At 75.1% G+C, this 57,133-nt stretch carries 50 protein-coding genes (1 of these 50 cut by a window edge); 26 read left to right on the plus strand and 24 right to left on the minus strand.

Translation table 11 applies throughout. The annotated features are described in order from the left end of the window. Positions 1-491 (plus strand): CAP domain-containing protein (locus CCE02nite_RS17330; RefSeq protein ID WP_141390859.1); only part of this gene is annotated, 491 nt, incomplete at its 5' end. A 25-nt stretch (positions 492-516) separates the two neighbouring features. Here CCE02nite_RS17330 and CCE02nite_RS17335 read toward each other — a convergent pair. The 3 genes from CCE02nite_RS17335 to CCE02nite_RS17345 form a co-directional block, all read right to left on the minus strand. Next, the gene (locus tag CCE02nite_RS17335; protein ID WP_141390860.1) at positions 517-1,089 is read right to left on the minus strand and encodes a methylated-DNA--[protein]-cysteine S-methyltransferase; all 573 of its coding nucleotides are present in this window, start codon (positions 1,087-1,089) and stop codon (positions 517-519) included. Next, positions 1,086-2,708: an AlkA N-terminal domain-containing protein gene (locus tag CCE02nite_RS17340; protein ID WP_141390861.1), complete on the minus strand. Its 1,623-nt coding sequence runs from the start codon at positions 2,706-2,708 to the stop codon at positions 1,086-1,088. Before CCE02nite_RS17340 ends, CCE02nite_RS17335 begins: the two co-directional genes overlap by 4 nt. Before the next feature lie 65 nt (positions 2,709-2,773). After that, the gene (locus tag CCE02nite_RS17345; protein ID WP_141390862.1) at positions 2,774-3,745 is read right to left on the minus strand and encodes an alpha/beta hydrolase; all 972 of its coding nucleotides are present in this window, start codon (positions 3,743-3,745) and stop codon (positions 2,774-2,776) included. A 99-nt stretch (positions 3,746-3,844) separates the two neighbouring features. Here CCE02nite_RS17345 and CCE02nite_RS17350 point away from each other — a divergent pair, with 99 nt between their 5' ends. Next, complete coding sequence (locus CCE02nite_RS17350; protein ID WP_308463701.1) at positions 3,845-5,176, plus strand: enoyl-CoA hydratase/isomerase family protein; 1,332 nt, start codon at positions 3,845-3,847, stop codon at positions 5,174-5,176. Between the two features lie 84 nt (positions 5,177-5,260). Here the strand turns inward: CCE02nite_RS17350 and CCE02nite_RS17355 are convergent, their stop codons facing one another. Then, positions 5,261-6,655, minus strand: a complete 1,395-nt coding sequence (locus tag CCE02nite_RS17355; protein ID WP_170227367.1) for an LppM family (lipo)protein — start codon at positions 6,653-6,655, stop codon at positions 5,261-5,263. A gap of 204 nt (positions 6,656-6,859) precedes the next feature. Between CCE02nite_RS17355 and clpB the strand changes: the two genes are divergently transcribed. From clpB to CCE02nite_RS17375, 4 genes are all read left to right on the plus strand, one after another. Further along, positions 6,860-9,481 (plus strand): ATP-dependent chaperone ClpB, encoded by a 2,622-nt coding sequence (gene clpB, locus CCE02nite_RS17360; RefSeq protein ID WP_141390864.1) that lies wholly within the window; start codon positions 6,860-6,862, stop codon positions 9,479-9,481. Positions 9,482-9,619: 138 nt separating this feature from the next. After that, positions 9,620-10,591 carry a diacylglycerol/lipid kinase family protein gene (locus CCE02nite_RS17365; protein ID WP_141390865.1) on the plus strand — a complete coding sequence of 324 codons (972 nt, stop codon included), beginning with the start codon at positions 9,620-9,622 and terminating at the stop codon, positions 10,589-10,591. 69 nt (positions 10,592-10,660) lie between these two features. Continuing rightward, the gene (locus CCE02nite_RS17370; RefSeq protein ID WP_141390866.1) at positions 10,661-11,059 is read left to right on the plus strand and encodes a hypothetical protein; all 399 of its coding nucleotides are present in this window, start codon (positions 10,661-10,663) and stop codon (positions 11,057-11,059) included. Between the two features lie 61 nt (positions 11,060-11,120). Next, positions 11,121-11,861 carry a YqjF family protein gene (locus CCE02nite_RS17375; RefSeq protein ID WP_170227368.1) on the plus strand — a complete coding sequence of 247 codons (741 nt, stop codon included), beginning with the start codon at positions 11,121-11,123 and terminating at the stop codon, positions 11,859-11,861. Positions 11,862-11,863: 2 nt separating this feature from the next. Here the strand turns inward: CCE02nite_RS17375 and CCE02nite_RS17380 are convergent, their stop codons facing one another. From CCE02nite_RS17380 to CCE02nite_RS17395, 4 genes are all read right to left on the minus strand, one after another. Further along, entirely contained in the window at positions 11,864-12,523 is a 660-nt protein-coding gene (locus CCE02nite_RS17380) for a response regulator (protein WP_141390868.1), read from the minus strand. After that, positions 12,520-13,830, minus strand: a complete 1,311-nt coding sequence (locus CCE02nite_RS17385) for a sensor histidine kinase (protein WP_141390869.1) — start codon at positions 13,828-13,830, stop codon at positions 12,520-12,522. Before CCE02nite_RS17385 ends, CCE02nite_RS17380 begins: the two co-directional genes overlap by 4 nt. A 197-nt stretch (positions 13,831-14,027) precedes the next feature. Further along, complete coding sequence (locus CCE02nite_RS17390) at positions 14,028-14,921, minus strand: hypothetical protein (RefSeq protein WP_141390870.1); 894 nt, start codon at positions 14,919-14,921, stop codon at positions 14,028-14,030. Continuing rightward, complete coding sequence (locus CCE02nite_RS17395; protein WP_141390871.1) at positions 14,921-15,634, minus strand: ABC transporter ATP-binding protein; 714 nt, start codon at positions 15,632-15,634, stop codon at positions 14,921-14,923. The genes CCE02nite_RS17390 and CCE02nite_RS17395 overlap by 1 nt, the downstream gene beginning before the upstream one ends. A 296-nt stretch (positions 15,635-15,930) precedes the next feature. Here CCE02nite_RS17395 and CCE02nite_RS17400 point away from each other — a divergent pair, with 296 nt between their 5' ends. Continuing rightward, a complete protein-coding gene (locus CCE02nite_RS17400) occupies positions 15,931-16,737 on the plus strand; it encodes a peptidoglycan-binding domain-containing protein (protein WP_141390872.1) in 807 nt (268 codons plus the stop codon). A 104-nt stretch (positions 16,738-16,841) separates the two neighbouring features. Beyond that, entirely contained in the window at positions 16,842-17,519 is a 678-nt protein-coding gene (locus CCE02nite_RS17405) for a TetR/AcrR family transcriptional regulator (RefSeq protein ID WP_141390873.1), read from the plus strand. A 22-nt stretch (positions 17,520-17,541) separates the two neighbouring features. Here CCE02nite_RS17405 and CCE02nite_RS17410 read toward each other — a convergent pair whose 3' ends face one another. Both CCE02nite_RS17410 and CCE02nite_RS17415 read right to left on the minus strand, forming a co-directional pair. Continuing rightward, positions 17,542-18,333 (minus strand): septum formation family protein, encoded by a 792-nt coding sequence (locus CCE02nite_RS17410; protein ID WP_255318938.1) that lies wholly within the window; start codon positions 18,331-18,333, stop codon positions 17,542-17,544. A gap of 2 nt (positions 18,334-18,335) precedes the next feature. Continuing rightward, the gene (locus tag CCE02nite_RS17415) at positions 18,336-18,956 is read right to left on the minus strand and encodes a DUF4190 domain-containing protein (RefSeq protein WP_141390874.1); all 621 of its coding nucleotides are present in this window, start codon (positions 18,954-18,956) and stop codon (positions 18,336-18,338) included. A gap of 184 nt (positions 18,957-19,140) precedes the next feature. Here CCE02nite_RS17415 and CCE02nite_RS17420 point away from each other — a divergent pair, with 184 nt between their 5' ends. After that, positions 19,141-22,200, plus strand: coding sequence for a carbohydrate binding domain-containing protein (locus CCE02nite_RS17420; protein ID WP_141390875.1), 3,060 nt, complete (start codon positions 19,141-19,143; stop codon positions 22,198-22,200). Between the two features lie 49 nt (positions 22,201-22,249). On the opposite strand, the gene CCE02nite_RS17425 is transcribed toward CCE02nite_RS17420, so the two are convergent. Further along, the gene (locus tag CCE02nite_RS17425) at positions 22,250-23,035 is read right to left on the minus strand and encodes an exodeoxyribonuclease III (protein WP_141390876.1); all 786 of its coding nucleotides are present in this window, start codon (positions 23,033-23,035) and stop codon (positions 22,250-22,252) included. Positions 23,036-23,107: 72 nt separating this feature from the next. Here CCE02nite_RS17425 and CCE02nite_RS17430 point away from each other — a divergent pair, with 72 nt between their 5' ends. From CCE02nite_RS17430 to CCE02nite_RS17440, 3 genes are all read left to right on the plus strand, one after another. Beyond that, complete coding sequence (locus CCE02nite_RS17430) at positions 23,108-23,872, plus strand: SDR family NAD(P)-dependent oxidoreductase (protein WP_141390877.1); 765 nt, start codon at positions 23,108-23,110, stop codon at positions 23,870-23,872. Between the two features lie 37 nt (positions 23,873-23,909). Next, a complete protein-coding gene (pyrE, locus tag CCE02nite_RS17435; RefSeq protein WP_369799781.1) occupies positions 23,910-24,497 on the plus strand; it encodes an orotate phosphoribosyltransferase in 588 nt (195 codons plus the stop codon). 220 nt (positions 24,498-24,717) lie between these two features. Beyond that, entirely contained in the window at positions 24,718-29,460 is a 4,743-nt protein-coding gene (locus tag CCE02nite_RS17440) for an HtaA domain-containing protein (RefSeq protein WP_170227369.1), read from the plus strand. A gap of 170 nt (positions 29,461-29,630) precedes the next feature. Here CCE02nite_RS17440 and CCE02nite_RS17445 read toward each other — a convergent pair whose 3' ends face one another. Continuing rightward, the gene (locus CCE02nite_RS17445; RefSeq protein ID WP_141390879.1) at positions 29,631-30,404 is read right to left on the minus strand and encodes an HAD-IIA family hydrolase; all 774 of its coding nucleotides are present in this window, start codon (positions 30,402-30,404) and stop codon (positions 29,631-29,633) included. Between the two features lies 1 nt (position 30,405). Continuing rightward, positions 30,406-31,218, minus strand: a complete 813-nt coding sequence (locus CCE02nite_RS17450) for a VTT domain-containing protein (RefSeq protein ID WP_371861935.1) — start codon at positions 31,216-31,218, stop codon at positions 30,406-30,408. Between the two features lie 73 nt (positions 31,219-31,291). Here CCE02nite_RS17450 and CCE02nite_RS17455 point away from each other — a divergent pair, with 73 nt between their 5' ends. The 3 genes from CCE02nite_RS17455 (at position 31,292) to fbaA (ending at position 34,031) form a co-directional block, all read left to right on the plus strand. Beyond that, positions 31,292-32,134: an SDR family oxidoreductase gene (locus CCE02nite_RS17455; RefSeq protein WP_141390880.1), complete on the plus strand. Its 843-nt coding sequence runs from the start codon at positions 31,292-31,294 to the stop codon at positions 32,132-32,134. Then, entirely contained in the window at positions 32,131-32,898 is a 768-nt protein-coding gene (locus tag CCE02nite_RS17460) for a TrmH family RNA methyltransferase (protein ID WP_174774931.1), read from the plus strand. Before CCE02nite_RS17455 ends, CCE02nite_RS17460 begins: the two co-directional genes overlap by 4 nt. A 110-nt stretch (positions 32,899-33,008) precedes the next feature. After that, the gene (gene fbaA / locus CCE02nite_RS17465; RefSeq protein ID WP_141390881.1) at positions 33,009-34,031 is read left to right on the plus strand and encodes a class II fructose-bisphosphate aldolase; all 1,023 of its coding nucleotides are present in this window, start codon (positions 33,009-33,011) and stop codon (positions 34,029-34,031) included. A gap of 160 nt (positions 34,032-34,191) precedes the next feature. Here the strand turns inward: fbaA and CCE02nite_RS17470 are convergent, their stop codons facing one another. Beyond that, positions 34,192-34,623 (minus strand): STAS domain-containing protein, encoded by a 432-nt coding sequence (locus CCE02nite_RS17470; RefSeq protein WP_371861936.1) that lies wholly within the window; start codon positions 34,621-34,623, stop codon positions 34,192-34,194. Positions 34,624-34,761: 138 nt separating this feature from the next. Between CCE02nite_RS17470 and CCE02nite_RS17475 the strand changes: the two genes are divergently transcribed. After that, on the plus strand, positions 34,762-36,984 hold the full coding sequence (locus tag CCE02nite_RS17475; protein ID WP_141390882.1) for a SpoIIE family protein phosphatase: 2,223 nt from the start codon (positions 34,762-34,764) through the stop codon (positions 36,982-36,984). A gap of 14 nt (positions 36,985-36,998) precedes the next feature. On the opposite strand, the gene CCE02nite_RS17480 is transcribed toward CCE02nite_RS17475, so the two are convergent. After that, positions 36,999-37,361 carry an STAS domain-containing protein gene (locus CCE02nite_RS17480; RefSeq protein ID WP_047233594.1) on the minus strand — a complete coding sequence of 121 codons (363 nt, stop codon included), beginning with the start codon at positions 37,359-37,361 and terminating at the stop codon, positions 36,999-37,001. Between the two features lie 76 nt (positions 37,362-37,437). Then, positions 37,438-37,872: a DUF3151 domain-containing protein gene (locus CCE02nite_RS17485; RefSeq protein WP_141390883.1), complete on the minus strand. Its 435-nt coding sequence runs from the start codon at positions 37,870-37,872 to the stop codon at positions 37,438-37,440. Between the two features lie 258 nt (positions 37,873-38,130). Here CCE02nite_RS17485 and CCE02nite_RS17490 point away from each other — a divergent pair, with 258 nt between their 5' ends. After that, positions 38,131-39,417, plus strand: coding sequence for an adenylosuccinate synthase (locus CCE02nite_RS17490; RefSeq protein ID WP_047233596.1), 1,287 nt, complete (start codon positions 38,131-38,133; stop codon positions 39,415-39,417). A gap of 74 nt (positions 39,418-39,491) precedes the next feature. Continuing rightward, positions 39,492-40,814: a phosphoribosylamine--glycine ligase gene (gene purD / locus CCE02nite_RS17495; RefSeq protein WP_141390884.1), complete on the plus strand. Its 1,323-nt coding sequence runs from the start codon at positions 39,492-39,494 to the stop codon at positions 40,812-40,814. Positions 40,815-40,923: 109 nt separating this feature from the next. Here purD and CCE02nite_RS17500 read toward each other — a convergent pair whose 3' ends face one another. After that, the gene (locus CCE02nite_RS17500; protein ID WP_255318939.1) at positions 40,924-42,465 is read right to left on the minus strand and encodes a ricin-type beta-trefoil lectin domain protein; all 1,542 of its coding nucleotides are present in this window, start codon (positions 42,463-42,465) and stop codon (positions 40,924-40,926) included. Between the two features lie 339 nt (positions 42,466-42,804). Here CCE02nite_RS17500 and CCE02nite_RS17505 point away from each other — a divergent pair, with 339 nt between their 5' ends. Continuing rightward, on the plus strand, positions 42,805-43,749 hold the full coding sequence (locus tag CCE02nite_RS17505; RefSeq protein ID WP_141390901.1) for a phosphoribosylaminoimidazolesuccinocarboxamide synthase: 945 nt from the start codon (positions 42,805-42,807) through the stop codon (positions 43,747-43,749). Between the two features lie 4 nt (positions 43,750-43,753). Here the strand turns inward: CCE02nite_RS17505 and CCE02nite_RS17510 are convergent, their stop codons facing one another. Next, positions 43,754-44,098: an HNH endonuclease signature motif containing protein gene (locus CCE02nite_RS17510; RefSeq protein ID WP_141390885.1), complete on the minus strand. Its 345-nt coding sequence runs from the start codon at positions 44,096-44,098 to the stop codon at positions 43,754-43,756. A 173-nt stretch (positions 44,099-44,271) separates the two neighbouring features. Between CCE02nite_RS17510 and CCE02nite_RS17515 the strand changes: the two genes are divergently transcribed. The 6 genes from CCE02nite_RS17515 (at position 44,272) to CCE02nite_RS17540 (ending at position 47,969) form a co-directional block, all read left to right on the plus strand. Next, complete coding sequence (locus CCE02nite_RS17515) at positions 44,272-44,646, plus strand: PadR family transcriptional regulator (RefSeq protein WP_255318940.1); 375 nt, start codon at positions 44,272-44,274, stop codon at positions 44,644-44,646. Beyond that, positions 44,643-45,233 (plus strand): hypothetical protein, encoded by a 591-nt coding sequence (locus CCE02nite_RS17520; RefSeq protein ID WP_141390886.1) that lies wholly within the window; start codon positions 44,643-44,645, stop codon positions 45,231-45,233. The genes CCE02nite_RS17515 and CCE02nite_RS17520 overlap by 4 nt, the downstream gene beginning before the upstream one ends. Before the next feature lie 188 nt (positions 45,234-45,421). Further along, on the plus strand, positions 45,422-45,709 hold the full coding sequence (gene purS / locus CCE02nite_RS17525; RefSeq protein WP_087470936.1) for a phosphoribosylformylglycinamidine synthase subunit PurS: 288 nt from the start codon (positions 45,422-45,424) through the stop codon (positions 45,707-45,709). After that, the gene (gene purQ / locus CCE02nite_RS17530; protein WP_141390887.1) at positions 45,709-46,428 is read left to right on the plus strand and encodes a phosphoribosylformylglycinamidine synthase subunit PurQ; all 720 of its coding nucleotides are present in this window, start codon (positions 45,709-45,711) and stop codon (positions 46,426-46,428) included. Before purS ends, purQ begins: the two co-directional genes overlap by 1 nt. Before the next feature lie 10 nt (positions 46,429-46,438). After that, positions 46,439-47,587, plus strand: coding sequence for a GNAT family N-acetyltransferase (locus CCE02nite_RS17535; RefSeq protein ID WP_255318941.1), 1,149 nt, complete (start codon positions 46,439-46,441; stop codon positions 47,585-47,587). A 70-nt stretch (positions 47,588-47,657) separates the two neighbouring features. Beyond that, positions 47,658-47,969 (plus strand): hypothetical protein, encoded by a 312-nt coding sequence (locus tag CCE02nite_RS17540; RefSeq protein WP_141390888.1) that lies wholly within the window; start codon positions 47,658-47,660, stop codon positions 47,967-47,969. Here the strand turns inward: CCE02nite_RS17540 and CCE02nite_RS17545 are convergent. The 4 genes from CCE02nite_RS17545 to CCE02nite_RS17560 all read right to left on the minus strand — a co-directional run bounded on the left by CCE02nite_RS17545 (position 47,956) and on the right by CCE02nite_RS17560 (position 51,536). Beyond that, complete coding sequence (locus CCE02nite_RS17545; RefSeq protein WP_141390889.1) at positions 47,956-48,846, minus strand: LLM class flavin-dependent oxidoreductase; 891 nt, start codon at positions 48,844-48,846, stop codon at positions 47,956-47,958. The genes CCE02nite_RS17540 and CCE02nite_RS17545 overlap by 14 nt on opposite strands. Before the next feature lie 29 nt (positions 48,847-48,875). After that, positions 48,876-49,838: an MBL fold metallo-hydrolase gene (locus tag CCE02nite_RS17550; protein ID WP_141390890.1), complete on the minus strand. Its 963-nt coding sequence runs from the start codon at positions 49,836-49,838 to the stop codon at positions 48,876-48,878. 12 nt (positions 49,839-49,850) lie between these two features. Further along, complete coding sequence (locus CCE02nite_RS17555; RefSeq protein ID WP_141390891.1) at positions 49,851-50,339, minus strand: DUF7832 domain-containing protein; 489 nt, start codon at positions 50,337-50,339, stop codon at positions 49,851-49,853. 144 nt (positions 50,340-50,483) lie between these two features. Further along, positions 50,484-51,536, minus strand: coding sequence for an LLM class flavin-dependent oxidoreductase (locus tag CCE02nite_RS17560; protein WP_141390892.1), 1,053 nt, complete (start codon positions 51,534-51,536; stop codon positions 50,484-50,486). A gap of 72 nt (positions 51,537-51,608) precedes the next feature. On the opposite strand from CCE02nite_RS17560, the gene CCE02nite_RS21095 reads away from it, so the two are divergent. Next, positions 51,609-51,731, plus strand: coding sequence for a hypothetical protein (locus tag CCE02nite_RS21095; RefSeq protein WP_255318942.1), 123 nt, complete (start codon positions 51,609-51,611; stop codon positions 51,729-51,731). Here the strand turns inward: CCE02nite_RS21095 and recD are convergent. Together recD and CCE02nite_RS17570 are read right to left on the minus strand one after the other, a co-directional pair. Next, entirely contained in the window at positions 51,707-53,803 is a 2,097-nt protein-coding gene (recD, locus tag CCE02nite_RS17565; RefSeq protein ID WP_141390893.1) for an exodeoxyribonuclease V subunit alpha, read from the minus strand. The genes CCE02nite_RS21095 and recD overlap by 25 nt on opposite strands. Then, a protein-coding gene (locus tag CCE02nite_RS17570; RefSeq protein WP_255318944.1) for a UvrD-helicase domain-containing protein crosses the window boundary here: on the minus strand, positions 53,800-57,133 show its 3' portion. It continues 230 nt past the right edge of the window; only the last 3,334 of its 3,564 coding nucleotides appear in the window; the start codon falls outside the window, past its right edge; its stop codon occupies positions 53,800-53,802. Before CCE02nite_RS17570 ends, recD begins: the two co-directional genes overlap by 4 nt.

The following is a 57,133-nucleotide window of genomic DNA, read 5'->3' on the forward strand; positions in this document are numbered from 1 at the left end:
CGGGTCCGGGCGACGCGCACGTCGACCCGGCGCCGTCGGGCGAGGCCGCCGACCCGGCGCCGAACGTGACGCCCGCCCCCGCCCCGGCGTCCGCCGCTGCGGTCCCGCCCGGGCCGGGCGCGATCTCCGCGGAGGGCGCCGCCGTCGTCGAGCGGACCAACGCGGAGCGTGCCGCGGCGGGCTGCGGCCCGCTCGTCGTCGACGAGCGCCTCACGGCCGCGGCGCAGCTCCACAGCGAGGACATGCTCGCGCAGGGCTACTTCGACCACACGAGCCTCGACGGCCGCTCGCCGTGGGACCGAGCGAAGGCCCAGGGCTACGCGAACCCGGGCGCGGAGAACATCGCGAAGGGTCAGGCGACGGCCGAGGACGTGGTGCGCGCGTGGATGGACTCGCCCGGGCACCGGGCGAACATCCTCGACTGCGACCTGCGCGAGATCGGCGTCGGGCACGCGGACCGGGTGTGGACCCAGCTCTTCGGCTGGGGCTGAGCGTGCACCGCGGCCGCTACCCGGTTCAGAGGAGGGACGACTCCCCGGCCGCGCGAGCCTCGCGGTCGAGCAGGCTGCGCTTGACCTCCAGGCCGTAGCGGAACCCGCCGAGGCTGCCGTCCGTGCGGAGCACGCGGTGGCACGGCACGAACAGTGCGGCCGCGTTCATTGCGCACGCGCCCGCGGCGGCGCGCACGGCGGCGGGCCGTCCCGACAGCTCGGCGTAGCGCGTGTAGGTGACGGGGTCGCCCGGCTCGACCGTGCGCAGCACGTCCCACGCGTGCGCGCGGTAGGGCCCGGAGACCTGGCGCACGGGCACGGCGTCGATCGCGTGCACGTCGCCCGCGTAGTACGCCCGGACCGCGGCGACGGCCGGGACGACGGCGGGTGCGTCGTCGGGCACCTGCGAGACGTCCGTGGGGCGCAGGTCGGGGTGGACGAGCGCGACGAGCGCCGCGGGCTCGGCCGTCCAGCCGGAGGCGAGGACGGTTCCGTCGGGGTCGACGACGACCGTGAACGGGCCGTCGGGCGTGGCGACCGTCGTGGTGACGGCCGTTCCGGTGGTGGTCGTCGCGGGGGCGGTGGCTGTGGTGGTCACGAGGTCTCCTTCGTGGGGGCGGACGAGGGTCGGGGGGTCGCGGCGCGCCAGAGGTGCATCGCGGCGTACGAGCGCCACGGCGCCCAGCGCTCCGCGTGCGCGACGAGCACGCGCCGGTCGTCGGGCAGGCCGAGCGCCGCGGCACCCGCGCGCAGGGCGAGGTCGCCGTCGAGCAGGACGTCCGGGTCGTGCAGGACGCGCATCGCGACGTACCCGGACGTCCAGGGGCCGACGCCGGGCATCGCCTCGAGCGCCGCGCGCTGGGCGACGGGGTCGTCGGCGGGGGAGAGCGCGAGCGACCCGTCGGCGAGCGCGCGCGCGACCCCGAGGATCGCGGCCGTGCGGCGCGCGGGCCCGCGCACGTGGTCGGCCCCGCCCTCGGCGAGCTGCGTCGGCGTCGGGAAGAGGCGGGCCGGCCCGAACCGCGACGCGAACGGCGTGCCGAGCGCGACCGCGAGCCGCGACAGGTGCGTGCGCGCGGCGGCGACGGAGATCTGCTGCCCCACGAGCGCGCGGACGAGGATCTCCGTCGCGTCCACCGCGCCCGGGACGCGGACACCGGGCACGGCGCGCACCGACGCGGCGAGCGCCGGGTCGGTGGCGAGGGCCGCGTCCACGGCCGCGGGGTCGGCGTCGAGGTCGAACAGGCGGCGGACCCGGGCGATCGCCGCGGGCAGGTCGGCCACGGACGTGAGCTCGAGCTCGACGTGGAACCGCGCCGCGCCGCGGGTGCTCCCCGGCGGGGGTCCGTACGTCGCACGGAACGCGCCCGGGCCGTGCGGCAGCGCGAGCGTGCGCGCGTACGAGAGGACGGGTCCGGCGAGGTCCGCCACCTCGACGCCGTCGACGGCGCGCGCGGCGAGGAACGCGAACACGCCGCGCGCGTCGAAGGGCTCGCGCAGGGGAAGCGTGAGGTCGAGCACCGCGGTGGTGCCGGCGTCGTCCCCGACGGCGCCCGCGTCGTCGGGGCTGAGGACGGCACCACCCGACCCGGCGCCGCCGCGGGGAGGGGCTGAGCGGTCGGGCCGCGCACGACGGCGCAGCTCGCTCGGCGTCGTGTCGAAGACCTCGATGATCGTGTCGTTGAACTGCCGGACGCTGCCGAACCCCGCGGCGAACGCGACGTCGGCGAGGCGGAGGTCGGTGCCCGTGAGCAGGGCGCGCGCGGTCTGGGCGCGCAGCGCGCGGGCGAGAGCGACCGGGCCGGCGCCCAGCTCCGCGACGAGCACGCGGTGCACGTGCCGGGCCGAGTACCCGAGGTGGGCGGCGAGGCCGTCGACGCCCTCGCGGTCCACGACACCGTCGGCGACGAGGCGCATCGCGCGGGCGGAGAGGTCGTGCCCGAGGTCCCAGCTCGGCGTGCCGGGCACCGCCTCGGGGAGGCAGCGCTTGCACGCGCGGTAGCCGGCCTCGTGCGCGGCCGCGGACGTGAGGTAGAACGTGACGTTCTCCGGCTTGGGCGTGCGCGCGGGGCACGACGGGCGGCAGTAGATGCCCGTGCTGCTCACGGCGGTGATGAACTGGCCGTCGAACCGTCGGTCACGCGACGCGATGGCACGGTAGCGCTCCGCGAACACGGGGTCCGCAACCGCGCGGGGAGTCGCGAGGGTCGTCGTCATGACTCGATCCTCACCCCGCGGACCCTCCCGTGGCTAGCGGGATTCGGACACGACGGTGGGGGCCGTCAGACGCGGGCGTCGAGCCAGTCGAGGACCTCCCGCAGGTAGGTCGACCGCGCGGGCTCGGGGGAGAGGGCGAGGTCGTGCGCGCCGCCCTCGACCCTGACGACCGTGACGTCGTCGCCGAGCCGCTCGGCACGCGAGGTGATGTGGCCGACGTCGAGCACGCTGTCGGTCGTGAGCAGCGCGTCGTGCCAGCCGGACGCCGGGCCGCTGCGCGCGGACGCCAGCACCAGGACCGGGCAGTCGACGTGCAGCCCGCGCCCGACGCGCGCGTGCGCGCGCCGCACGGCCCGGACGAACCCCGCCCGCGCGGGGAAGCCCTCGATCGGCTTCCAGGCGAGGTCGAAGTCCCACTCGCCGCCCGTGCTCGAGTGCAGCGCCTCCACCCAGTGCGGGTCCAGCGCGCCCACGACGAGCCGCGGCGCGAACCGACCGACGACGTCGATCACCCACGTCACCGGCCCGCGGAACACCCACGGCTTGTTGAGCTCGAACCACGGGCTGTTGAGCACGAGCGCCGCGAGCCGGCCAGGCCGCGCGTCCGCCCACAGGCTGGCGACGAGGCCGCCCGTCGAGTGCCCGAGCACGACGAGCCGCTCGTGCCCCTCGGCCCGGATCGCCCGCGCGGCCGCGTCGAGGTCGCGGGCGTAGACGGCGAGGTCGGTGACGAAGTTGGGGTCGTCGTCGGGCCGCGACGGCGCGCCCGAGCCGCGGCCGATCGAGCGCCCGTAGCCCCGCAGGTCGAGCGCGTAGAACCGGTAGCCCCGCGCCTCGACCGCCTCGGCGACATGGGTCTGGAAGAAGTAGTCGATGAACCCGTGCACGTACAGCACCGCGGGCCGGTCGCCCGAGGGCGCCGGGGCGTCGCGCCGCACCAGGGTCGCGACCGCGCCGTCCGGCAGGTCGAGGTCGCGGGCCACCCAGTCCTCGCCCAGCACGTCCGTGCGCCACACCGGCGTCTGCGTCTCGGCCATCCGCGTCTCCTGTCCTCGCCCCACCACGTGTCAGCAGATTCTCGCGCCTCGGCGCGATCGCTCGGCGACAACGCGCGGGTGCGGGGTAGCGTGGCGCGCGTGACGAGCGAGATCATCGCCCGCGTCGACGACGGCGTCGGGCACCTCACCCTGGACCGTCCCCGCGCGCTCAACGCCCTCGGCTACGCCATGCTCGGCGAGATCGCCGACGTGCTGGAGGAGTGGCGCGTCGACCCGACCGTGCGCCTCGTGCTGCTCGACGGCGCGGGCGACCGCGGCCTGTGCGCGGGCGGCGACGTCCGGGAGCTCCACGCGTCGATCGTGGCCGGCCGTCAGGCCGACGCGCGCCGGTACTTCCGGCGCGAGTACGCCGTCGACGCGGCGCTCGCGGAGCTGCCCGTGCCCGTCGTGACGATCATGGACGGCATCACCATGGGCGGCGGCGTCGGTCTCGCCGCGCACGCGCCGGTCCGCGTCGTCACCGAGCGGTCGCGCGTCGCCATGCCGGAGACGCGGATCGGCTTCACGCCCGACGTCGGCGGCTCCTGGCTCCTGGCCCGCGCACCCGGGCGACTCGGGGAGCTGCTCGCGCTCGGCGCCGTGACGATGGACGCCGCCGACGCGATCTTCGCCGGGCTCGCCGACCACTACGTGCCGAGCGAGCGCCTGCCCGTGCTCGTGGCCGACCTCGCGGCGCTCGCGACCGCCGGCGTCGACCCGCTCGACGTCGAGGACGTGCGAGAGGTCGTGCGCCGCCACGCCCTGCCCGCACCCGTCTCGCGCCTCGTCGCCCGGCGGGCGGCGGCCGACGCCGCGTACGCGGCGGACGACGTGCCCGAGATCGTGGCGCGGCTGCGCGCAGCCGCCCGCGACGGGGACGAGCAGTCGGGCGCCGAGGCCGACGAGCTCGAGCGGCTCTCGCCCACCGCGGTCACCGTCGCGCTCGCTGCCGTGCGTAGCGCGCGCCACCTCCCAGACCTGCGCGCCGCGCTGGAGCAGGAGTACGGGCTCGTCTCGTGGTTCGTCGACACGCAGCCGGACCTCGTCGAGGGCGTCCGCGCGCAGGTGGTCGACAAGGACCGGGACCCGTCGTGGCGACCGGCCACGCTCGCCGAGGTCGACCCGGGCCTCGGCGCGGAGGCGCTCGCGTACGTGCCGGCGGAGGCGCTGTGGGACGACGCCCTGAGCCCGCGACTGGCGCGCCGCGCGGTCGAGGCCGTGGTCCGCCGGTTCAGCGAGGAGGAGCCGACGCCGGACGAGCTGGCGGAGGCGAGCGACGACCTCGTGGTGGAGCTCGTCCAGCGGCACGACGGCGGCGGCACGGTCGTGCACCTCGCGGACTCGTGCGGCGAGCACTTCCTCGACGGGTACTGGCCCGCGGTGCGGTTCGACGCCGTGGGCGACGTCGTCGAGGTCACCGTCGAGTCCTGAGACGACCGCGCCGTTCGACGGGCCCGCGACGCACGACGGCCCGCCCCGGACTCCGGGGCGGGCCGTCGACGGGTGGTGCTGGGGTCACTCGGGCGGGGGGCGCAGCCGCGTCGCGTCGTCGATCTCGTCGTCGGGTCCGCCCGGTGCCGGGGGCCCGTCCGGGCCGGGGCCGGGCTGCGGCGGGAGCGGCTGGGTCGGTGCCGGCTGCTGGTGCGGCGGCAGCGGCTGGGTCGCGCCCGGCGGGACGGGCGGCTGCGCGGGGAGCGGCGTCGTCGGCGACGACTGCGGGTGCGGCGCGCCGGGAGGGGCGTACGGGGCCGCGCCGGGGTAGCCGCCCTGCGGCTGCGGCGGTGCCGGCGGCTGCGCGCCGTACTGGCCCGGCGCCGGAGGCTGTGCCCCGTAGCCCTGCGGCGCACCCGGCTGCCCGGGGTAGGCGCCCGGCTGCTGACCCGGGTACGCGCCCGGCTGCTGGCCCGGGTAGCCGCCCTGCTGGCCCTGCTGGCCCGGGTAGGCGCCGGGCTGGCCCTGCTGGCCGGGGTAGGCACCGGGCTGGCCCGGCTGCTGTCCGGGGTAACCACCCTGCTGGCCCGGGTACTGGCCCTGGGGCTGACCGGGGTACTGGCCGGGCTGACCCGGGTAGCCGCCCTGCTGGAAGCCGGCGGCCTGGCCGTCCTGCGTGCCCGGCTTGGAGCGGAGCACGAGCCAGAGCACGAGGCCGATGATGCCGAGCAGCACGACGCCGCCGATCACGAACCAGAGCCAGGCCAGGGAGCCGGAGTCCGAGGCGTCGCCCGCGCTGTCGCCGCCGTCCGGAGCGGTGGCGCCGTCCGAGTCGCCGGTGGCCTCGTCCGAGCCCTCGTCGCCCGACCCTGCAGCGCCGCCCGCGACGGCCGAGCCGCGCGCCGTCATCTCGTTGACCTCGCCGACGACCGGCGTCCAGGTCACCGTGTTGCCGTCGACCTCGCCGTTGGACTCGGCGACCTCACCGGGGAAGGTGATGGAGATCTTGATGTCGAGGCTGTCCATCATCTGCTGCGTGAGCTCGTCGCTCGTCGCGTCACCCGTGTCGGGGTTGAACTCCTCGCCGGTCATGTCCATCGACCCGCTCACCACGTACTCGTCACCCTCGCGCGCGACCGAGATCGAGTCGGCCCCGGCGGACGAGAGCTGCGAGATGGGCTGGTCCGCGTACGTGATCTTGGTGCCCGTGTACCCGTCCTGGGCGTACGGCTCCTGGGTCGCGCCCTCGGGGAGCTCGGACTCCATCTCGGAGCCCATCTGGTCCCACAGCTCCTGCGGGTCCGACCCCATCGACGTGGCGAGCTCGTCGCTGAACGCCATGACGACGCTGCCGTCGAACGTGTCGTCCTCGTTGAGGGTGAGGGCCATGTCCATCCTCATGCACCCCGCGAGGAAGAGTGCGAGGGTGGCGAAGAGGGCAGCGAGGCCGAGTCGTCTGCGCAAGGGTGAGGAGTTCACTGACCCAGCATGTCGCGGATCGTCGCCCGAGGCGAGGGTCGATGCCGATTTGAGACGGAATGCGGCCGGGAGTTCATCCGCTCCGGACGACGGACCACGGGGAGGTCGGGCGCGAGGCTGACGAAGGAAGTTGAGCGGAATACACTCAACTTCGGAGTCGTTCCACTGGTCAGACCATCTTTCGAGCACCCCACCGGAGCACCTATGGAAACGAAGTTCACCACGATGTCGCAGCAGGCGATCGGCGAGGCGATCCAGACCGCGTCGGCCGCCGGCAACCCCCAGCTCGAGCCCACCCACCTCCTCGCGGCGCTGCTCACGCAGGAGGGCGGGGTCGCCGTCGGGCTGCTCGACGCCGTCGGCGCGGACAAGCAGGCCGTCGGTCAGAAGGTCCGCGCCGCGCTCGTCGCACTGCCCACCGCGAGCGGCTCCGCCGTCGCGCAGCCGACGCCGTCGCGCGCCACGTCCACGGCGCTCGACAACGCCGCGAAGGAGGCGCAGGCCCTCGGTGACGAGTACGTCTCCACCGAGCACCTGCTGCTCGGCATCGCCGCGGGATCGTCGCAGGCCGCGACGATCCTCCAGCAGGCCGGCGCGACCGCCGACGCGCTGCGCTCGGCGCTGCCCGCCGTGCGCGGGAGCGCCCGCGTCACGAGCCCCAACCCCGAGGGCACGTACAAGGCGCTCGAGCAGTACGGCACCGATCTCACGGCCGCGGCCGCCGAGGGCAAGCTCGACCCCGTGATCGGTCGCGACTCCGAGATCCGGCGCGTCGTGCAGGTGCTGAGCCGCCGTACCAAGAACAACCCCGTCCTCATCGGCGAGCCCGGCGTCGGCAAGACGGCCGTCGTCGAGGGCCTCGCCCAGCGCATCGTCGCGGGCGACGTCCCGACGTCGCTCCAGGGCAAGCGCCTCGTGTCTCTCGACCTCGCGAGCATGGTCGCGGGCGCGAAGTACCGCGGCGAGTTCGAGGAGCGCCTCAAGGCCGTCCTGGAGGAGATCCGGTCCTCCGACGGCGAGGTCGTCACGTTCATCGACGAGCTGCACACCGTCGTCGGGGCGGGCGCGGGCGGCGAGGGCGCCATGGACGCCGGGAACATGCTCAAGCCCATGCTCGCGCGCGGCGAGCTGCGCCTCGTCGGGGCGACCACGCTCGACGAGTACCGCGAGTACATCGAGAAGGACCCGGCCCTGGAGCGCCGCTTCCAGCAGGTCTTCGTCGGCGAGCCCTCCGTCGAGGACACGGTCGCGATCCTGCGCGGGCTCAAGGAGCGGTACGAGGCGCACCACAAGGTGACGATCGCCGACTCGGCCCTCGTCGCCGCGGCGTCGCTCTCCGACCGGTACATCACCGGTCGCCAGCTCCCGGACAAGGCGATCGACCTCGTCGACGAGGCGGCGTCGCGCCTGCGCATGGAGCTCGACTCGTCGCCGATCGAGATCGACGAGCTCCAGCGCGCGGTCACGCGCCTCGAGATGGAGGAGGTCGTGCTGTCCGAGTCGACCGACCCCGCGTCGCTCGAGCGGCTCGAGAAGCTGCGCGCCGACCTCGCGGACCGTCGTGAGGAGCTCGCCGCGCTCACCGCGCGCTGGGAGGCCGAGAAGGCGGGCCACAACCGCGTCGGGGACCTGCGCGCGAAGCTCGACGAGCTCCGCGTCCAGGTCGAGCGCGCGATCCGCGAGGGCGACCTCGAGACCGCGGGCCGCCTCCAGTACGGCGAGATCCCGCAGCTCCAGCGTGAGCTCGACGCGGCCGAGGCCGAGGAGCAGGCCGACGACGCGTTCGCCGCGTCCGGTCCCGAGGCCGCGCCGATGATCGCCGACAAGGTCGGTGCGGACGAGATCGCGGAGGTCGTGTCCGCGTGGACGGGCATCCCCGCGGGCCGCATGCTCCAGGGCGAGAGCGAGAAGCTCCTGCACATGGAGGACGTCATCGGGGAGCGCCTCATCGGCCAGCAGGCGGCCGTCCGCTCGGTCTCCGACGCCGTCCGTCGCTCGCGCGCGGGCGTCGCCGACCCGGACCGTCCCACGGGCTCGTTCCTGTTCCTCGGCCCCACGGGGGTCGGCAAGACGGAGCTCGCGAAGTCGCTCGCGGACTTCCTCTTCGACGACGAGCGCGCCATGGTGCGCATCGACATGTCGGAGTACTCCGAGAAGCACTCGGTGGCCCGCCTCGTCGGCGCGCCCCCGGGGTACGTCGGCTACGAGGAGGGCGGTCAGCTCACCGAGGCGGTGCGGCGCCGTCCGTACTCGGTCGTGCTGCTCGACGAGGTCGAGAAGGCGCACCCGGAGGTCTTCGACATCCTCCTGCAGGTGCTCGACGACGGCCGCCTCACCGACGGCCAGGGCCGCACGGTCGACTTCCGCAACGTCATCCTCGTGCTCACGTCGAACCTCGGGTCGCAGTTCCTCGTCGACCCGATGCTCGACGACGCGGCGAAGCGCGAGGCCGTGATGAGCACGGTGCGGTCGAGCTTCAAGCCGGAGTTCCTCAACCGCCTCGACGACGTCATCGTGTTCGAGCCGCTGACGATCGAGGAGCTGGGCCGGATCGTCGACATCCAGGTCGCCGCGCTCGGTCGGCGCCTCGCGGACCGGCGGATCACGCTCGACGTCACGACGGCCGCTCGCGAGTGGCTCGCGCTCGAGGGCTTCGACCCCGCGTACGGGGCGCGTCCGCTGCGCCGCCTCGTGCAGCGCGAGATCGGCGACCGCCTCGCGCGGATGCTGCTCTCGGGCGACGTCGCCGACGGCGACGTGGTGCGCGTCGACCGCGACCCCGAGGCCGAGGGGCTGACCCTCGGGACCGAGATCCTCACGGCCTGACGCGCAGCCCTGCCGACCCCGGGTCGTGCCGTCGTCGGTGGTCCCGACGACGGCACGACCCGGGGTCCTGCCGTCCGGCCGGGCTGCGGCACCACCGCGTACCGCGCGTCCTCACGACCTCCGGGACATACTCGGTCCGTGCCGACCGACGAGACGACCAGCCCTGCACCCACCGCCCCGCAGCGGCCCGACGACGCCCCTCGCCGTTCGGCCGTGATCGTCAACCCGAACCGGGTGGAGGGCCTGGACGCGTTGCGCGACCTCATCGTCGCGCGGCTCACCGAGGCGGGGTGGCCGGAGCCCGCATGGCTCGAGACGACCGCCGAGGACCCGGGCACGGGCCAGGCGCGGCAGGCCGTCGAGGACGGGGCCGAGGTGGTGTTCGTCAGCGGCGGCGACGGCACGGTGCGGGCCGTCGTCGAGGGGCTGGCAGGGACCGACGCCGCGCTCGCGATCCTCCCGGGCGGCACCGGGAACCTCCTCGCGGTGAACCTCGGCGTCCCGACCGACGCGGAGGAGGGCCTCCGGCTGGTCCTCGAGGGCGGTCGACGCACGATCGACGTCGGCCTCGCCGACGGGCAGACGTTCGCGATCATGGCGGGGATGGGGCTCGACGCCGCGATGATGCGCGACGCGCCGACGGCACTCAAGGCGAAGGCCGGGTCCGTCGCGTACGTCTTCTCCGCGCTCAAGCACCTCGCCGACGACGAGATGCACGTCGAGGTGACCGTCGACGGGCAGACACGGCGGCGGCGTGCGCGCACGGTCGTGATCGGCAACGTGGGGCGCCTCCAGGCCGGGACGAACCTCCTGCCGGACGCCGAGCCGGACAACGGGCAGCTCGAGGTCGCGATCATCGCGCCCCGCAACCTCCAGCACTGGGTCCAGCTCCTGTGGGGAGTCGTGCGAGGCAAGAGCCGCGTGCCGAGCCGCGAGGTCGTGCGCGGCCGCGAGGTCTCCGTGGTCTCCGACCGGACGCAGCCCCGCCAGCTCGACGGCGACGTGATCGAGCCGGCCGAGAGGCTCGACGTCAGCGTGCGGCCGCAGGCGCTGCGCGTGTGCGTGTACCAGCCGGACGAGTCGGAGGACCTCACGCGGGGCGCGCTCTGAGCCCGGCGCCGACCGTCGCAGCCGCGGACGTCCCTGTCGCCGGACCCCGCGCTTCGACAGGATGGGCGCATGACCGCTCCCCAGCCTGGCCCCGAGACCTGGTCCGCACCCGCCCCCTACGGCTCGAGCTCGCCGGCCTCGGCCCCTGGTGCGCGCCGCTCGCCGCTCGCCGTCGTGGCCTTCGTCGCCGGGACCGCGACCGTCCTCGTCGGTGCGGTGTTCACGCTGGCCTTTCCGTTCGTGCTCTCGTCGTCGGGCTACTCGCCGTCGTCGGCCGGCGTGCTCCAGCTCGTCAACGGCATCCTCACGGGCCTCCTCGCGCTGGTCGCGACGGTCGCCGGCGCCGTCGCGCTCGGACGACGGCTGCCGGGCACGGCGCTCGCGGCGGCCGGCACGGCCCTCGGCGCGGCGGCGCTCCTGGGGGTCGTCCTCGGACTCGTGCAGGGTGCGCTCTACCAGGTCCTGTGACCTCTCCGACCGACCCGCGGCCCGGACCGGGCTCGTGCGTCGCCGGGAGCGGTGCCGCATCGTGCGCCGCGCGTCCGTCGTGAACGTGCAGCGCTGGGAGGCGCTGACGTTCCTCCACTGGCGCGCCGACCCTGGCGTCGTGCAGGGCTGGCTCCCGCCCGGCCTCAGCGTGCAGGAGGTCGGCGGGACGACGTGGCTCGGCGTGGTCCCGTTCGTCATGGCGGACGTCCGGGTCCCGCCCCTGCCCGCGCTCGGCGCGTGGTCGACGTTCCCCGAGCTCAACGTCCGCGTGTACGTGCGTGACCGCACGGGCACCGAGGGTGTGTGGTTCCTCGGCCTGTGGGCCACGTCGCGCGCGTTCGTCGCCGCGACGCGCGCGGCGGGCGTCCCGTACCACCCGGCCGGCGCGGTGGTGCAGGCGGGCGGCGACCGCTCCGGCCCGCCCTCTGCGGTGCGCTACCGGTTCCGCTCGGCGGGTCGAGGACCCCTGCGCGTCCCGCACGAGCACCCGGGGCTGCGCGACCTCACCTTCCGCGCCGAGGTGCGCGCGCACGAGGAGGTCGACGCGTCGTCGGGCCTCGTGCGGTGGCTCACCGCGCGCTGGAACGCGTACGGCGTGCGGGCCGGGCGGCTGTGGCGGTTCCCGGTCGTGCACGAGCCGTGGACGGTGCGGCGCGGCACGCTCGCCGCGCTCGACACTGACCTGCTCGACCGACTCGGGCTGGGGCACGCCGACCCGGAGCTCGTGCACGTGGCCGCGCCGGTGCACGCACGGTTCGCGGTGCCGCGGCCCGTCCGCTGACGTCAGCCGGCCGGGTCGACGACCCCGTGCCGGAACGCCCAGACGACGAGCTGCACGCGGTCGCGCGCCCCGGTCTTGGTCATGGCCCGGCTCAGGTGCGACTTCACGGTGCTGGGCTCGAGGAACAGGGCCGTCGCGATCTCCGCGTTGGACGACCCTCGGCACAGCAGGTCGACGATGTCGAGCTCGCGCGGGGTGAGGAGCGCGGCCGCGTCGTCGTCCCGGGAGACGGGCGCGCGGCGGCGCGCGAGCTCGCCGATGACCCGCCGCGTGAGGGACTGGTCGACCAGGCCGTCGCCCGCCGCCACGCGGCGCACGGCGTCGACGAGCACGTCGGGCTCGGCGTCCTTGAGCAGGAACCCGCTCGCCCCGGCCTCCAGGGCGCCGAACACGTAGTCGTCGAGGTCGAACGTGCTCACCACGAGCACGGGCACCGGGTCGACGACGTCCGGCCCGGCGAGCGCGCGCGTGGCCGTGATCCCGTCGCCGCCGGGCATGCGCACGTCCATGCACACGACGTCGGGCTGCTCGCGCCGCGCGACGCGGACGGCGTCGGCGCCGTTCGAGGCCTCGCCGACGACCTCGATCCCCTCGCTCTCGAGGATGACGGTGAACCCGGCGCGGACGACGGCCTGGTCGTCCACGAGCACGACGCGCGTCACGAGACCTCCTGGTCGACGGTGCGGGAGTCGCGTGCGGGTGCGCGCGGCACGGTGAGGCGCACGAGCCACGCCCCGTCCGGGGCGCGCCGCGCGTCGAGCGAGCCGCCGAGCACGGCCGCCCGCTCGCGCATGCCCACGAGCCCGTGGCCGGTCTGCGGGTCGGCGGCCGGCACCGTGCCCGCCGCCGGGTTGCGCACGGTGAGGACGAGGTCCGCGGCCGACCACGCGAACCGCACGGCCACGGGCCGGCCCGGCGCGTGCCGGCGGGCGTTGGCGAGCGCCTCCTGGAGCACGCGGTAGACGGCGATCTGGGTGCTCGGCGTCGGTTCCCACGGGCTGCCGTCGGTCGCGACCGTGACGACGGTGCCCGCGGAGCGCGCCGTGTCGAGGAGGGCCGGGACCTCCGCGAGCGTCGGCTGCGGCGCCTCGCGCTCCGCGCCGTCCTCGTCGTCGGGGCCTCGCAGGATGCCGACCACGAGGCGCAGGTCGTCGAGCGTCTCGCGCCCCTGCGCGCGGATCCAGCGCACCGACTCCTTGGCGCGCTCGGGATCGGCGTCGACGAGCCGCTCCGCGGCCGACGCCTGGACCACGATGCCCGAGAGGTGGTGGGCCGCGACGTCGTGCAGCTCGCGCGCCATGCGCGCCCGCTCCTCGAGGACCGCCTGGGCGGCGAGCGCCTCGCGCTCGCGCTCGGCACGGAGCACCCGGTCGCGCAGCTCGGTCACGAGCTCGCGGCGCGTCGCGACGTACGAGCCGACGAGCGCCGCGCCGACGAACGTGAGCAGCGCGGAGAGCAGCGCGCCGCCCACCTGGAGCGCGTGCTGCGCGGGCCCCGCCGCGGCGGGGACGGCGAACCCTCCGAGCGCGAAGACGAGCACGACCTGCGCGGCCGCCGCGGCCGCGGGCGCGGCCAGCCGCGCGCGACGTGGTGCGTACGCCCCGGCGGAGTAGGCGGCGACGAGGGTCGCCGGGGCCTGGAAGCCGACGTACGGGGGCAGGAGCACCGTGATGGCGACCTGGGCCGCCACGGCGAGCGCGAGGCACGCCAGCGGTGCCCGACGGCGGAACGTCAGGGTCGCCGCCTGGAGCACGACGAGCGCGAGCACGGTCGCGCGCGCGCCCGGGGTGACGATCGCGGCCCCCTGCCCGGCACCGAACGTGGCGCCGACCTCCGACGCGAGCACGCGCTCGATGCCGAGGAACAGCACGACGGTCGCGACGGCGACGACCCCGGCGAGCACGGCGTCGCGACCGGTGTCGGTGCGCACGCCGACCCGGTCGAGCGCGCGGCGCAGGGCCTCGGTCACGATCTCCTCCAGGGGACGACGGGTACAGGACGACGGGTACAGGACGACGGGCACGGACGGTCGGGGCAGCAGGCCTGCCCACCCTACGGGGGCGGACCGCGAGGTGGAGCCGTGGTACCGCGAGGTAGAGCCGTGGTCTCCGGGAGGGGGTGACCACGCCTCTACCTCGCGGTACCAGGCCTCTACCTCGGCGGTCGTCAGACCAGGTCGCGTCGCTGGAGCGTGAGGGCGCCGCCCCCGAGGAGCACCGCGACCCAGGCGACCAGTCCCGCGAGCGCGGCGAGCGTCCCCAGCGGTGCGGCACCACCCAGGAGCGCCGCGCCGGACTGCCCTGTCGAGGCGAGGGCGCCGAGGCCCAGGGGCAGCCACTCCGCCGCGGCGGACTCGCCGCCCGACAGCAGGGTGACGGCGCCCCGGACGACGGGCTCGGCGAGCGCGAGCGCCGCGACGGTCACGACGGCGGCCACCTGGCCGCGCACGAGCGTCCCGATCCCCAGCCCGAACCAGGTGAGGAGGACGAGGACCGCGAGGCCGCGCGCCCACACGCCGAGGACCTCGCCCGGACCGAGCGCGAGCGTCGCACCCGGGGTCGCGACGATCGCGACGGTGAGGCCCAGTGCGCCGACCACGGCGAGCACCACGCCCACCCCGAGGGCGACGGTCGCGGTCGCACCGGCCTTGGCCGCGAGGATGCGCAGCCGCGACGGCTGGACGAGCGCCGTCGGCACGATGCCGCCCGTGCGGAAGTCCGTCGTCACGGCGAGCACGCCGAGCAGGAGCATGCACAGGGTCGCGACGCCGACCGACCCCGAGCCGTTGAGCCCGTTGCCGAGCAGGTCGAGCATGCCGCGCTGGAACGCCGGCTGGGCGGCGTCGGTGAGCGCGCCGAGGTCGGGGGCCAGGTCCTCGAACATCTCGGGCGACGCCTGGAACCCGACGGTCGAGCCGCCGCCGAGCGCCTCGGTGCCCCGCAGGATCGTGGGCAGCAGGAGGGTGAAGGCCTGGACGACGAGCATCCCGGCGACGGCGACGGCCGCGACGACCCACGTCGCGCGGGTCGTGCGGAGCTTGAGCATCTCGGCGCGGTACATCAGCGCACCCCTTCGGTCGTGGCGGTCAGGTCGAGGTAGAAGTCCTCCAAGGACTCCCCACGGAGCAGGTCGTCCAGCGGCCCGTCGGCGACCACACGGCCCTGCCCGACGACGACCAGGTCGTCCGCGACCTGCCGCACCTCGGACAGCACGTGGCTCGCGAGGAGCACGGTGCCTCCGTCGTCGGCGAACGCGCGCACCAGGTCGCGCAGCCAGCGCATGCCCGCCGGGTCGAGGCCGTTGGCGGGCTCGTCGAGCACGAGCACCTCCGGGTCGCCGAGCAGCGCGGCGGCGATGCCGATGCGCTGCCGCATCCCGAGCGAGTAGGTGCGCACGCGCCGGTCGGCGGCGGGCGTCATGCCGACCAGCGCGAGCACGTCGTCGACGCGCCCCGGCGGGATCCGGCCCGCGGCGGCGAGCACGCGCAGGTGGTCGCGGCCCGTGCGCCCGGGGTGGAGGCCGCCGGCGTCGAGCAGGGCGCCGACGGTGCGGGCGGGGTGCGTCAGGTCCGCGAACGCGCGCCCGTCGAACGTCGCGCTCCCCGCGGTCGCCGCGGCCAGCCCCAGCAGGACGTGCAGCGTCGTCGACTTCCCCGCGCCGTTCGGCCCGAGCAGGCCGACGACGCGGCCCGGCGCCGCCGTGAACGTCACGTCGTGCACGGCGTCGAACGCCCCGTAGGTCTTGCGCAGCCCGGAGACGTGGATGGTGGTCATGCCGGTCCCTTCCTCGATGCGTCCCGCACGGGCCTCCCGTGCGGTGCCCCACCAGGCTGTCGCGCGGGCGGTCCCCGGGTCTTGCGGCGCAGGGGGGAACCTGCGTTGCGACCTTCGTCGCAACCGGGTCGGCCCGGACGTGGACCCGAGCCGTCCGGCGCGGCGTCGTCGCAGGTGAGGGCGCCGGGCGTGACATCGGGCCGGGCGATGGGGCAGGGTGGACGTCCACCCGACCGTCCTGGCGGGCAGCGCCACGCGTCGTCCGCCCGTCCTCGACCGCACTGGAAGGAGGCGACGTGCGCCGACGTCATGGCCCGACCGGTTCCCCGGAGGACGCCCGCGTCGCCCCGACGACGCCCGTGGAGCGCCGCGCCGCCACGCCGTGGGTCACGGTCGCCGCGGGTGCGGGCGCGGTCACCCTCGTCGTGGCGGTGGCCGGGATGGTGGGCGCCGCGACCGGAGGTGGCGAGGCCGTCGTCGTCGGTGCCTCGGCCGACGGCGGGACCGCCGTCGAGGACGGCGTCCCGGCCGTCACGCCCCGCCCCGACGCGCCCCGCCCCGAGGTGACGCGCATCCCGCCGCCGGACCACACGCACGACCCGGCGGACGGCGCCGACCCCGTGACGACGCCGGCACCCCGACCGTCGGCGGGCGGGACGGACGCGCCGCCCCCGTCGGCCGGACCCGCGCCGACCACCGAGCCCTCCGCCGCGCCGAGCGGCACCGCGCCGGAGCCCGCGCCGACGACCCCGGCACCCACGACGCAGCCCGACGAGGCGTCCGTCTCCTGGGTCCAGGAACGCCTCCGCGTGCACGGCGCGGACGTGGCGGTCACCGGCACGCTGGACGAGGCGACCCGGGCAGCGCTGCGCGCCTTCCAGGAGGCGAACGGCCTTCCCGGCGACGGCGCCGTGACCGCCGCGACGGCCGAGGCGCTCGCGGCCGCACCGGAGGGCGGCGACGAGGAGTCCACGGACCCGGGCGGGACCGCTCCGACCGAGCCCGCACCGCCGTCGTCCACGGACCGGCCGTCGGGCACCGTGCCGGGGCCGACCCCGAGCACCGGGGACCAGGCCGAGGCCACGCTCGCGCCGGCGTCCTGAGCGCCGCGGACCGGGCCGGGCGGGTGAAAGCCGGCGGGCGGGCACCGGGGACCTGTCGCGGTCGGTAGGGTTTTCCCTCTCGGACGACGGACGGAGCAGGACCCATGACGAGCGCGGCCCTCGGCGCCGGCCACGACCGTGGCGCTCCCCGTCGCACCACGAGCCCTGACCCCGGGCGCGGGTACGCGAAGGGTCGCGCCAAGCGCGAGGAGATCCTCCAGGCCGCGATCGTGCTCTTCGGTGAGGTCGGTTTCCACGCCGCCTCGCTGCGCGAGCTGGCGTCGCGCGTGGGCATGTCGCACCCCGGACTGCTCCACCACTTCCCGACCAAGGTCGCGCTCCTCGAGGCGGTGCTCGACCACCGCGACGCCGTCGACCACGCGGACCTCGAGGACGACCTCGCGCGCGGCACGGACTACGTCGACGCCCTCGTGCGCCTGGTCGAGCGCAACGCCCTCCGACGGCACATCGTCGAGCTGTTCACGGCGCTGGCGGCCGAGGCGACGTCCCCGGACCACCCGGCGCACGAGTTCTTCGTCCGCAGGTACGAGTGGGCGGTCGCGCGGACGGGCGAGCACCTCGCCCGCCGGGCGCGCGCGGGTGCCCTGCGGGACGGGGTCGACCCGTCCGTCGCCGCGCGGCAGATCGTCGCGCTCATGGACGGGCTCCAGGTCCAGTGGCTCCTGTCGCTCGACCGCCCCCGGTCCGAGCGCGTCGACATGGCCGCCGACCTGCGCGCCTACCTCCGGCTCGTCCTCGCCGAGGAGGCCCCCGCGCGCTGAGCGCGAGGACCTCCGGCCGGGCTCAGCCGAGCAGGTCGGCAGGGAGCGGGTCGGCCCCGGCGGCCAGGCACAGCCCCGTGCGGTCGCCGGCGCGCCAGGACGCCTCGGTCGGCGACCACACGACGAGCTCGACGCCCTCGGGCGCGTCGGCGCCCAGCACGTCGGGCGTGCACACGCGCGCGACGCGGCGGTCCACGGCCTGCTGACCGGGCCACACCTCGTCCGCGCCCAGGTCGGTCCGGGCGACGACCTGCGCCCGGTGCTCGTCCGCGCACGGCACGGCCCGCACCTGCGACACCTCGCCGTCGGGCGGCAGCTCGTCGAGGCAGGTGCCCAGCACGAGCTGGACCGCGTTGACCGTCTGCGGGGCGTCGACGTCGCCCGCGAGCGGCGTGCGCGCCTGCTCGCCCTGCCACCAGACGAGCGCGCCCGCGGTCCACGCGACCGTGACGACGGCGCCCACCACCATGCCGGCGACGGCGAGCCCACGACCGCGCGTGCCCCGAGACCGCACGCGGGAGAGCCCCGCGGCACCCAGCCCGATCCCCACGGGGCCGAGCACGACGCCCGCGGGCACGCTCGCCACGGCGAGCGGCTCGACGCGCGGCGGCGCGGGCTGCCACCCGGGCGCGTAGTACGTCTCCGGCGCGAAGCCCGGTTCGAGCGTGGCGGCCGGGGGCGGCACCGCGGTGCCCGACGGCACGGGGGCGTCCGGCGGGGCCGGGGTCGCCGCCGGCGGGGGCGGGACCGGGGCCGGCGGCCGGGGCGGGCCGGCCGGGCCGCCGGGCGGGGCGAAGAGGTCGTCGTCGGCCACGGCTACGAGTCGCTCAGGGTCGCGGCGAGCACGATGAGCATCGCGAACGCCGTGGCGACAGCCCCCACGACGATGCCGGTGACGGCGAAACCGCGCCCGCGGGTCCCGTCGCGCATCACCTGGTTGAGCGCGACGATCCCGAGGACGAGGCCGACGATCCCGGGGAAGCCCGCGCAGACCACGAGGCTCGCGATCGAGACGATCATCGACGCGAGCGCCAGCCCGTTCGTCCGCGGCGGCGCCGTGTACACGGACCCGTACGGGGGCGGGTAGGCGCCGTAGCCGGGAGACCCGGGGTAGGCGGACGGGTCGGGCGGCGGGTACCCGCCGCCGGGTGCGGAGCCGAAGGCCGGAGCGGAGCCCGGGCCGTAGGGCGACCCCTGCCCGACCGGAGCGGCGGGCGCGCCGTAGGGGGCTCCCGTCCCGGGCGCCGGCGTGCCCCGGTACCCGCCGCCGGCCCCGGACGGTGCGACGAAGCCGCCCTGCTCCGGCGCCGGGGCGTCGGCGGTGGCGTCGGTCGGCGGGTTGTACGGGGTGAGCGGCGGCTGGTGCGGGCGCGGGGCGGCGTACGGGTCGACGGGTTCGTCGGGCGACCCGTACGGCGGGACGGGGGGCGTGGTCATGGACACACCGTAGCGACGGGGCGGCGCGCCGTCCGCCGTATGAACAGGCTCTTGTAAGCGATCGCAAAAGTTGCTACATCTTGCAGCAACGGTACAGCCAGGGTGCGTCCTCCACGACGGCGGCACGCGGACCGGCGGCCGACGTCCCGGCACCGACGCCGGGACACGACACGGAGGATCACCGATGCGAACAACGAGGCTCGCAAGGTCGCGAGCACGCCTGGCGGGGGCCCTGGTCCTCGCCGTCGCACTGCCGGGGGCGGCCGGCCTGAGCGCCGTCGCGGCGCCGAGCGCGACGACCACGACGACGACCGCGACGGCCATGACGACCGTCTACTACCCCGAGCGCCCGGGCTGGACGGTGACCAACGTCCACTACGGCGTCGACGGCGCCGCCTGGACGGCGGTCCCGGGCGTCCCGATGGCGGACGCGTGCCCGGGCTGGCTGACGGCCGAGATCGACCTCGGCGCGGCGTCGGGGGTGCAGCTCACCTTCAACGACGGTGCCGGGACCTGGGACAACAACCGCGGCGCCAACTACCGGGCGGGCGCGGGGACCGTCGTCGTGCAGGACAGCGTGCTCACCGCGGGGGCGTCGCCGTGCGGCACCGACCCCACCGACCCGACAGACCCGACGGACCCTGCGGACACGACCGCGACGATCTACTACGCGACGTCGTGGGCCGCGCCGAAGATCCACTACCAGGTGGGCTCGGGCGCGTGGACCAGCGTCCCGGGCACGGCGATGACCGCGGCGTGCCCGGGCTGGTTCACGTACACCATCGACCTGGGCACCGCGAGCGGCGGCCAGGTCGTCTTCAACGACGGCGCCGGGCGGTGGGACAACAACGGCGGAGGCAACTACCGCTACACCGCGGGAGCGCAGACCGCCTCGGGCGGCGTCGTCGCGCCCGTCGCGCAGAGCCCGTGCGGCCCCGACGTCCCCGAGGAGCCGGACACGCAGGCGCCCAGCGTCCCGTCCGGGCTCGTCGCGACGGCCGACGGCGTGCGCGTGACGGTCACGTGGGACGCCGCGACGGACGACACGGCCGTCACCGGCTACACCCTCACCCGCACCGGAGGAGCGGGCCCGGTGACGCGGGACGTCACGACCCCGTCTGCGACGGACGTGGGACTGCTCGAGCGGACCGCGTACACGTACTCCGTGACGGCCATCGACGCCGCGGGGAACCGCTCGGCGGCGAGCGCGCCCGTCACCGTCACGACGGGGACGAAGCCCGTCGTCGACCCGGGCACGACGGGCGAGCCGCTCGGCGGGGACCCGCGCGAGGACTCGATCTACTTCGTCATGACCGCGCGCTTCAACGACGGCGTGAGCGAGAACAACCGTGGCGGGTCCCAGCACGTGAAGTCGGGCAACGCGGCGAACGACGACCCCATGTTCCGCGGCGACTTCCAGGGGCTGATCGACAAGCTGGACTACGTCAAGGGCCTCGGCTTCTCGGCGATCTGGATCACGCCCGTCGTGCTCAACCGGTCCGACTACGACTTCCACGGCTACCACGGCTGGGACTTCTTCCGCGTGGACCCGCGCCTCGAGACGTCGGGCGCCTCCTACCAGGACCTCATCGACGCCGCGCACGCGAAGGGCATCAAGATCTACCAGGACGTCGTGTACAACCACTCGTCGCGCTGGGGCGCCAAGGGCCTGTTCGTGCCGACCGTGTGGGGCGCGCGCGACGGCCAGTGGGACTGGATGTACTCGGCCAAGGAGGAGGGCCGCGAGTACGACCCGATGGAGGAGAACGACGGGAACGACCCCACCCTCACCGCCGCGCAGAACGCGCTCGCGAAGGGCCGCACGTACAACGGCGACCTGTGGTCGACGACGGCCCCGGCGGGGAGCACGTGCTCCGGGTTCGGCACGCCCACGCAGTACCAGAGCCCGGAGGGGTTTCAGATCTACAGCTGCCAGTGGCCCTCGCCCACGTCGGGCATGTTCCCGAAGAGCACGTACCACCAGTGCTGGATCGGCAACTGGGAGGGCAAGGACGCGCAGGACTGCTGGCTGCACGACGACCTGGCCGACTTCAACACCGAGAACGCCGAGGTGCAGCAGTACCTGATCGACGCCTACAACCGGTACATCGACATGGGCGTCGACGGCTTCCGCGTCGACACCGCCGTGCACGTCCCGCGCGTCATGTGGAACAGGCACTTCCTGCCCGCGATCCAGGAGCACGCCGTGGCGACGCACGGCGAGAAGGGCAAGGACTTCTACGTCTTCGGCGAGGTCGCGGCGTTCGTCAACGACAAGTGGAACCGTGGCTCCGTGAACCACTCCGCGCAGTTCTACACGTGGAAGGAGCGCAAGGAGTACTCGCTGGACGACGTCGTGGCGGCCGCCGAGCAGTTCCAGTACGAGAACCTCCTGGGCACGGGCGACCAGCCGACGTCGGCCAACGCGTTCCTCGGCGGCGCCGACGGGAACACGTACCACGCGCCCGACCACTCGAGGTTCTCGGGCATGAACGTCATCGACATGCGCATGCACATGAACTTCGGGGACGCGGGCAACGCGTACCACAACGGCAAGGACTCGGACGACTCGTACAACGACGCGACGTACAACGTCGTGTACGTCGACTCGCACGACTACGGGCCCAACAAGTCGACCGTGCGCTACACCGGCGGCACCGACGCGTGGGCGGAGAACATGAGCCTCATGTGGACCTTCCGGGGCATCCCGACGCTCTACTACGGCTCGGAGATCGAGTTCCAGGCGGGCAAGCCGATCGACTGCGGTCCGACGTGCCCGCTCGCGACCACCGGGCGCGCGTACTACGGCGACCACCTCGCAGGCGACGTCGTCGCGAGCGACTTCGGCGTCGTGGAGTCCGCGTCGGGCGCGGTCGCGCAGACGCTCCGGAAGCCGCTCGTCCAGCACGTGCAGCGGCTCAACCAGATCCGTCGCGCCGTGCCGGCGCTGCAGAAGGGGCAGTACTCGACGGTCGGCGTGCAGGGGAACATGGCCTACAAGCGCCGGTTCACCGAGGGCGCCGTGGACAGCTTCGTGCTCGTCACGGTGACCGACGCCGCGACCTTCTCCCGCGTCCCGAACGGCACCTACGTGGACGCCGTGACGGGTGACCGGAAGGTCGTGACGACCGGGACCCTGACGGTCCCGGCTCCGGGCAAGGGCAACCTGCGCGCGTACGTCCTCGACCTCCCGGGCAACCCTGCGCCGGGCACGGTCGGGCAGGCGGGGCCCTACCTCAAGTAGGCCCTCGACCCTCCCGCCCGCGGCCGTGCGCCGCGGGCGGGACGGTCGCTCAGTCCTCGAGGTCGACGACGACCGGCACGTGGTCCGACGCGCCCTTGCCCTTGCGCTCCTCGCGGTCGATCGACACGCCCGTCACGCGGGCACGGGCGGCGGGGGAGAGGTAGGCGAAGTCGATCCGCATGCCCTCGTTCCGCGGGAAGCGCAGCCGCTGGTAGTCCCAGTACGTGTACGTGTGCTCGGCGGGGATCGCCTCGCGCGTGACCTCGGTGTACCCGGCGCCGCCGAACGCGGCGAACGCGTCGCGCTCCGCGGGCGTCACGTGCGTCTTGCCCGCGAAGTACGCGACGTCCCACACGTCGGTGTCCAGCGGGGCCACGTTCCAGTCCCCGACCAGGGCGACCTGCGCAGCCGGGTCGTCCGCGAGCCAGCCCTCGGCGCGGCCACGCAGCTCGTCGAGCCAGCGCAGCTTGTACGTGTAGTGCGGGTCGCCGACCTCGCGGCCGTGCGGGACGTACAGGCTCCACACGCGCACGCCGCCGCACGTCGCGCCCAGGGCGCGGGCCTCGACCTTCTCGCCGAAGGCGGGCTGGCCCGGGAAGGAGGTCTCGACGTCGGCCAGGCCGACCCGCGAGACGACCGCGACGCCGTTCCACTGGTTCACGCCCGCGTGCGCGACCTCGTACCCCGCCGCCTCGAACGGCGCGACGGGGAACTGCGCGTCGGCGCACTTGGTCTCCTGGAGCGCGAGGACGTCGGTCCCCGTCCGCTCGAGGAAGGCGATCGCCCGGTCGACCCGGGCACGGACGGAGTTGATGTTCCAGGTCGCGAGGCGCACGGGCTCCACCGTACCGACGCCGGCGGCCGTGTGGCGGGCGGTATCCCGCTCCGCCGCCCGTAGGCTGTGGCCATGGCGACAGCACTCATCACCGGCGCGAGCGCCGGCCTGGGCCTGGAGTTCGCGTGGCAGCTCGCCACGGCGCGGCACGACCTCGTGCTCGTCGCGCGCGACGAGGCGCGCCTCGAGGCGGTCGCGGGCCAGATCCGGGCCGCCGCGGGCGTGCGGGTCCAGGTCCTGCCGGCGGACCTCTCGGTGCCCGACGACGTCGAGCGCGTGGCTGCGCGCCTCGCCTCGACCGGCGGCCCGGACGAGCGCCCGGTCGGGCTGCTCGTCAACAACGCCGGGTTCGCGACCCAGCAGCACTTCGTGGACGGCGACCTCGACGTCGAGCTCCGGGCCCTCGACGTCATGGTGCGGGCCGTCCTGGTCCTGTCCCACGCCGCCGCCGGGCAGATGACGGAGCGGGGCCGCGGCGCGATCCTCAACGTCGCGTCGGTCGCGGCGCTCACCGCGGGCGGAACGTACGCGGCCGCGAAGGCCTGGGTGCGCTCGTTCACGGAGGGGCTCGCCGTCGAGCTCCACGGGACCGGGGTCACCGCGACCGTCCTGTGCCCGGGCTTCACGCACACCGAGTTCCACGACCGCGCCGGCATCGACAAGTCCGTCCTGCCGGACCTCGCGTGGCTCGACGCCGACCGCGTGGTCGCCGCGGCGCTCGCGGACGTCCGGCGCGGCGTCGTCATCTCGACCCCGTCGGTGCGCTATCGCGTCGCGTCGGCCGCCCTGCGGGCGATGCCGCGCTCGGCCGTCCGGGCGATCGGCAAGTACCGCTGAGCACGGCACCACGGTCGGGCCGACTACCCTGGCCGTCGTGACTAGTGATCTGGGCTCGACGCTCGCCGACACGCCCCGCGAGCAGCTGCTCGCCCTCATCCGTGAGCTCGCCGTCGTGCACGGCCGGGTGACGCTCTCCTCCGGCAAAGAGGCGGACTACTACGTCGACCTGCGGCGCGTGACGCTGCACCACCGCGCGGCGCCGCTCATCGGGCACCAGCTCCTCGACCTCCTCGAGGAGCGCGGGCTCGGGACGGCGGAGGTCGACGCCGTCGGCGGGCTGACCCTGGGGGCGGACCCCATCGCGACCGCGCTCCTGCACGCCGCGGCCTCGCGCGGGCAGGACCTCGACGCGTTCGTCGTGCGCAAGGCGGCCAAGGCGCACGGCATGCAGCGGCAGATCGAGGGTCCGGACGTCGCCGGCCGCAAGGTCGTCGTCGTCGAGGACACCACCACGACGGGCGGGTCGCCGATCACGGCGATCGAGGCCGTGCGCGCGGCCGGTGGCGAGGTCGTCGGGGTGGCGACCATCGTCGACCGCGCGACGGGCGCGGGCGAGAAGATCGAGGCGCTCGGCGTGCCGTACCACTTCCTCTTCAGCCTGGAGGACCTCGGCCTCGCCTGAACCGACGTCCCGTCGCTGCCTTCCCGACGACGCCCCGTGGCCCCGTGCCGCGGGGCGTCGTCGTGCTGACGAGGCGCGCGTCACACCAGGATAGGTCAGGCTTACCTTGCTTTGGTGAGGCGTGCCTTATATGGTCCACCACGACGGAGCGTCTGAGCGTCCGTCCGACCCCCGCCGTCCCGCCTCACCGGGACACGCCCGGACCAGCACGGGAGACCTTGTGCGCACTTCACCGTCGAGACGCGTCCGCCGCGGCCTCGCCTCCTTCCTCGCCGCGGCCCTCGCCGCCGGCCTGACCGTCGCGGGCGCCGGCGCTCCCGCGCAGGCGGCCCCGACCGAGGTGACGGGCGGCTCGGCCACCTGGAACTTCGTCGACTCCTGGACGTCGTACGTCACCGGCCCGATCGCGCAGGGCACGGTCACGCCGGCCCTCCAGGGCGGGCAGTCCTCCTACGGTCCCGCGTCGGGCACGTACGACGACGCGTCCGGCGCCGGCTCGGTGCGGTTCGGCGGCTCGACCCGCTACCAGGGGCACCACGGCGCGCTCGACGTGACGCTCTCCGACCTGCGCCTCGACCTCACCGGCCCCACGACCGGCGTCCTCCACGCCGACTTCGCGGGCACGGTGAACGCCGGGGCGGGCGACGACGCCAAGGTCGCGGACGTCGCCGTGTCGGCGACGCGCGACGGCGACCAGGTGACGTTCGTGGTGGACGGGACCGTCGCGGCGTCGCTCGGCGACGTCTCCTCCTACTTCTCGTCGTACGCGGGCAAGCCGATCGCGACGCTGACCGCGCGCGTCGTGTCCCCGGAGCCGGCCGCGCCGGCCGAGGCGACCACGACGACGCTCGCCGTGACGCCCGCGACCACGTCGGTCGCGGGCACGACCGTGACGCTCGCCGCGACCGTCGCGCCCGCCGCAGCGGGCACGGTCGCGTTCCGTGACGGCAGCGCCGTGCTGGGCACCGCGCCGGTGGCCGACGGCGTCGCGCGCCTGGAGACGGCGAGCCTCGCCGCCGGTGCGCACGAGCTGAGCGCGACCTTCGACCCGGCCGACCCGGCGGCCTTCGTCGCCTCGACGTCGGCCGGTGTCGTGCACTCCGTGACCGCCGCCGAGCCCGAGCCCGAGCCGGAGCCCGAGCCCGCGGTGGAGCCGAAGGTCACCGTCTCGCCGTCCGCCCCGGTGGACCCGGCGGTGGAGAACACGTTCACGATCTCCGGCACCGGCTTCGTCGGCGCGGGCGCGGCGAACGGTGCGTACGTGCTCCTCGGAGGCGCCTCGATCTGGGACGGCAGCGGCCCGCTCGTCGCGAGCGGCTGGCTCGCCCAGGGCTGGGTGATGCCGCAGCAGGTGCGCTCCGGTGCATTCACCACGACCCTCACCGTCCCGGCGGGGAAGCTCGACCCGGCCAAGGAGTACGTCGTCGCGACATCGGCGGCGCACGGCCTCTCGGCGACCGACCGCAGCCTCGACACGTTCACGCCCGTCGCGGTGCAGGGCGCCACGACCCCGGAGCCCGGCTGGGAGCCGTCGATCGAGCTGTTCGCCGCCGACGGCACCACCCCGCTCGGCGACGCCCCGGTGCGCCCGGACGACACGGTCGTCGTCAAGGGCTCGGGCTTCGACCCGGAGGGGAACGTCGCGCCTGCCGGGAACCGTCCGCCGATCTCCGAGGGCGTCCCCGCCGGTACCTACGTGGTGTTCGGCAAGTTCGCGCCGGAGTGGCGGCCGTCGCAGGGCGTCGCGTCGTCGGCGCGCAAGGCAGGGTCGCAGCAGTGGGCGCTCGCGTCCGCGGCGCTCGACCAGGTCGACCCGCGCTACCAGAGCGCGATCCGCGGCCAGTGGGCCGAGCTGTCCGAGGACGGCACGTTCACGGCCGAGCTCGTCGCGACCGAGCTCGAGCTCGAGGGCGGCCGCTACGGCGTGTACACCTACGCCGCGGGGGGGACGGTCAACGCAGCACAGGAGCTCTACGCGCCCGTCGCGTTCACGACCGAGCCCGCCGCCCCCGTCTGGGAGCCGGAGATCATGGTCTTCGCCGAGGACGGCGTGACGCCGCTCGGCGACGCCGAGGTCTCGGTGGGCGACACGATCGTCGTGAAGGGATCCGGCTTCGACCCCACGGCGAACGTCGGTGGCCGCGGCGTCCCGATCCCGGCGACGCTGCCGCAGGGCACGTACGTCGTGTTCGGGAGCTTCGCCGAGCAGTGGCGCCCGTCCGAGGGCGCCGCGTCGTCGACGCGCAAGGTCGGGTCCCAGGCGTGGGCCCTCGCCGAGCCGGTGCTCGACCAGGTCCCCGCCCAGTATCAGTCCGTGATCCGTGCGCAGTGGACGGACATCGCCGAGGACGGCACGTTCGAGGCACGGCTCGTGGTGAAGAGCCCGGGCCTTCTCGACGGCGGACGGTACGGCGTCTACACGTACGGCGCCGGCGGCGTGACCAACGCGGACCAGGAGCTCTTCGCTCCCGTCACGTTCGACGCCCCCGTGTCGCTCACGGTGACGCCCGCCGCCACGACGGTCGAGGCCGGGAGCACCGTGCGGTTCACCGTGGACGGCCTCGTCGAGGGCGACGCCGTCAAGGGCGTGACGTTCGGCGGAAAGGCTGCGACCTACTCGCGTGACGGTGCCACGATCCTGCTCACGGTCCCGGCCGACGCCGCCGTGGGTCCCGTCCCCGTCGTCGTGACGTCCGAGCTCGGCGTGACCGGCAGCACGACGCTCACCGTCTCGGCTCCGGCTCCGGAGCCCACGCCGACGGTGACGGTGTCGCCGTCCGCTCCCGTGGACCCGGCGGTGGAGAACACGTTCACGGTCTCGGGTACCGGGTTCGTCGGCGACGGCGCGCGGTTCGGCGCGTACGTGGTGGTCGGCGAGAAGTCGATCTGGGACGGCTCGGGCCCGCTCGTCGCGACGGGGTGGCTCCAGCTCGGCTGGGTCATGCCGCAGCAGGTGGTCGACGGCGCGTTCACGACGACGCTGACCGTCCCCGCGGGCTCGTTCGACCCGTCGAAGGAGTACGTGGTCGCGACGTCGGCGGCGCACGGCCTCTCGGCGACCGACCGCAGCCTCGACACGTTCACCCCGGTCGCGGTGCGCCAGCCCGCGCCGGAGGCCCGGCCGACCACGACGGCCCTCGCCTCGTCGGCGGCCTCGGTCGTCGAGGGGACGGCCGTGACGTTCACGGCGACGGTCACCCCGAAGGCGGCCGGCACGGTCCGCCTCACCGCCGGGGACACGACGCTCGGCACGGCGACGGTCGTGGACGGCGTCGCGTCGTACCGGGCGACCGGTCTCGCGGCCGGGTCGCACGCCGTGTCGGCGACGTTCGTGCCGGCGGACAGCACCGCGTTCGTCGGTTCGACCTCGTCGCCGGTCACGGTCACGGTGACGGCGAAGCCTTCGGTCCCGACGACGGCAGGCTCCCTGACGTGGGGCGTCAAGGAGTCGTTCCGCAGCTACATCGTCGGCCCGGTCGCGGCCGGCGGGGCGTCGGCGTCGTCCGGCGCGGCCGTGGTCGACGGCCTCTTCCGGTTCGGCCAGGCCGACGGTGGCACGTGGACCGCGGCGAGCGGGCGGGGCAGCGTGAAGTACTCCGGCACGGTCCGCTTCACGGGCCACTCGGGCGCGCTGGACCTCGCGCTGACCAACCCGGTCGTCGACGTCACCGGGCCCGGTGCGGGGCGCCTGCTCGTGGACGCACGCTCGACGGGGCTCGACGGCTCGACGTTCGACCGCCAGGGCGTCGTCTTCGCGACGCTCGCGCTCGGAGCGCCGACGACGGGTGCGGACGGGGCCGTGACCTACCCGAAGGCCGCGGCGACGCTCACGGCCGACGGCTCGCTCGCGTTCTCCGGCTTCTACCCGGCCGGCACCGCGCTCGACCCGGTGACCTTCACCGTCGGCGCGACGTCGACGGTCCCCGGTGACGGTGGCACCATCGGCACCCCGGGCACCGGGACGCCGGGGACGCCGACGGACCCGGCGAAGGCGACGCTCTCGGTGTCGCAGGCCCGTCCGGGTGACGAGGTCACGATCAGCGGCGTCGGGTTCGGCGCCCACGAGTCGGGCCTCCGCACCGAGATCCGCTCGACGCCGCGCACGCTCGCGACGGGTGTCACCGCGAACGCCGGCGGCGCCGCGAGCTCGACGGTGACGATCCCGAAGGACGTCACCCCGGGTGAGCACACGCTGCTGCTGATCGGTGCGGACCACACGGCGTCCGCGCCCCTCACGATCGTCGGCGCCGGCACGACCGGCACGGGCACGGGGTCGGGCAGCGGGGCGGAGCAGTGCTTCGCCCAGGGCGTCCACGGCGCGACCCTCTCGTGGGGCGTGAGCGACCGGTTCCGCGCGTACGTCACCGGCCCGATCGCGAAGGGCTCGGTCTCGACGAGCGGCGTGCAGGACTCCGGTTCGGCGTTCGCGTGGAGCGGCGGCAAGGGCTCGTTCAACACGGACCTCGGCAAGGGCCGCGCCAGCCTCGGCGGCTCGGTGTCGTTCTCCGGCCACGAGGGCATCCTCGACCTGCGGATCAGCAACCCTCGCGTCGTCGTGGACGGGTCGTCGGGCACGCTCGTGGTCGACGTCCAGAGCAGCGACATGGAGGGCAACAAGTCCTCGTCGAGCGGCGTCGCGTTCGCGAGCCTGGACCTGTCGGGCAAGAAGTCGACGTCGGGTTCCACGATCACGTGGAACGGCGCTCCCGCGACCCTCACGGCCGCCGGGGCGAAGGCGTTCGCCGGGTTCTACGAGGCCGGCACCGCGCTCGCGCCGGTGACGTTCGCCTTCCCGGTCGGCGGCGACGTCGAGTGCGACGCGTACTCGGGCGCCCTCGCGTCCACGGGGTCCGACAGCGGGAACCTCGCGCTCCTCGCGGGCGTCCTGCTCGCCACCGGTGCGGCCCTCCTGGGCGTGCAGCGGCGTCGGGCCCGGACGGTCGGGGCGGTCGGGACCGCCTGAGCCACCGGCACCACGCACGACGGCGCCCGGTCACCTCGCGAGGTGACCGGGCGCCGTCGTCGGTGCGCCGAGTGTGCCCACCCCGGGCTTGCGAGTCACCGTGGGCTCCCGATGACCTCGAACCCCGGGGCGGCTGGTCGGGTAGCCCGCAACCCCGGGTTCGGCCGGGCTCAGACGAGGTCGACCAGGTCCGCGACGGAGTCGACGACCTTGCTCGGCCGGAACGGGAACCGGTCGACGTCGGACATCTTCGTCGACCCCGTCATGACGAGGTACGTGTACAGCCCGGCCTCGATCCCCGCGACGACGTCGGTGTCCATGCGGTCGCCGATCATCGCCGTCTTCTCCGAGTGCGCGTCGATCCGGTTGAGCGCCGAGCGGAACATCATCGGGTTGGGCTTGCCGACGAAGTACGGCTTGCGCCCCGTCGCGGCCGTGATCATGGCGGCGACGGCGCCCGTGGCGGGCAGCGGGCCTTCCTGGGACGGGCCGGTCGTGTCCGGGTTGGTGCAGATGAACCGCGAGCCGCCGAGGATGAGGCGGATCGCCTTGGTGATCGCCTCGAACGAGTACGTGCGCGTCTCGCCCAGCACCACGTAGTCCGGGTCGGACTCGGTGAGCGTGTAGCCGGCCTCGTAGAGCGCCGTCGTCAGCCCCGCCTCGCCGACCGCGTACGCGCTGCCGCCCGGCACCTGGTCGTGCAGGAACTGCGCGGTCGCGAGCGCGGACGTCCAGATCGACTCCTCGGGGACGTCGATGCCCGACGTCGCGAGCCGCGCGCGCAGGTCGCGGGCCGTGAAGATCGAATTGTTCGTGAGGATGAGGAACGGGCGGCCCTTGTCGCGCAGCGCCCGCACGAACTCCGGGGCGCCGGGGATCGCGTGCCCCTCGTGGACGAGCACGCCGTCCATGTCCGTCAGCCAGCTCGTGATCTCTCGCGTCATCTCAGGCGTCCTTCCCGTCCTTCTCGTGCCCGACGGCGGTCGTGCCCTCGGTGACGGCGTGCTCGCCGCCGGTCCCAGCCGCGTCGGCAGCGATCTGCGCCTCGAGCGCCGCCGCCCGCTTCTCGGCACGGCGCCCGCGCCAGACCTCCACGATCATCGGGATCACGGAGAGGAACACGATGAGCAGGACGAGCGCCTCGATGTTGTCCTTGACGAACGTGATGTTCCCCAGCAGGTAGCCGAGCCACGTGAGGCCCACGGCCCACAGCAGCGCGCCGAGCGCGTTGAACCCGACGAAGTGCCGGTAGTGCATCTTGCCGACGCCCGCGGCGACCGGCGCATACGTGCGCACGATGGGGACGAAGCGCGCGATGACGATCGTCCGGCCGCCGTACTTCTCGAAGTAGGCGTTGGTCTGGTCGATGTACTTGCGCTTGAAGAACCGCGAGTCCGGCCGGTCGAACACCTTGGGCCCGACGGTGCGCCCGATGAGGTACGCCGTCTGGTCCCCGAGGAACGCCGCCGCGAAGAGCAGGACGAGCAGCACGGGCAGGCTGATCTGGAGCGAGTCCTGCGCGACCAGCGCGCCCGCGGTGAACAGCAGCGAGTCGCCCGGCAGGATCGGGAAGAGCAGACCCGTCTCGATGAAGATGACGACCACGATGCCCACGAGCGCGGCGTCGCCGAAGCGCTCGATGAGCGACATCGGGTCCATCCAGTCGGGGCCCAGTGCGGCGACCGGCCCCGCGGCGCCGAGGCCCGCGGCGTGCGCGGCCCCGGGCAGGGCGGAGGCGAGCTCGGCGAGGGTGTTCACAGGTCACCAGCGTAGTGGGGCCCGCCTGCCCGTCCGGGACACCGCGTGCGCGGTGCCGGGCAGAATGTCCGGCATGGCGAGCATCGCGGTGGTGGGCGGGACCGGTGCGGCGGGTCGCGCCGTCGTGCGGGAGGCCGCCGCGCGCGGCCACGACGTGCGCGTGCTCTCGCGGCACGCACCCGACGACGGCACGCGGGTCCCCGGCACGGTGCACCATCGCGTCGACCTCCTGACGCCCGACGACGGCGCGGTCGCCGGCGCGCTCGACGCGGCTCTCGCCGGCGCTGACGCCGTGGTCGACGCGAGCAACGGGACGTCGCCGGGGGCGATGAAGGTCTTCACGGTCGGCGCGCGCCGCCTCGCCGGGGCCGCGCACCGCGCGGGGGCCGGCCGCGTGGTGGTGCTCTCCATCGTGAACGTCGACCAGGGCGACTACGGGTACTACCGCGCGAAGGCGGAGCAGGAGCGCGTCCTCGCCGCGGGGGGAGTCCCGACGACGGTCGTGCGCGCGACGCAGTTCCACGAGTTCCTCGAGCTGTTCCTCGGGCGCGACGGGCGGCTCGGCCGGTGGGCACGCCTCGGCCTGCTGCCCGTGCCCCGCGGGGTGCGGTTCCAGCCGATCGCGCTCGCCGACGTCGCGCGGGCGCTCGTCGATGCCGTCGAGGGGACGCCGCCCGGGGGCGGGCTGCCAGGACCCGGCCCCGACGCGACGACCGTGACGATCGGTGGCCCGGAGGTCCTCGACGCGCGCGACATGGCGCGCGCGTGGCGCACCGCGCACGGCTCGCGCCGCCCCGTCGTGGGGGTGCCGCTGCCCGGCTCGCTGGGCGACTTCTTCCGCGCGGGTCGCAACCTCGTGCCCGACCACCGCTACGGGACGCTCACCTACCGCGAGTGGCTCGGGGAGCGGGCGTGACGCCGTCCGACGCCGGCGCCCCGTGCGAGGAACGTCCCGGGGCGCGACCCGCCGTCGGGGACGACGAGCGCACCGACGAGCGCGCCGAGGAGCGCGAGGTCGGGGTCGGGCCGTGGCCCGGGGGGCCGGACGCGTGGCCGCGCGTCCCGGAACCCGAAGGCCCACCCGGGGCGACCCGCCTCGACCCCCGCTACGACCCGGAGCTGCTCGCGCACGGCGACCGGCGCAACGTCGTCGACGCCTACCGCTACTGGACCGTCGAGGCGGTCGTCGCCGACCTCGACGCGCGCCGCGACCCGGGGCGGTCGCTCCACGTCGCGATCGAGAACTGGGCGCACGACCTCAACATCGGGTCCGTGGTGCGCACGGCGAACGCGTTCAACGCGGCGGGCGTGCACGTCGTCGGGCGGCGCCGGTGGAACCGCCGCGGCGCGATGGTCACCGACCGCTACCTGCACGTGCACCACCACGCGTCCGTCGACGACCTCGCCGCATGGGCCGCGGGGGAGGGGCTGCCCCTCCTGGGCGTCGACAACCTCCCGGGCTCCGTCCCGATCGAGGGGTACGCGCTGCCCGCGTCGTGCGTGCTGCTGCTCGGCCAGGAGTCGACCGGGCTGACGCCCGAGGCGGTCGCCGCGTGCCGCGACGTCCTGCACATCACCCAGCACGGCTCGACCCGCTCGATCAACGCCGGCGCGGCGGGCGCGATCGCCCTGCACGCGTGGGCGGCCCAGCACCTGCGGCCGGACGGCGCGGCCACGTAGAACCGTGGTCACCGGGCGACCACAGGTCGAACGGCCCTGACGCCCGCGCTCTCATCCATGCCAGACTTTGACCCGACAGTCCACCCCGCACGACTCCACAGGAGCTTCGCATGCCCATCGCTACCCCCGAGGTCTACGCCGAGATGATCGACCGGGCGAAGGCAGGCTCGTTCGCCTACCCGGCCGTCAACATCACCTCGTCGCAGACCATCACCGCCGCGCTCCAGGGCTTTGCCGAGGCCGAGTCCGACGGCATCATCCAGGTCTCCGTGGGCGGCGCCGAGTACGGCTCGGGTTCGACGGTCAAGGACCGCATCGCCGGTTCGCTCGCGCTCGCGGCGTACGCGCGCGAGGTCGCGAAGAACTACCCGGTGCAGATCGCGATCCACACCGACCACTGCGTCAAGAAGAACCTCGACTCCTGGGTCCGCCCGCTCCTGGCCATCGAGGCCGAGCAGGTGAAGAACGGCGGCCTGCCGACGTTCCAGTCGCACATGTACGACGGCTCGGACGTCCCGCTGGACGAGAACCTCACCATCGCGGCGGAGCTCCTCGAGCTCTCGCAGGCGGCGCGCACGATCCTCGAGATCGAGGTCGGCGTCGTCGGCGGCGAGGAGGACGGCCACGAGGCCGAGATCAACGAGAAGCTCTACACCACGGTCGAGGACGGCCTCGCGACGATCGAGGCGCTCGGCACGGGCGAGAAGGGCCGCTACCTGACGGCCCTCACGTTCGGCAACGTGCACGGCGTCTACAAGCCGGGCGCGGTCAAGCTCCGCCCGGAGATCCTCAAGGAGATCCAGGAGGCCGTCGGCGCGAAGGTCGGCAAGGCGAACCCGTTCGACCTCGTCTTCCACGGCGGCTCCGGCTCCACGGCCGAGGAGATCTCGGCCGCGGTCGACTTCGGCGTCATCAAGATGAACATCGACACCGACACGCAGTACGCGTTCACGCGTCCGGTCGTCGGCCACATGTTCTCGAACTACGACGGCGTCCTGAAGATCGACGGCGAGGTCGGCAACAAGAAGGCCTACGACCCGCGCGCCTGGGGCAAGCTGGCCGAGGCCGGCATGGCCGCCCGCATCATCGAGGCGTCGCAGCAGCTGCGCTCGGCGGGCAACAAGATCCGCTGACGCCCGCAGGAGCCGGCGGCGAGCCGGCTCCGGGTGCACCGAAGGCCCCCGGTCCGTACGGACCGGGGGCCTTCGTCGTCGTCCGTGACGCCGGGCCGTGGCGTGTGGTCGTGACGGTAGGTCGTGACCGGTCCCGGCGGGTCGTGACCGTGCGGCGACCTCAGCTCGTGGCGTCGGAGCCGTCGCCCTTGCCCGGCGGCTCGTCGAGGTCGAAGCCGGGGTCCACGTCGACGATGTCGAGCAGCTCGCCGATGCGGGTCACCTCGAGGAGCAACCGGACCGTCGGCGGGGCGCGCAGGACGCGGACCCGGTGCGGGCCGCGCGAGGCGAGACGTGCGAGGAACGCCACACCGGACGAGTCCATGAAGGTCACGTGGTGCGCGTCGATCTCGACCGGGAGCCCGGAGTCCTCCGCCGCGGCGGTCGCCTCCTGGAGGTCGGCACCGAGATCGGCGTCGATCTCTCCCGACAGCACGATGCGGGCGCGTGTCGTCCCCACGATGACGTGCACGCTCGCGGGGTCGCCCGCCCCTGCGGGGTCGCCGGCGACGCCGACCGGACGGTCGGCGGCCGAGGGTGTACCTTCGCGCACCGGCGCTCCTCTCTGCGTGGTCCCGACACGTTCCGGTCTCGGGAAGCACCAATCTACGGTTGAATGTCCAGTCGGGACAGTAACGCGACCGTGGCGTCCGTATCCAGACGATCGACGCACGGACCGTCGGAGGTGACGATGGGCAGCTCGCCGGGGCTCGGCACCGACCTGCCCGCGCACGTCCAGGAGCTGTGCACGCGGGCGATGGAGGGTGCCGGCGTCGCGATGTTCGTCACCGGCCCGCGCTCGGACGACATGCCGATCGTGTGGGTGAACGCCGCGTTCGAGCGCCAGACCGGGTTCGCCGCCGCCGAGGTCCTCGGTCGCAGCCCGCGCGTGCTCGAGTCCCTGCTCACCGAGCCGGTGGAGGCCCAGGAGCTCCGCGCGGCCGTCGCGGAGGGCCGTGAGGTCACGCACACGGTCCGCACGCTGCGGCGCGACGGCTCGCCGGTGTGGACGCAGCTCTCGCTGTCCCCGCTCGCCGCGCCGGACGGCACGGTGACCCACTGGGTCGGCGTGCAGGTCGACGTCTCCGAGCACCTCGAGAGGTACGCGGCCCAGGTCGCGTCGCTCGCGCTCGAGCGGCGCGAGCGCGCCGTGCTCGACGTCGTCTCCCGCAGCTCGGACCTCCTCGCCGACCTCGACCAGCCCTACGCGCTGCGCGACATCACCGAGCTCCTCGCCGGGTACGTCGTCGACTGGGCCGGTTTCTACCTCAACGACGACGGGCTCCGGTACGCGGAGGGCGTGGACACCGCCGCGCCGCCGAGCGGTCGCGGCCAGCGTCACGGCCGCTACACGCCCGGGGCGTTCCCCGTCGCGCCCGGCCTGCACACGACCGACGCCCTCGGTGACTCCGCCGCCGTCACAGGCTCGGTGCCGCGCGTGCGCCTCGTGGACGTGCCGGACCGTGTCCAGGACGTCCTGGACGGGCGCATCGAGGGTCCCGTGATCCTCGACCTCTCCGCCACGTACCCGCAGTGGTCGGCCTCCGGCTGGCTCCAGCGCGACCTGCACCACCGGCTCTCGGGCCTGCTGCACCGGCCGGGCGCCGTGACGGTCACCGCCGTCCCGGGACGTCGGCGCATCCTCGGCCTGCTCGTCACCGGCGACGTCCCCGACGCGGCGGTCCACGGGCTGGGTACGGAGGTCGAGGCGCGCGAGGGCGTGCGCACGCTCCTCCAGATCATCGCGCGCCGCGCCGGCACCGCGATCGACAACGTGCGGCTCTACGCGCGCGAGCACCGCCTCGCCGAGACGCTCCAGCGCGCCATGCTGCCCGAGCAGGCCGACGTGACCGGGCTCGACGTCTGGACCTACTACGCGCCCAACTCGGAGCACGCCCAGGTGGGCGGCGACTGGTACGACGTGCTCCAGATCGCGCCGGACGTCGTCGGGCTCGTCATCGGGGACGTCGTGGGCCACGACGTCGAGGCGGCGGCCGCGATGGGACAGCTCCGCTCGGTCGTGCGGTCGTACGCCTACGAGCTCACGACACCCGGGCCGGTGCTCGAGCGCGTCGACCAGCTCGTCCAGGGCATGCGCATCCCGCGCTCCGCGAGCCTCGTGTACGCGGCGCTCACCCAGCCCGACGCCGAGCAGCCCGACGACGCGTGGCGCATCGAGTACTCGCGCGCCGGGCACCTGCCGCCGCTCCTGCTGCGGGACGGCACCGTGACCCAGCTCGACGACGCCGGGGGAGCGCTCGTCGGCTTCGGCGGCCGGAGCCGGTCGACGGGCGTCGCGGCGCTCACCCCGGGCGACACGCTCGTCTTCTACACCGACGGCCTCATCGAGCGCCGCGACCGCGCGCTGCGGGTGGGCCTCGAGGCGCTCGTCGCCGCGTCCGAGGCCGTCACGGCCGTCGACGCCGCGGGCGTGGGCGAGGAGCTGCTCTCCCGCCTCGCGGACGCCCCCGAGGACGACGTCGCGCTCGTCGTCGTGCGCATCCCCGACCCGGTGCACGACGCGTCGGCCGTCGTGCTGAGCCCGCGCAGCCGCCGGTGGCTCCTGCCCAGCGAGCCCGCGTCGATCGGGCGCGCGCGGCACGCCGTGGTGCGCACGTGCCAGGCGTGGGGCGTGCGGGACAGCGCGAACGCGGAGCTCGTCGTCTCCGAGCTGGTGGCGAACGGCGTCCTGCACGGCTGGGGGCACCTCGCCCTGCGCCTGTTCGACACGGGGGACGGCATCCGGGTCGAGGTCGAGGACTCCAACCCGGCGCCGCCCGTCCCGACGGACGGCCACCCGAACCGCATGGGCGGGTTCGGCATGCAGATCGTCGAGCGGCTCGCGGACTGGGGCTGGCGCCCGACGGCGTCGGGCAAGCTCGTCTGGGCGACGCTGCGGCCCTCGGGGCGGTAGGAGCGCCGGGCGCGTCAGGCCGGGGGCTCGACCTTGGCGAACCCGGACGGCGGCGTCGCGGGCTCGCAGCGGTGGTCGGAGTCGATGCGGAACAGCTCGAGCGCCCCGCAGACCTCCAGCACGAACAGGTCGCGGTCGTCGCAGCCGCGCAGCACCGTGGCGCCGCCCCGCTTGCGCCCCGAGTCCGCGAGCGAGATGAGGAACGCCGCGCCGGTGGAGTCCATGAACGTCACGCGGCACATGTCGATCACGAGGAGCTGGCGACGCAGCCCGACGACGCGCGCGGCGATCTCCGGGAACTGGTCACGCTCGGCGAGATCGAGGTCTCCGGCGATGACGAGGGTCGTCGTCGCGGGGGACGTGGCGATCTCGATCATGTCGTCGACTCTAGACGCCGCCCGGGTGGGTCGCGCGTCCACCGCCCCTGCACGGCGGTCGCGCGACCCCGGGCCGTCAGCGCAGCGCGCGGACCTCGTCGGCCGACGTGCCGGAGTCGCGCAGGAACTGCTCGCAGCGTTCGGCCTCCTCGACCTCGCCGAGGTACGCGGCGCACTCGGCGAGCGCGAGCAGCGCGCGCAGGAAGCCCTGGTTCGGGACGTGGTCGGCGGGGATCGGGCCCTGGCCGCGCCAGCCCGCGCGCCGCAGCGAGTCGAGGCCGCGGTGGTACCCGGTGCGCGCGAACGCGTAGGCCGTCACGGCGCCGCGGGACCCGTTCTCGTGGAGGAAGTCCTCCGCGAGGTACGCCCACGCGAGCGAGCTCGCCGGCGAGCGGCCCGCGATCTCGTACGGGTCCCCGTCGGCGGCGATGGCGTCGCGCACGTGCGCGTAGTCGTCGGGGAGGCGGACCGGCGCGGGGCCGTCCAGGAGGTTCGCGTGCGTGTCGCTCATGGGCCCATTCTGCCCGCCCGAGGTCCACGCGGCACCGGAACGTGTCGAACCCGGGATAGGGCCGGGACCCCCCAAGGTCAGTTTTCGTCATCAGACCGGTAAACTCGGCGCCGGTCCCCGGGTGACTGCCGCCCGGGTGACGCCTCGGGCCCGCGGGCCCAGCGCCGTCGGGCACGACCTGCCCGCTCCGCTCCGGACGCCGGTGCGCCCACGACCATGACCGGCCCGAGGAACAGGCAGTGCGAAAGTGGGGATTCCATGCCAGGCGTGGTGCTCGTCGGTGCCCAGTGGGGCGATGAGGGCAAGGGCAAGGCGACCGACCTGCTCGGCTCCCGGGTCGACTACGTGGTCAAGTTCAACGGCGGCAACAACGCCGGGCACACGGTCGTCATCGGGGACGAGAAGTACGCGCTCCACCTGCTGCCGTCGGGCATCCTGTCCCCGGGCGTCACGCCGGTCATCGCGAACGGCGTCGTCGTGGACATCGAGGTGCTGTTCCAGGAGCTGGACGACCTGATCTCGCGCGGCGTGGACGTCTCGCGCCTGCTCGTCTCGGGGTCGGCCCACGTCATCGCGGGGTACCACCGGACGATCGACAAGGTGAGCGAGCGGTTCCTCGGCAAGCGCCGCATCGGCACGACCGGCCGCGGGATCGGCCCGGCCTACGCCGACAAGATCAACCGTGTCGGCATCCGCATCTGGGACCTCTTCGACGAGAAGATCCTCGCGGAGAAGATCGAGGGCTCGCTCGACCAGAAGAACCACCTGCTGGTCAAGGTCTACAACCGTCGGGCGATCACGGTCGACGAGACCGTGGCCGAGCTGCTGCAGTACGCCGACCGGCTCAAGCCGATGGTCGCGGACACCGCGCTCGAGCTGAACAAGGCTCTCGACGCCGGCAAGAACGTCCTCTTCGAGGGTGGGCAGGCCACGATGCTCGACGTCGACCACGGGACGTACCCGTTCGTCACGTCGTCCAACGCGACGGCGGGCGGCGCGCTCACCGGCTCGGGCGTCGGGCCGACGCGCATCAGCTCCGTCATCGGCGTCATCAAGGCGTACACGACGCGCGTGGGCGAGGGCCCGTTCCCGACCGAGCTCTTCGACGCGAACGGCGAGTACCTGCTCAAGCAGGGCGGCGAGTACGGCGTGACGACCGGCCGCGCGCGCCGCTGCGGCTGGTACGACTCGGTCATCGCGCGCTACGCGACCCGCGTCAACGGCATCACGGACATGGTGCTCACCAAGCTCGACATCCTCACCGGCTTCGAGAAGGTGCCGGTCTGCGTCGCGTACGACGTGGACGGCGTCCGCTACGACGAGATGCCGCTCGACCAGACGGCGTTCCACCACGCGAAGCCGATCTACGAGGAGCTCGACGGCTGGTGGGAGGACATCTCCGGCGCCCGCACGTTCGAGGACCTGCCGACGAACGCCCAGCGCTACGTGCTCGCGCTCGAGGAGATGTCGGGCACGCGGATCTCCGCGATCGGCGTCGGCCCGAGCCGCGACGCGATCATCCCGCGCCACGACCTCATCCACTGAGTCGACCACCGCGCGCCGACCACGGCCCGGACGCCCCGCGGGGTGTCCGGGCCGTCTCGGTAGACTCGGCGCCCGTGAAGATCCTCGTCGTCGGGACCGGTGCCCGCGAGCACGCCATCGTCCACGCCCTCGCGCACGAGGCCGACCGCCCGGGCGCCGAGCCGCACGAGCTGCACGCCGCCCCCGGGAACCCCGGCATCGGGGACCTCGCGGCGCTGCACGCCGTCGACCAGAACGACGGCGCCGCGGTGGCCGCGCTCGCCACGGACCTCGGCGTGGACCTCGTCGTCGTCGGCCCGGAGGCCCCCCTGGTCGCAGGCGTCGGCGACGCGGTGCGTGAGGCCGGGATCCCGGTGTTCGGGCCGAGCGCGGAGGCCGCGCGCCTCGAAGGTTCCAAGGCGTTCGCCAAGGACGTCATGGCGGCGGCGTCCGTCCCCACGGCGCTCGCGCACGTGTGCACCGACGTCGACCAGGTCGCTGCCGCGGTCGACGCGTTCGGCGCCCCCTACGTCATCAAGGACGACGGCCTCGCCGCGGGCAAGGGCGTCGTCGTCACGGAAGACCGGCAGGCCGCGCTCGAGCACGCCGCCGCGTGCTTCGCCACCCCGCGCCGTGCGGCGGACGGGACGCCCGAGGACCCGCGCGTCGTCGTCGAGGAGTACCTCGACGGTCCCGAGGTCTCGCTCTTCTGCGTGAGCGACGGCGCGACCGTCGTCCCGCTCGCCCCCGCCCAGGACTTCAAGCGCGCGTTCGACGCCGACGCCGGCCCGAACACGGGCGGCATGGGCGCCTACAGCCCGCTGCCGTGGGCGCCCGAGGGCCTCGTCGACGAGGTCGTCGCGCGCGTCGCGCAGCCGACGATCGACGAGATGGCGCGGCGTGGCACCCCGTTCGTCGGAGTCCTGTACGTGGGGCTCGCGCTGACGAGCCGCGGCACGCGCGTCGTCGAGTTCAACGCGCGGTTCGGCGACCCGGAGACGCAGTCCGTGCTCACGCGCCTCGCGACGCCGCTGTCCGCCGTGATGCTCGCGGCGGCGCAGGGACGCCTCGCGGAGATCGGCGCGCTGCGCTGGCACGACGACGCGTCGGTCACCGTCGTCGTCGCGGCGCACGGGTACCCGGGCGCGGTGCGCGGCGGCGACCCGATCACCGGCATCGACGCGGCGGAGGACGTCGAGGGCGTGCACGTGCTGCACGCGGGCACGTCGCGCGCGGACGACGGCGGCCTGGTCGCCTCGGGCGGCCGCGTGCTCTCGGTCGTGGCGCGCGGCGCGGACCTGGCCGAGGCGCGCCGTCGGGCGTACGCGGCGGTCGACCGCATCGCGCTCCCGGGCTCGCACCACCGCACGGACATCGCGGCGAAGGCCGCCGCGGGCAAGACCACGCTCGCGGGCTGACCCCCTTCCCGCCGTCGAGCACGACTCTCCCCGCCGTCGAGCACGACATGACGGTCGTCATCACGCTGATAACGACCGCCATGTCGTGTTCGGCGCTCTCGGGGTCAGGTCAGGCTCGGTGCCACTTCTGGGCGGCGGTGCCGTTGCACGTCCAGATCTGGAGCTGCGTGCCGTTGGCGCTGTTGCTACCCGGCACGTCGACGCACTTGTTCGCGAGGACGGACACGAGGTCGCCCGCGCCGCTCAGGACGAACTGCTGGGCGGGGTTGCCGCTGCAGTTCGCGAGCTGCACGGCCGTCCCGTCGGCCGTCGCGGCCCATGCCACGTCCATGCACTTCCCGCCCGCGCGGACCGTACCGTCGGACGCGAACGTCCACCGCTGCGCGCTCGTCCCGTTGCACGTCCACAGCTGCAGGCGCTTGCCGTCGCTGAAGTCCGAGCTCGGCACGTCGATGCACTTGCCCGCGAGCCCGACGAGCGCGCTGCCCGACCCGCCGCCCGTCGTGACGAGCGACAGCCCGTACGCCGAGAGGATCGGGTTCACGGGCTGGTAGATGAACTTGCCGCCGTTGGAGCAGTCGTTGATGCGGCCCGACGTGACGCCCTGCGCCTGGTTGCCCGAGATCACGGAGCCGCCGGAGTCGCCGCCCTCGGCGCACGCGCTGCCGCGCACGAGGCCGGGGATGTCGCCGTTGCCGTAGTTCACGGTGATGTTCTTCTGCTCGATGACGCCGCAGCGCCAGCCCGTCGTCGCGCCGGACCGGCAGACCGATGCGCCCACCGGCGCCTCGGCGGACCCGGCGACGTCGACGGTGCCGCCCGCGTAGTTGTTGACCCGGGGGACGGGGGTGAACCCTGAGTCGACGCGGACCCAGGCGTAGTCGTGGCCGGGGAACGACGCCGCCTGGACGGTTCCCATGCGCGCCCAGCTCGCCGTGAGCACCTCCTTGCCTGCGGCGCCGCAGTGGCCGGCCGTGACGAAGCCGCCCTGCACGGCGAAGCCGATCGAGCAGGCCGAGCCCGACGACGCGCCGGGATCCCGGGTGATGTACCGGTCACCGCCGCGCACGTCGGCCGTGAGCTCGTACGGCGCGTCGACGACCTCGGTCCGGACGGCGGCCGCGTCGACCCCCGACGCCGCGACGAACGCCTCCGCCGCGGCCGGGTCGAGGGACTCGACGACGACCTCGTTCGTCGTGACGTCGACGTACCAGGCCTGGACGGCGTCGGGCGTCGACGCCTGGTCCAGCCCGGCGGCGACGGCGTCGAGCTCGGCGAGGCCGCGCTCGACGACGACCGCCTCGGCGCCGGCCGCCTCGACCTCGGGGACCGCGGAGGGGTCGGTGACGGCGACGACGGGCGTCGCGGCGGCGGCGTCGACCCACGTGCCGGCGTACGCCGCGCCCAGCCCGCCGCTGAGCGCCTGCTCGACGGCGCCGGTCGCGGCGTCGAGCGCGAGCCGGTCGGCGACGCCCTCGGCGTCGAGGCCCAGGTCGCGCTCGAGCGCGCGGAGCTGGCCGGGGGACAGGTCGTCGGGCCCGGGGACGGGGCCGGCGAGCAGCGCGGGGACCTCGGCTCCTGTGCTCGACGGTGCGGCGACGGGTGCGCTCGCGCTCGCCGACGTCGCGAGCCCGACGCTCGCGGCGATCACGCCGACTCCGGTTGCTAGCGCTGTCAGGCGATGGTGCATCGTGCCGTGGTGCATCGTTGCCTCCTCGGTGCGGATGTCGGCCCGCCGTCGTCGGCGGGGCCGGGACAGCAGTGCAGGCGCCCCCAGGGGGTCGCTCCGATGCGGGCCCCCGACAGTGAGGGAGCGCTCCCACGACCGTCCTTGAGGCACAGTAGCGACTTCGGCGGCGTTCGGCACGACGGGGCGCAGGCCGGCCGACCGGTCGTCGGACACGGTGCCGCTCCCGCGGCGGGCGGTGCGAGACTAGGGGCCGTGACCGACATCCCCCAGGACCCTGCCTCGGCCCTCTCGCTCGGCGAGGTGGACGCCCTCGACACCGCGGCGCTCGACCTGCCCGGCTGGACGCACGTGTACTCCGGCAAGGTGCGCGACCTCTACGCGCCGGACCTGCCTGCCGTCGGTGGCGTGCACCCCCTCGGCGACGTCGTGCTCGTCGTGGCGAGCGACCGGGCCAGCGCGTACGACCACGTGCTGTCGCCGGGGATCCCGGACAAGGGCGTCGTGCTCACCCAGCTCAGCCTGTGGTGGTTCGAGCAGCTCGCCGACCTCGTGCCGAACCACGTCGTGTCGACCGAGGTCTCGTCGGAGCCGGGCGACGGCCTCGTGCCCGACGTCGTCGCCGGGCGCGCGATGATCTGCCGTCGCCTCGACATGTTCCCCGTCGAGTGCGTGGTGCGCGGGTACCTCACCGGCTCGGGACTCGTCGAGTACCGCGCCGGGGGAGAGGTCTGCGGGGTGCCGCTGCCCGCCGGTCTCGTCGACGGCTCGCGCCTGCCGGAGCCGATCTTCACACCCGCGACCAAGGCAGCCGTGGGTGAGCACGACGAGAACGTCTCGTTCGACGTGGTCGCCGAGCAGATCGGCCTCGACGACGCCACGCGCCTGCGCGACCTCACGCTCGCCGTCTACGCCCGGGCCGAGCAGATCGCGCGCGAGCGCGGCGTGATCCTCGCGGACACCAAGCTCGAGTTCGGCGTGGACCCGACCACCGGCCAGACCGTCCTCGGCGACGAGGTGCTCACGCCCGACTCGTCGCGGTTCTGGCCCGCCGACCAGTGGGAGCCGGGCCACGCGCAGCCGAGCTACGACAAGCAGTTCGTGCGCGACTGGCTCGTGTCGCCCGCGTCCGGGTGGGACCGCGCGTCCGACACCCCGCCGCCGTCGATCCCCGCCGACGTCGTCACGCGCACCCGCGCCCGGTACCTCGAGGCGTACGAGCGCCTCACGGGCTCGACGCTCGGCTGAGCCGTCAGGCGGTCCGGGCGGCGCCCGGGCGCACGTAGGTGTGCCCGCTCGGCGCGGTCCATCGGACCGAGCCGTCGGCGAGCAGGGCGGGCCGCCAGCCGTCGCGCGCACGGACGACCCGGTGGTGCCGGCAGAGCGCGACGAGGTTGTCGGCCCCCTGCGCGGCGGCCGCGTCGTCGTCGTCGGCGTTCGGTCGCGGGGCCACGACGTGGTCGAGGTCGCAGCGGAACGCCGGGACGCGGCAGCCGGGGAACACGCAGGTCTCGTCGCGCGTGAGGACGCGCGCGACGGTCTGCGGCGACGGTCGTGACCTGCCGCGCTCCGCGGCGGGGGCGAGCGGTGCTGCCATGCGGACCTCCCTGCGTCGTCGAGCCATGGTTCGTGCGAGGGCGGGGAAGGGGCAGGACCCCGCCCTCGCACCGTGCCCGAGCGTGCGTCTCGAACACACGTTCGACTCTAGCGGCACCCTCTGACACGCGTCGAGGGCTGGCGCGATAGGTCGTCATCCGATATATATCGTCCATGGCACCGAGTCCTCCCGCGTTCCGGATGACCGAGCAGGCGTACCTCGTGCTGCTCTCGCTCAGCGCAGAGCCGCGGCACGGGTACGCGGTGATCCAGGCGGTGCACGACCTCTCCGACGGCCGCACCCGGCTCGGGGCCGGCACGCTCTACGGCAACCTCGACCGGCTCGTCGCCGCCGGGCTCGTCGAGCCGACCGGCGAGGAGGTCGTCGACGGCCGTCTGCGGCGCTACTACCGCGCCACCGACGACGGGCGCCGCGCGGCGCGAGCGGAGACGCTGCGCCTCGCCGGGCTCGCCGAGCGCGCGCGCCGGTCGATGGAGAGCCGCGGCCCCGCGGGTGCCACCGACGGCCTGGCCGGGAGCGGCGCGTGACCGCCCTCGGGGCGGACCGGTACGAGCGGTCCGCACGGTTCTGGCTCCGCGCCTACCCGCCACGCTGGCGCCGCCTGCACGGCGACGAGGCGCTCGCGGTCCTGCTCGACCTCGCGCCCGCACCCGACGACGCCGGGGCGCCGCACGGCATCGGCGCGCGCGAGGCGTGGGGGCTCGTCCGCGCGGGCTGGGCGCTGCGCCGGCGGGAGCACCCGCCGCTCGGGCGCTGGTTGCTGTACCGGCTGTTCGACGCTCGGCTGCCCGCGCGCTACTGGTGGTGGGTGGCCGACGACATCCACGGGGCGCTCTACCCGTGGCGCAGGGGCCTCGCCGCTGCGCTGCTCGTCACGGGGATCCAGATGATCGTCCCCACCGTGATGGCGCTCCTCGGGCTCGTCTCGACGTGGCCCGAGTACGCGTGGCGTCTCCCGTTCGCCTGGTGGTACTGGCCGCTGGTCCTGGTGTGCGCCATCGGGTCCGCCACGCTGTTCGCCCGCGCGAACGGCGAGCGTGCCTGGCGCAAGCACGTGCTCGACGGCAACATCCCCGTGGACAAGCCTGACCCGCCTCGGACCGTCGGTGCCTGAGTCGGCGCCGCGCCGTCGTGCCAGGGTGCGGACGCCCGCCGGGAGCGTCGCCCGCGCCCGGTAGACTGGCCGCGGAATTCCGCCGTCGGCTCCCGCTCGTCCCGTCCCACCGACCGTCCTCGACGGCCGTGACGTGGGCGGGATCCCGGAGCCCCGGCTCTCCCGAACTCTCTCGCCAAGGAGCCCCCGTGGGACGCGTCGTCGTCGAGGTCATGCCCAAGCCCGAGATCCTGGACCCGCAGGGCAAGGCCGTCGTCGGGGCGCTGCCGCGCCTCGGTTTCACCCAGTTCACGTCCGTGCGCCAGGGCAAGCGGTTCGAGCTCGAGGTCGACGGCCCGGTCACGCCGGAGATCCTCGCCGCCGCCGAGGAGGCCGCGGTCAAGGTCCTGTCGAACCCGGTCATCGAGGACGTCGTGCGTGTGGCGGACATCGAGGCGGACGCGGCCGCGACGATCACGTCCGAGGGGCTCGCCTGATGTCCGGCGCCACGCTCGCGACGGCGCGGATCGGCGTCGTCACGTTCCCCGGCACGCTGGACGACCGCGACGCGGCGCGCGCGGTGCGTCTCGCGGGCGGTGAGGCCGTGTCGCTGTGGCACGCGGACGCCGACCTGCACGGCGTCGACGCGGTCGTCCTGCCCGGGGGCTTCTCCTACGGCGACTACCTGCGTGCGGGCGCGATCAGCCGCTTCGCACCCGTCATGGAGTCGATCGTCGACGCGGCGGCGGGCGGCATGCCCGTCCTGGGCATCTGCAACGGCTTCCAGGTCCTCACCGAGGCCCACCTGCTGCCCGGCTCGATGGTCAAGAACGACCACCTGCACTTCATCTGCCGCGAGCAGGTGCTCGTGGTCGAGAACGCGGACACGGCCTGGACGCGCGACTACACGGCCGGCCAGCGCATCACGATCCCGCTGAAGAACCAGGACGGCCAGTTCGTCGCGGACGACCGCACGCTCGACGAGCTCGAGGCGGAGGGCCGCGTCGTCTTCCGCTACGACGGCTGGAACCCGAACGGGTCGCGCCGGGGCATCGCGGGCATCACGAACGCCGCGGGCAACGTCGTCGGCCTCATGCCGCACCCCGAGCACGCCGTCGAGGCGGGCTTCGGCCCGGCGAACGAGGCCGGCCCGCGCGCGGGGACGGACGGCCTGGGCTTCTTCACGTCGGTCCTGGGCGCGCTCGTCAACGCATGACGAGGTCGGCGTGACGGGTGCGCCCTCGCGCGTCCTGCCCGACGGCGCCGGCCGCCCGGGCGTGCACATGACCGTCGAGGCGGTCCCCGGGGACGACGCCGTGGCCGCGCTGCTGTGCGGTCGCCAGCAGGCGGAGCTCGCCGTGCGTTACGGCGAGCCCGACGCGGGCGCGTTCGTGCCCGACGCCTCGATCGCGAACGTCGTGGTCCGCTCGGCCGGTGAGCCCGTCGCGTTCGTCGCGCTGCGCGACGTGTCGGGCACGCCCGACGGCCGTGGCGGCACACATCCCCGGCGGACGGGTGAGGTGAAGCGGCTCTGGGTCGAGCCGGCCCACCGGGGCCGCGGGCACGCGCGCACCGCGATGCGGGCCGTGCACCGGCACGCGGTCGAGGCGGGGCTCGAGCGCCTCGTCCTGGAGACCGGGACCCTCCAGCCCGAGTCGATCGACCTGTACCTCTCGCTCGGCTACGTCCCGATCGAGTCGTACGGCCACTACGCCGGGCACCCGCTCTCGCGCTGCTTCGCGCTCGACCTGGGGACGGCGGACTCGGGCGTCGGCGCCGACGCTGCCGACCAGACCTCGGTGACGAGCGGCGGGCGCGGGGCGCGCGACGCACGCAGGGCCGCGACCCCGAGCGAGCCCGTGACCGTCCCCGCCCCCGGTGTCGTCGAGGTTCGCGACGTCCCGTGGGACGACCCGGACGCGGCGGCCCTGCGGCGGGAGATGCACGAGACGTCCTCGGCGGTGCTCTACCCCGAGCTGTTCGCCGGGCTCGACGCCGCCGGAGGGTTCGACGCCGTCGACGCCCGCGTGGGCGCCGAGGTGGTCGCGACCCTCGTCGCGTACCGCGACGGCGTGGCCGTCGGGTGCGCGTCGCTGCGCCTCCCCGCACCCGGGGCGCCCGTGGACGCGCTCGAGGTGAAGAAGGTCTTCGTCCGCGAGCGCGCGCGTCGGACCGGTACCGCGCGCCGGCTGCTCGACGCCCTGGAGGCCGTCGCGCGCGAGCGCGGGGTGGGCCTGCTCCTGCTCGAGACGGGTATCCGCCAGCCCGGCGCGATCGCGCTCTACCGCTCGCTCGGGTACCGCGCCGTCGAGCAGTTCCCGCCGTACGTCGGCGACAACCACGTCGCGCTCTGCTTCGCGAAGCCGCTCGCCTGAGGTCGCGCCAGGGTCTTCTCAGGGGCGTGCCGGATATGCCCGCGGTGTCCGGTCCCGCTAGGGTGTCTCCGTGATCCCCCTCGCGACCGGTGCCTACTCCGCGGCCTCCGTGATCCTCGAGCTCCTCGGCTGGGTCGCCGCGGTCGCGTCACGGGTGCCCGGCCGGGTCGGGGTGCTCGCGGGCGAGCTGCGCGAGACCGCGGTCGAGTGGGGGCTCCCGGTCGGCGAGGTGTCCGACCTCTACGCGGCCTTCCCCGTGCGCCTCGCGCTCGCCGTCGGCGCCGTCGCGCTCGTGTGCGCCGTCGTCGCCCTGGTGCACGGGCTCCGCGCGCGTCAGCGCTCCGAGGGGTCCGCGGACGCGGTGCGCGTCAGCGGCCGCTGAGCAGCGGCACGACCTCCCGGCCCAGGAAGCGGACGAACCCCTCGACGTCCGGCTCGTCGGCGGTCGGCTGGACCGCGACGGCCGTCGCACCTGCGTCGGCCAGCGCCTGGACGGCCGCGGCGATCGTTGCCGCGTCCCCGCCCGCGCCGATGCCCTGGCCGGCCTCCTTGCCCCACAGCGGCACCTCGCGGTCCACGCGCTCCTGCGCGTCCGGCCCCGTCGCCGCGATGAGGGTCGCGTGGACGTCGAAGTCGCTCCCGGCGCTGGCCCCGTCCCCGTACCGGCCTCCTCGAGCCGCCGCGGCTGCCTCCCGGACGTCGGCCGGGGTGAGCGCGTTCGCGAGGATCAGACCGTCGCCCAGCTCGCCCGCCAGCGCGAGCGACCGCGGGCCGACGCCGCCGAGCCACAGCGGGACGGGCTCCGTGGGCGGCCAGTCGAGCCGCACGGCGTCGAGCGTGACGTACCGCCCCGCCGTCGTGACCTCCTCGCCCGCGAGCAGGCTCCGCAGCGCCGTGGCGTGCTCGCGGAGCAGCGTCAGCGGCGACGCGACGCGGACGCCGGCCTGCCCCATCCACTCCTGCACGCCGTGACCCACGCCCGCGACGAGCCGCCCGGGGAACAACCGGGCGAGCGTCGCGACCTCCATCGCGGTGATCGCCGTGCTGCGCAGCGGGGCGGGCATGAGCCCGATGCCGACGCGCACGCGCTCGGTCCAGGCGAGCGCTGCCGCCGCCGACGCGAGGCCCGACTGCTTGAAGCAGTCCTCCCACACCCAGAGGTCGTCGAGGCCTGCCTCCTCCGCGGTCGTGGCGAGCCGCCGCAGGCTCTCCGGCGCGTGGGTGGGCACGAACGCGATACCGAGCCGTGGTGTCGTCATCCCGTCATCGTGCCGGGTGCCACCGACACTCAGCCGTCGTGCCGGAGCGCACGTGGCCTCCCGTGGGCGGGCCGCCGTGCGAGCTCGTCGGACCGCGCCAGGAAGGCGAGCTGCGCCGCGACGGACTGCCGCGCCGCGCCGCGGACCGACGGGTCGACGTCGGCGTAGACGCGCGCGACCACCCGCTCCACCGCGTCGTGCGCCCCCGCGGCCAGCCCGAGCGCGTCGAGCGCCGCCCGGACCTGGGCGAGGCGTTCGAGCCGGTGCTCGCGGTACGCGCGCACCCGCCCCGCGAGGTCGGCGACGGCCGGCCCGTGACCGGGGAGGCCCGTCGCCCGACCCGTCCCCGTGGACGCGACCGCCTCGATCGCGTCGAGGCTCGCGAGGTACGCGCCGAGCGAGCCGTCGGGCTGCGCGATCACCGTCGTGCCGGTCCCGAGCACCGTGTCCCCGGTGAGGACCGTCGGGCCCGACGGCGACCCCGCCCTCCCGATCGCGGCCTCACCCGACCGGGTGTCGCCAGGGGTCGCTTCGCCAGGGCGCGCGTCCCCTCCGGAGAGATGGTCGGCAGCGGCGAGCGGGCCGTCGTCGGGCAGCACGAGGCAGACCGAGTCGGCGGTGTGGCCCGGTGTGGCGAGGACGACGACGCGGAGCCCGGCGACCTCGATCACCTCGCCGTCGCGGAGCGGCTCGCCACCGTGGCAGTGCGTCGCGTCGGCGGCGCGCACCGGCGCCCCGGTGCGCTCGCGCAGGCCAGGAGCCCCGGCCGTGTGGTCGGCGTGGCGATGCGTGACGAGCACGAGCTCGACGGGCCCGGCCGCGGCGAGCGCGTCGAGGTGCGCGACGTCGTCGGGTCCCGGGTCCACGACGACGCACGTCGCCGACCCCGGCGCGCGCAGCACGTACGAGCGCGTGCCGTCGAGCGTCATCGGGCCCGGGTTATCGGCGCGCAGCACCGCGGCGAGCCGGGTGACGGGCGTGGGCACGGTCATCGTGGACGCGTCTCAGGCGCGGTGCCGCAGGACCGTCGGGCGGACCTCGTCGTCCCACTGGGAGAAGCGGGCGTCGATCAGCGGGCCGACGAGGTCGTACGTCTCCCACGTGTCCGGCACGCGGTACACGTCCTCGGGCTCGCCGTCGCCGGGGCTCACCGCGTCGACGTAGTCCTCCAGGTAGAGGCCGCCCTCGTCCTCGTCCTCGTCGTCGCCCGCGTAGTACGCGCTCGCGAACGCCGCGCCGACGTCGTCGAGGTCCTCGTCGACGAGCCTGCCGTCGCACGCGTCGAGCACGAACGCTCCGGGCGTCGTCCTCCGGTCGCGCAGCGCGGCGAGCGCGCCCGCGGCGTCCTCGCCGAGCTCCTCGGAGACGTGCCCGCCGAGCACCGCCCACGCGAGGAACATGCCGATGTGCGTCGCGCCCGCCGCGGGTCCCACCTCGGGTGGGTACCCGTCGCCCTCGGAGTGCCAGGCCACGTCGTCGAGCGTCGTCGTCATGCAGCGACGCTACCCCCTCCCGCCGAACACGACATGAGGGTCGTTATCCCGTGGATAACGACCCTCATGTCGTGTTCGACCGCGGGCCTGGTCGTGTTCGGGCGTGGGCGGGTTGACGGCGGGGGGCGGCGGCAGGGCGGGGTGTTAGGCGGCGAGGGCGGTTACGAGGAGCTCGAGCGTGCGGGCGCGGCCCGGCGTGGAGTCCAGCGCCTCGTCCGCGCGCGACGCGGCGACGGGGACGACCATCACCTCGTCGACGCCGTGGCGCTCGGCGAGCCGGCGGACCTCGGCCGCGGCGGCGTCGGGCGTCCCGACGGCCCAGCGGCGCAGGCTGTCCTCGACCATCTGCCCGGCCGCACCGTCGAGGGGCGCCGCCTGAGCCTCCTCCACGGTCTCCAGCGCGGTGAGCGGCTGGCCGGTGCGCAGCCGCGACATCATGCGCGCCTGCGGGAGCGCGCGGGCCCGGGCCTCGTCGTCGGTCTCGGCGACGACGGCGTTGAGCGTGAGGAACGTGCGCGGCTCGGGGAACGCCTCGCTCGGGCGGTAGCCCTCGCGGTAGAGCGCGAGGATCTCGTCGATGCCCTGGCCGGAGAAGTGGTTCGCGAACACGTAGGGCAGCCCGAGCTCGGCCGCGAGGCGCGCGGAGTAGTCGCTCGACCCGAGCAGCCAGACGGTCGGCGCGCCGTCGGCGGCGGGCGTCGCGTGCACGTCGTACACCTGGCCGCTCGTGAGGCGCAGGGTCGCGCCCTGCGGGCTCATGAGCGCGAGGATGTCGGTCACGTGCTGGGGGAACCGGTCGACGTCGGCCGTCGGGCCGGTGATGCGCAGGAGCTGCGTGACCACGGGGTCGGAGCCCGGCGCGCGACCGATGCCGAGGTCGACCCGGCCGGGGGCGATCGCCTCGAGCGCCGCGAACTGCTCCGCGACGACGAGCGGCGCGTGGTTGGGGAGCATGACCCCGCCCGAGCCGACCCGGATGCGGTCGGTGACCGACGCCGCCGCGGCGATCATCACGGGCGGCGTCGACGCCGCGACCGCGGGCATGTTGTGGTGCTCGGCGAACCAGTACCGCTCGTACCCGAGCCGGTCCGCGAGGCGGACCAGGTCGAGCGACGCCCGCACCGCCTGGGTGCTGGACTGGCCCGAGCGGACGGGCACGAGGTCGAGGACGGACAGGCGGGGGCTCTGGGTGCTCACCCTGGTGCCAACCGGCGACCCCCGAGCCTCATTCCCCCGCGAGGCCGCGGCACGCCTGCCAGGATGGTCGTCATGGACGTCCCCTCGATGATCATGGGCGGCGCGATCGCGTCCGTCGTGTGGATCGTGCTCGTGCCCTGGAGCAGGCTGAAGGCGCTGCGAGAGCGCGATCAGGCGGAGCGCGCGGAGGACTGACCGGGCGGGAGCGGCGTGCGCAGGCCGCTCGCGCGGTGGACCGGGCTCGTGACCGCCGTGCGGACCGCGTCCTCGGAGCCGACGACGCGCACGAACGTCTGCGCGCGCGTCACCGCCGTGTAGAGCAGCTCGCGCGTGAGCAGCGGCGACGTGGCGGGCGGCAGGACGAGCGTGACACGGTCGAACTGGCTGCCCTGCGCGCGGTGGACCGTCATGGCGTGCACGGTCTCGACCGGCGGGAGGCGATGGGTACGCACCTGCAGCGGGGCGCGCGGGTCGCCGAACACGGCGACGATGCCGGCGTCCCCGGGTTCTGCGACGAGCACGCCGGTGTCGCCGTTGTAGAGACCCACCTCGGCGTCGTTCGTCGTGACGAGCAGCGGCCGGCCGGCGACCCACGGCGTGTCGGTCGCGTGGTGGCCCGTGGCCTCCTCGACCCACGCCTCGACCTGCGCCGCCCACCGGCCCCGACCCGCGGGTCCGCGCCGGTGCGCGACCATGACCCGGTGCCGGGCGAGGGCATCCAGGGCCGCGGTGGCGTCGCCCGCGCGGGCCGCCTCGACGAGCGCCGTGCCCGCCGTGACGGCGTCGGCGCGCACGGCGGCGAGCACCGCGTCGTCCGGGACGTCGTCGGGCGTCTCGAGGAACTCCACCGAGCCGTGGCCCGCGCGCAGGAGCGCGAGCGTCGCCTTCGCGTCCCCGGTCCTGATCGCGGCCGCGAGCGGCAGGATCTCGGAGTCGCGGTCCTGGCGGTGGACGGTGCGCAGCCGCACGACGCCGTTGCCCAGCACGGCGCGGTCGTCCACCTCGCCGACGGCGGGCGGCGGGGACGCGGCGAGCGCGACGTCGGCCGTCGCGAGCACGGCGGCCGCCGTCGCGGGCGGGGCGACCGGCTCTCGGTGCACGAGGTCCCCGAGCACGGCGCCCGCCTCCACGGACGCGAGCTGGTCGGGGTCGCCGACGAGCACGAGGCGTGCGTCGGGCCGCAGCGCCTCGAGCAGCCGCGCCATGAGCGGCAGCGCGACCATCGACGTCTCGTCCACGACCACCACGTCGTGCGGCAGGTGGTGCTGCGCGTCGTGCCGGAACCGGGTGCTGCTGCCCGGCCGGTAGCCGAGCAGGCGGTGCAGCGTCGTCGCGACGGGGGCGCCGACGCGCTCGCGGTCGGCGGGGTCGCCGAACCCGGCGACGACCTCGCGCACCGCCTCCTGGAGGCGCGCGGCGGCCTTGCCCGTGGGCGCGGCGAGCGCCACGCGCAGCGCCGCGCCGGACGCCGGGCCCCGTCCCGCGGGAGCGGCGCCCGCGGCGGGCGGCGTCTCGCCGGTGCCCTGACCCGCGGGGGAGGACGGGGCGCCGGACGCGGTGACGGCGGAGGGCGAGGACGGGAGAGCAGCGTCGTGCAGGACGGCGAGCAGCCGCGCGACCGTCGTCGTCTTGCCCGTGCCCGGGCCACCCGTGAGCACGGTGAGCCGGCGCGTCGCGGCGTGCGCGGCGGCGAGCCGCTGCCGGGTGTCGTCCGCGGCCGGGAAGAGGCGGGACAGCGCGGCGTCGAGGCGGTCGGGGTCCACGGGCAGGTCGTCCGCGGCGAGCCGGCCGTCGACGTCGTGCCGGACCGCGAGCTCGTCGCGCCAGTACCGGTCGAGGTAGAGGGCGCCTCCCACCCAGCGCGCGGGGCGGTCGTCCGGCCCGTCGACGCCCGTCGCGACGAGGGGACTGCGCGCGACCGCTGACGCCCACGCGGTCCGGTCCGGCCAGGGCAGGTCCGTGGCGTCGGTGCGCGCCGCCTCCTCGTCCTCGGGCAGCTCGAGCGAGCCGAGGGAGTCCAGGCGCACGCACACCGATCCGCTGCGCACCGCGCGCACGGCGAGCGCGACGGCGAGCAGCACGTCGTCGTCGTGCTCGCCCGTGAGCCGGCCGAGCCGCAGCGCGACGCGCAGGTCGGCCGCGGAGACGACGCGCGCGGCGTTGAACGCGCCGAGCCGCGCGGGCACCCCGACGGCGAGGCGCGGGTCGCCTTCGTCCACGGGGGGAGTCGGCGACGCGGCCGTCGCGGCGAGAGGGGTCGTGGTCATGCGCGACCTCCGTCGAGCAGGGCGGACAGGGCGACGACGAGCCCTGGCGGCGGAGTCCAGGCGACGACGCCGTACGGGGCGCCGTCGGGGCCGGTGGGGGTGTCCGGGCCGGCCATGCCGCGCACGAACAGGTAGGCGCCGCCCGCGAGGTCGCGGTCGGGGTCGTAGTCGCGCACGCGCCAGCGCAGGTACCGGTGCAGCGCGACGAGGTAGAGCACGAGCTGGAGGGGGTAGTGCGAGGCGAGCATCGCGTCGCGCGTCGCGTCCGGGTGGTAGTCGCCGACCGCGAGCGGCACGCCGGGCGGGCCGACGCGGTTGGTCTTGTAGTCGACGACCAGGTACCGCCGACGGCCGGCCGGGTCGGGACGGCCGTCCGGCCCTGTGGCGGGCACGCGCAGCACCGCGTCGATCGAACCCGTGAGGTATCCCCGCAGCGGGACGCCGCCGGAACCGCCCGCCGTCCCGTTCTCGCTCTCGTCGGCCAGGGCCGCGAGCAGGTCGGGGTAGCGGGCGAACGCGTCGTCGGCGGGCAGGTGGGCGCGCAGGACGTCGGCGAGGTCGCGCAGCGTCGAGGGCCGGACGCCCTCGGTCTCGTCGCCGCCCGCGAGCGGGAGCTCGAACTCGAGCTCGGGCAGCCGGTCGCGCGGGTCGACGTCGGCGAGGGTGAGCCCGCCCGCGATCGGCCCGAGCGGGGTGCGCAGCGACAGGCCCAGCGCCGCGGCGAGCGACACGGGCTCCACGCCGGGCACGCGCACCGTCGCGGCCTGCGCACAGCGTGCGCGGACCTCGGCGTCGAGGTCGTCGGCGGCCGTGTCGACGTACTCGAGGATCTCGTGCACGAGGGTGCCGAACGCGGTGCCCCCGGGTTGCCCCTCGTACGGCGAGGGGACGTCGGCGCCGGGACGGGTGGCCGGCGGTCCGACCGGCACCGCGGTCGGCACGGCACCGGTCTCGTCGGCGTCCGGCGACTCCTCCGGCTCGTCCTGGATGCCCGGGTCCTCCGGCTCGCTCTCGATCCCGCCGACCGGCCCGTGGTGCGCCGCTGCCGTGAGCGCCGAGTACGACGCGCGGCGCCACTCGCGGTCCGGAAGGTGCGCGGTGGTCGCGAGCGCCAGGTCCGAGGCGGTCCGGCGCCCGGGAGACCAGCGGGCGCCCTTCGGCCTGCTCTCGACCTGCTCGACGACGACCGTCCCGCCCGAGCGCGCGGCGATCGCCTCGAACGCGGACCGCACGGCGTCGTCGCGCATCGCGTCGGGCCGGGCGTGGCGGCCGGGCTCGCCGCCGAGCATCCGGTCCGCGAGGAGCAGCCGCGTGAGCGGGCCGGACCCGGTGCTGCGCTTGGTCGGGGTCCAGTGAACGACGACCTGGTGCCGGGCGCGCGTGAGCGCGACGTACAGCAGGCGCAGGTCCTCGCCCAGCTCCTCGTCGCGCCAGCGCGCCTTGGCGTCCACGAACCCTGGGGAGCCGACCCCGCCCAGGTGCAGGACGCGCTGCCCGTGGTCGTCGTGGAACGCGAACAGCTCCTGGTCGTCCGACTCGAACCGCTCCCAGCCGAACGGGACGTAGACGACGCCGAACTCCAGGCCCTTCGCGGCGTGGACCGTGACGACCTGCACGGCCGCGGCGTCCGTCTCGAGGCGGCGGGTCCGCTCGTCGGTGAACACCGCGCCGACCTCGGCGATCCGGGCGCGCAGCCACGCCGTGAGGGCGGCCGTGCCGAGGCCCTCGGTGACGGCGGCCTCGTGGAGGGCCTGGGTGACGTGGCGCAGGTCGGTGAGGTAGCGCTCGCCGTCGACCCGGGCCATGACCCGCGCCGTCGCACCTCCCCGGGCCGCGACCTCCGCGACCGCGGCCACGCCGCGGTCCGCGAGCAGGCGCGCCCAGGTCCGGACGGTGTCGCCGAGCTCGTCGTGGTCCGCGTCCCCGGCCGTCGCGAGCCGCTGCGCGTCCCAGCCCACGAACGGCGTGAGCGCGAGCGCCGTCGCGCGGCGGTGCAGACCGGGCTGCTCCAGCGCGGCGAGCAGCGTGAGCCAGTCCTGGGCGGCTGCCGAGCCGAACACGCTCGACGGCCCCGACACCACCGCGGGGACGCCCAGCGCGACGAGCGCCGAGCGCACCGCCTCGGCCTGGGCGTTCGTCCGGGTGAGCACCGCGACGTCGCGCGGCTCGAGCGGCCGCCACCGTCCGACGCCGCCGCCCGCTGCCGCGAGCCCGTCGTCGCGCACGCGGTCGCCGCCGCCGTCCGCGGTCCCGAGGCGGCCCGCGACGTCCGCCGCCACGTCCTGCGCGAGCAGGCTGCGGGCGTCGGGCGCAGACGGCGCCGACGACCCCCCGAGGCGGTAGGCCCGCCGCGTGACCTGCCGCAGCCGCACCGGCGCGCCGCCGGAGAAGCGCGGCTCGGGGTGGGCCGCGTCGACGGGCCGGACCACGATGCGCGGGTCGCCCAGCGCCGTCTCGCCCAGGAGCGCGTGCAGGCCCGTGAGGAGCGGGCCGTCGCTGCGCCAGCTCGTGCTGAGCGTCGCGGTGTCCGCCGCGTCCTCGACCGCGCGCAGGTACGTCACGACGTCCGCGCCGCGGAACGCGTAGATCGCCTGCTTGGGATCGCCGATGAGCACCAGCGTGCGGCACTCCTCGGGATGCCCGTGGAACGCGGTGCGCAGGATCTCCCACTGGTCGGGGTCGGTGTCCTGGAACTCGTCCACCATGACGACGCGGAACCGCGACCGGACCCGCCGCGCCGCCGTCGCGCCGTGCTCCGGGTCCGTCAGCGCGCGGCGCAGCAGCACGAGCAGGTCGTCGTAGTCGAGCAGGTGCATCGCGCGCTTGCGCGCCTCGACCTCGCGGCGCGCGGCGACCGCGGCCTCGTACCGCGCCGCGGCCACCGACCCTTCGGCCGCGTCCGACGGCGCGACCACCGCCCCGTGGTCGCTCAGCGCCGCTCGGGCGACGTCGCGCACGTCGCGCGGCGCCAGGATCGGCTCCGGCTCGTCGGCGAACTTCCGCACGTACAGGTCGTCCGTGACCTCCTCGACGAGGTCCGCGACGTCGGGCAGGAAGCTCGTGGCGAGGTCGACGTCCGCCGCCGTCCCCAGCGCGGTGAGCATCTGCTGGCAGAAGCCGTGCGTCGTCGTGATGGTCGCGGCGTCGAGCTGGGACAGCGCGACGCGCAGGCGCTCGCGGCGCAGGTCGAGCTCGGCGTCGTCGACCGCGGCGAGGAACGCGACGAGAGGCTCCGGGTCGTCCGCGGGAGCGGGCCCGCGCAGCGCGCGCTCGGTCGCGACGAGGCGCTCACGGACGCGGTCGCGCAGCTCCGACGTCGCGGCGCGGCCG

Source organism: Cellulosimicrobium cellulans (genome assembly GCF_006539945.1).
GTDB lineage: Bacteria > Actinomycetota > Actinomycetes > Actinomycetales > Cellulomonadaceae > Cellulosimicrobium > Cellulosimicrobium cellulans.

Coding starts and splice junctions, on each gene's coding strand:
- CCE02nite_RS17545 (WP_141390889.1), bottom strand. CDS start 48,846: ATGACGACACCACGGCTCGGTATCGCGTTCGTGCCCACCCACGCGCCG.
- CCE02nite_RS21095 (WP_255318942.1), top strand. CDS start 51,609: ATGGACGTCCCCTCGATGATCATGGGCGGCGCGATCGCGTCCGTCGTG.
- CCE02nite_RS17395 (WP_141390871.1), bottom strand. CDS start 15,634: ATGACCACCATCCACGTCTCCGGGCTGCGCAAGACCTACGGGGCGTTC.
- CCE02nite_RS17555 (WP_141390891.1), bottom strand. CDS start 50,339: ATGACGACGACGCTCGACGACGTGGCCTGGCACTCCGAGGGCGACGGG.
- CCE02nite_RS17480 (WP_047233594.1), bottom strand. CDS start 37,361: ATGATCGAGATCGCCACGTCCCCCGCGACGACGACCCTCGTCATCGCC.
- CCE02nite_RS17515 (WP_255318940.1), top strand. CDS start 44,272: ATGGCACCGAGTCCTCCCGCGTTCCGGATGACCGAGCAGGCGTACCTC.
- CCE02nite_RS17445 (WP_141390879.1), bottom strand. CDS start 30,404: ATGACGCGAGAGATCACGAGCTGGCTGACGGACATGGACGGCGTGCTC.
- CCE02nite_RS17455 (WP_141390880.1), top strand. CDS start 31,292: ATGGCGAGCATCGCGGTGGTGGGCGGGACCGGTGCGGCGGGTCGCGCC.
- CCE02nite_RS17405 (WP_141390873.1), top strand. CDS start 16,842: ATGACGAGCGCGGCCCTCGGCGCCGGCCACGACCGTGGCGCTCCCCGT.
- recD (WP_141390893.1), bottom strand. CDS start 53,803: ATGACCACGACCCCTCTCGCCGCGACGGCCGCGTCGCCGACTCCCCCC.
- CCE02nite_RS17390 (WP_141390870.1), bottom strand. CDS start 14,921: ATGTACCGCGCCGAGATGCTCAAGCTCCGCACGACCCGCGCGACGTGG.
- CCE02nite_RS17550 (WP_141390890.1), bottom strand. CDS start 49,838: ATGACCGTGCCCACGCCCGTCACCCGGCTCGCCGCGGTGCTGCGCGCC.
- clpB (WP_141390864.1), top strand. CDS start 6,860: ATGGAAACGAAGTTCACCACGATGTCGCAGCAGGCGATCGGCGAGGCG.
- CCE02nite_RS17340 (WP_141390861.1), bottom strand. CDS start 2,708: ATGACGACGACCCTCGCGACTCCCCGCGCGGTTGCGGACCCCGTGTTC.
- fbaA (WP_141390881.1), top strand. CDS start 33,009: ATGCCCATCGCTACCCCCGAGGTCTACGCCGAGATGATCGACCGGGCG.
- CCE02nite_RS17420 (WP_141390875.1), top strand. CDS start 19,141: ATGCGAACAACGAGGCTCGCAAGGTCGCGAGCACGCCTGGCGGGGGCC.
- CCE02nite_RS17415 (WP_141390874.1), bottom strand. CDS start 18,956: ATGACCACGCCCCCCGTCCCGCCGTACGGGTCGCCCGACGAACCCGTC.
- CCE02nite_RS17370 (WP_141390866.1), top strand. CDS start 10,661: ATGACCGCTCCCCAGCCTGGCCCCGAGACCTGGTCCGCACCCGCCCCC.
- CCE02nite_RS17475 (WP_141390882.1), top strand. CDS start 34,762: ATGGGCAGCTCGCCGGGGCTCGGCACCGACCTGCCCGCGCACGTCCAG.
- CCE02nite_RS17345 (WP_141390862.1), bottom strand. CDS start 3,745: ATGGCCGAGACGCAGACGCCGGTGTGGCGCACGGACGTGCTGGGCGAG.
- CCE02nite_RS17490 (WP_047233596.1), top strand. CDS start 38,131: ATGCCAGGCGTGGTGCTCGTCGGTGCCCAGTGGGGCGATGAGGGCAAG.
- CCE02nite_RS17485 (WP_141390883.1), bottom strand. CDS start 37,872: ATGAGCGACACGCACGCGAACCTCCTGGACGGCCCCGCGCCGGTCCGC.
- CCE02nite_RS17510 (WP_141390885.1), bottom strand. CDS start 44,098: ATGGCAGCACCGCTCGCCCCCGCCGCGGAGCGCGGCAGGTCACGACCG.
- purQ (WP_141390887.1), top strand. CDS start 45,709: ATGTCCGGCGCCACGCTCGCGACGGCGCGGATCGGCGTCGTCACGTTC.
- CCE02nite_RS17430 (WP_141390877.1), top strand. CDS start 23,108: ATGGCGACAGCACTCATCACCGGCGCGAGCGCCGGCCTGGGCCTGGAG.